The sequence below is a fragment of the Nostoc sp. genome (assembly GCF_036917555.1).
In the GTDB taxonomy this organism is placed as follows: Bacteria; Cyanobacteriota; Cyanobacteriia; order Cyanobacteriales; family Nostocaceae; genus Nostoc.
Genome location: NZ_JBALDD010000005.1, coordinates 1 through 57,671, shown reverse-complemented (window position 1 = coordinate 57,671; position 57,671 = coordinate 1). Strand labels below are relative to the sequence as shown.

Sequence of the window (57,671 nt, the reverse complement as noted above, 5' to 3'; positions counted from 1 at the left end):
GTAGAAAGCGGTACTCACCATCCCCTAGCAAAAGCGATTCAGCAAGAAGCACAGCAGCAACAGTTATTTATTCCAGAGGCTGTAGACTTTCACACGGAACCAGGACTAGGGGTATCTGCTGTGGTCGAGGGCACAGTTGTATTGTTGGGTAACTGGGAATGGTTGAGTTGGCACGGCATTGCCATTAACGAAACTGCACAACAGCTAGCACAGGATTTGGCAACAGATGGTAAAACAGTCGTTTACGTCGCAATTGGGGGAACTTTAGCCGGACTAATTGGTGTTTCTGATACCCTCAGATCGGATGCTCGATCCACCGTAGACAAGTTGCGTCAGATGGGCTTACGGGTAATGTTGCTCAGTGGCGATCGCCTAGAAGCAGCTAGCACCATAGCCAAACAATTAGGATTAGATAGCGCTGATGTCATAGCAGGTGTTCCCCCAGCTAAAAAAGCAGCTGCAATCCAGTCTCTCCAGTTAGAAGGGACAAGGAGACAAGGAGGACAAGGAGACAAGGGGGCAAAGAAAACTCCTAACTCCTCACTCGTAACTCCTCACTCAGTTGTGGCAATGGTAGGAGATGGAATCAACGATGCTCCAGCTTTATCCCAAGCTGATGTAGGAATTACTTTACACTCCGGGACAGATGTGGCGATGGAAACTGCTGAAATTATCCTAATGCGCGATCGCCTAAACGATGTCGTCGAATCTATTCAGCTTAGTCGCGCTACTTTCAACAAAATCCGCCAAAATTTATTCTGGGCTTTTGCATATAATACACTTGGCATTCCTTTAGCAGCAGGTGTTTTATTCCCTAGTCTGGGTTTTGTGCTTAACCCATCTGGTGCTGCTGCATTAATGGCTTTTAGCTCTGTTAGCGTCGTTACCAACTCAATATTATTACGGCGATTCGTTCATCGCCCGTAGAATACTGCTTTACACGTCCAATTTGCCACCACAAATCTTGGTTATCAAAACAGAATTCAGGAGTCAGTCGTCAGAATACAACAAGGGTATTCTGACCGAAAAAGCAGCAGAGGGATATAGCAGTTCCCAACCTGGTTAGGTTATTTTCAAAGCTACTAACCTTGGTAAACAAGATTTGGGTGTACCTCAGTTGCTTAGGAAACGCTATAACCGGCTTTAAGATCCTCACCAAATTAAAAATTTGGTGGTCAAGTTTCGTAGTGGCAAGTCTAAATCCTCTACCGATTCATTCAAAATTTTGAATTCTTCTTCGATCCCATATAAAGTTAAACTGAGTCGGTATTCAACTTTTACCAGTTCACAAAGCTTTTTGAAACATTTACCAAAGCTATCATAGCTACTGGAGTAGAAGGGCCATGTTCTACTCTTTCAAGGTATTATGCAATTTTAAAGCTTATTTAGATTAGCACCACAGATTGATGGTGCGCGAAAATGGCAAGACACGATACAAAACAAATCTTAATCAATTACAGTTCCACCGATTTGTCAATGGCAGCAGAAACCAATGAAAACCATCTACTGATTATTGAAGACGATCAAGGTCGCAAAGAATTTTCTCTGGAGGACCCCGTCTACTCTATCGGTAGAGACCGCGAATGTAATATCCGTTTAATGTCGCAGTTTGTCTCCCGCCGCCATGCCACATTAGTGAGATTGCCACGAGAGCATAATAGTCATAGCTACTATTACCGGATTGTAGATGGCGATGCCAAAGGTAAACCTAGTTCCAACGGTTTGATGATTAATGGACGCAAAATACCAGCCCACGATCTCAGAAATGAAGACGAGATCGTTTTTGGGCCTCAAGTACGTGCCATTTATTACCTTTTAAAAAATACTCAACGTTTAGGACAAACGGATTCGAGTGAGTACGACATTACACTAATAAACCCCGGTATGGCCGAGGATTTAGAGGAATAAGAGAGTGAATTATAACTACCAATCACAGTCTGACACTTCCACGGCTTCAAGCCGTGGGAGTATGAATTCAATCGTCAAAGCTATCCTGCAATGCTTTCAATCAAATGCCAATGGCGGCTACTTTCAATAGCTTGCTTGATTAACTCAAACATTTGTCGGCAGTAATTATCTAGATAGAGTGGTAGTTCTTCATTTTTAATCACAATACTCATCCGGGTTTCTGTTTCAGTAGATTTTGATTTATCAATCAGTACTTCTACTGTTATTAATTTAGGAAAAGGAACATTTCCAGGAACCTCACGACCGATAATATATTCGGCTGTGTGATATTGAATATCCAACTGACAGTCCTGTAGAAGTTCTACAAGTAACGGCAACAGATGGTCACTAGGAACAGAAACAATAAATGAACAGGTATAGCGAGCCATAATAGCCCCAAGCCTTGCAACACTCCGTCCATCCTATAATACCGAAGTATCTAAATATAAAGTCATTAAAAAATCAAAGTTTTTGAGAGCAGGTATTACCAGATATCCAGATATACAGTCAAACCTCTTCTATCAACAAGGAAAGTGCCGTAAGCTGAAAGTTTAATCAAAAACTTTACAATAAAGGTTTGGCTGAGGTAGAAAATGAAAGTCGCAATTACTGGAGCAACAGGATTTGTCGGTAGTCGTTTGGTACAACGATTACACGCGGAAGGTGATCAAATAGTAGTATTAACTCGGAATACCAGCTTTGCTCAAAAGGTTTTTCCATCTGAAGCTTTGCCCAATGTAGAAATTGTTGCCTATACACCAAATGCATCTGGTTCTTGGCAAAGTGTCATCGCTAGTTGTGATGGCGTAATTAATTTGGCAGGAGAACCTATTGGTGAAGGACGCTGGACACCAGAACGGAAACAAGAAATCCTCAATAGCCGGAAGTTAGGTACACAAAAAATAGTTGAAGCAATAGCCAACGCTAACCCCAAAACGGCAGTCGCTACAACGGGGAGCCACCCCCTTGCGGAGGTTCCCTCCGTTGGGGGGAGTGGCGTGGGAACCCCTGCAACGCGCTGCCTCCCATCTGTGTTAATTAACGCTTCAGCTATTGGCTACTACGGCACCAGTGAAACGGCTACCTTTGATGAAACCAGTCTATCTGGTAATGATTTTCTTGCCCAAGTCTGCCAAGCCTGGGAAGTTGAGGCGACAAAAGTAAAAGATGCTGGTGTGCGACTGGTAATTCTGCGTTTTGGGATTGTCCTCGGCAATGGTGGTGCTTTAGGTAAAATGATTCCGCCTTTCAAACTTTTTGCTGGCGGGCCTATTGGCAGTGGTCGGCAGTGGTTTTCATGGATTCACGTAGACGATTTAGTTAACCTGATTTTGCAAGCTTTAACTAAACCGGAAATAGAAGGTGTATATAATGCCACTGCCCCTAATCCAGTTCGGATGGCAGATTTAAGCCAAACTTTGGGACAAGTGATGAATCGTCCTTCTTGGTTGCCTGTTCCTGGTTTTGCGATCGAAGCCCTTTTAGGAGACGGGGCGATAGTAGTTTTAGAAGGTCAGCAAGTTATCCCAAAACGCGCCGTGCAAACAGGCTTTGAGTACAAATATCCTAATTTGCAATCGGCGTTGACACAAATTCTTAATTAAAAGGGATTGGGGAATGGGGATGAGGGAGACAAGGAGAAAAGGGAGACAAGGGGACAAGGAGATAAACAAAACTCCTAATTCTTAACTCCTAACTCAGCACTCAGCACTCAGCACTCCTAACACCCGATGTTCCATGCCCCATACCCAATTTTTTGACTATTGACTAGAAAGAAATTTTTTGGAAACCCAACTGATAATACCGCTGAGAATGGCACCACCCATGAGGATGCCAATTGCGGGGTTAAACAAGGGTTGCCACAGTTGATGCCACAAATCCAAACCCAGGTTTACTCCTGCGGCATCACCGATCGCAGCGATCGCTAACCAGCCAAAGCCAAACAAAACCAAAAAAACATCGGCGACTAAAACCATGTTTAGCCAATTTAACAATTTATCTTTCATGATTGGATTGGGGAATGGGAAATTGGGAATGGGGAGTTGGTATTAGCAAGAAACAAGGTACACAAGAGAGAGACAGACTGATTCAATAATTTTTCCTTTGTCTCTCTTGTCCCCACTCCCTACAGACGCGATTAATCGCGTCTACCCACTCCCCATCTTTTACTTTTCAAACAGCCAATTTTTGACTTTTGTTAAACTCTGCCAATCTGGTTTTCTACTTAAACCGTCCTCAATACTATTTTTTATTTCATCACTCCATTCTTCGTTGACAAAAATCAACTGCTGTGCTATGTCAATGTGTTCCCGCAAACCTTTTTGCTTTGTTTCCAGCATTGCTAAGGCAAGATTGATTCTAGCTTGGGGATCTTGTGGATTTAACTTGACAGCCTTCTGTGCAGCTTTGTAAGCCAAATTGGGTTTGTTATCGAGTAGATACAACCACGCTAAACAAACCCAAGCTGCACTAGTTTTAGGAGCGCGATCGCACACTTCTTTAAACACAGGGATTAAAGATTCTACTGATTCTCCTGCTTTATAGCGTTCTAAACCTGTATCAAACAGGGATTCAACTGTTTGAGTCATATTAAATTAATCATGAGTCATTAGTCATTGGTCATTTGTCATTTGTCTTTCGTCCAATAACCAGGGACAAATGACAACTGACAATATTACACCCCAAATGACTTGCCGCAACCACAAGTTTGATTAGCATTGGGGTTAGTGAATTGGAAACCACCGCCAATCATGGCATCGCTGTAATCGAGCATCAAACCGTAGAGATATAACAGACTCTTGCGATCGCTGACAATTTTGAAGCCATCATAGTCAAAAACTTCATCATGAGGGGCGATTTTGCTAGTGTCTTCAAAATCCATCATGTAAGACATCCCAGAACAGCCACCCTGACGCACTCCTACCCGTAAGCACAAGTCTGTGCCTTGCTTGTCCCGGAGGGATTTTACCTGGTGCAATGCGGCTTCGCTCAACAGAATTCCGCGTTGTTGAGCTTCAATTGCTTGTGTCATCTGCTTTTCAACTCCTTAATTAGTATAAGCTTTACCCTATATCGGCTTGTTAATGCTTCTGGGTTGCTCGTTAAGTGTTTTTGTATTCATTCTAGCGGCTTAGATGTTGCTAGATGCCAAATTGTAAACACTCCGTCAAAAGTAGCCAAAGATTTCTATTCTAGAATTGAGAGACTCAGTGTGTTTATACATTCAGTATTCTTAAAATTCAAGCCTTGCGGCAGCCTGAGAAGCAATCATCCTTCAGGTGCAGCCATAAAAATTTAATCCGAGGCTAGCTAGCCCCCAAAGTTTACTTCCAAATTGCTTCTTTTGATCTCTATGACAAGTTTTAATCGCTCTACCAGTCGTCGGTTGAAGAAATTAACTCAAATTCCTTCTGTATGGGAGGGCGATCGCCGTCCGTTGTCATCACCAAACCAGCAGTCAGATTCGGAGGCAAAGGGAGAATGCATTCTTTGGGTAGATTACTCCCAAGGTGTTGTTCGAGGAATGGACGTGGTAGCTTCAGATATCGGCCCAGAAGCAATAGTTCGCACCTTAATGCAAGCAATGGAGCATCCTCAAAGTCCAGCAAGACCTGCTAGACCTCAAAGAATTGTAGTCAAAGACCGTGAGATTCAATTTTACCTGCGGGGAGTGCTGCAAGATTTGGATATCGCCATTGACTACGCACCAGAACTACCTTTAATTGACGAACTATTTCGTGGATTCGCCGATATCCTTGATAGTCAAACCCCTGATTTACCGCCACAGTATGCGCAAATCTTGCGAGAAAAAGCATTTGCAATTTGGCAAGCAGCACCTTGGGAATTTTTGGAAGAACAGCAAATTTTGTCAATCGAGATTAATAAGTGGGATGTTGGCACACTCTACGCCTCAGTCATGGGAATGCTGGGAATGGAGTATGGGATTTTGTTTTATCGCTCAGAAGAGTCTTTAAAACAATTTCGCGCCGCAGTTCTAACGGATGAAGAATCAACAGAGTATCTAGAAGAAGCGTTCCTCAAGCAAGATTGCTTGTTTCTCACTTTTGAGAGCATTGACGACACTGATGAAGATGACGATGAAGAAGATGATTTGGCGGATCTACCATTATCAGAAATTGACCCTACTTTTGGTAATATCCATCCTTTAGAAGGACTACGGTCTGTTTTGTATGACGAAGAAGCATTGGTAATCTTGGTTGCGATCGAAAGCCTGAGTCGCTTTATTCGCGATCACCGTCGCCAACTTCATGAGGACATCTTCCCTACCCTCAGCCGTCGCTATCGCATTTCTCTGCCGCAGTCGGAAGAATCAACTAAATCTGTGGCTGTGACAGTCTCGACCATACCGCAGTTAGCAGCAGAATTAGAGGAAATGGCAGGCTTTGGTATTGATGACGAGGAGATTGACAATCTTGATTTCCAATCATTGCGAGATGACTTGATACCAGAAGATTCCTTCCTCAGCTTAGGTGTAGTGTCCTGGGAAATGTTGGATTCTCTACGAAAGGGGGTCAGCTACCACCAGGCTAGTGAAATCAAACCAGTGGGTGATGGTTTGCCGGTGATTTTAATTCAAACCTCCCGACCCAAGGCGAAGACTGTAATTGAAAGAATTGAAGCAGCAGGTGGATTGAAAGCAATTTGCTTTAATCCAGGTGCCGATCCCTTTGATGGCGATCGCTACGATTTGGGTTTATTGCAAACTCAAAATGGCGAATTGTTCCTATTCGGTGAATTTTTAGATGAAGATCCGATCCATGTCGAAGCCCGAAAAAAATGGAATCAGCGGTGTAAAAATACTAAGGGCTACTGTGGCTTAATCATTGCCAAAGGACTAACAGGAGCCTCCCGTGGCAATCCTCAGTTACGAGATATGATGGCTTTGTTTGAAGGGCGATCGCTTTCACCAAAAAATTTAGGTATTGGCACTCTCCAACTTATGCCTCAACTTAAATTTGAGTAATTGCATGAATTGCTGCAATCCTGAATCTCAAATTATCGGTATGAGAAATTAAGTTGATGTGTATTTGATTGACATATTGACTGAAACTGCATTTAAGAGACAAAAAGGGGAAGGCTGTACCTGTCTGTTAACGTTTACCCCTCCCATCCCTTGTATGCAATCTTTTAACCAGAGGCAGAGCGTTTCTGGTTCCACTCAGCCTTCTTCATCCCCGTACAGAGCGCAGCACTTTGTAATGAATATTCACGTATATGTTAATACTAATAGGCGACCAATCATGAGAAGCTAACTTTACCTAAATTTCATGAAGTACATGTATTTTCATAGTTTTTTAGTTATTTTATAGGAATATTTTAAGTATAAATAACTACAAAAGTCTAAAAAATTATTTTACAAAAACTAGTTGAATCAAACCTAACCGATGCACTTAGATATTGGAATCTTTTTTTTTAACAAGTTTTTGAGTTTAGCATCCTGTTATATATCAATATCATTAAGCAAAAGTTCAGATATATTTCTTTTCTTTGTAATTTTTTTATAAAGAATAAAAAATAGCTTTCTTAGTGTCTCAATGAAGATTATTTAAAGTGCGTAAATAATAGCTATAATAAACACACTGCCGAAAAAATTAAAATATACAATTCTTCTTATAGGTATACTTACCAAATAAAAAATAGTTGTAATTAAAATTTTCTTGGCAGTAATTTATATCTTGGCTTAGACATAAGGAAAAGATTTTATGGCAAAATTATAGTGCCCTACTTGGCTAAAAGTGATTTACATAACTCCAGATAGATTAATACGAAAAATCGCAAAAAAAATGCTGATTGAAAAGCAAATTATATCGCTGGAAGGAAGATAAAAATATGCAAAATTTTATTGCATTCTGACGATAAGTTATTATAAAAGCATGAAACAAAACTAAAATATTAGTATCGGCGACAGTCAAGTAACATCACATCTATTCTAGATTAATTTATCTGTGTAAAATTACAGATATTGCTGTCAAAATTTACCAAAATACTTGGCAATTTACACTCAGTCAACTGAGTTTTGTCCCCTTTTTGCTGGCTACTATATTGGCACTGGAAAGCAATCAGCTTGATCGAGGTAAGCCAAAATTCATAACTGTTCAAGTAGCTCTGAACTTCTTGGTTACAGTAAGGTTATAGATGGGTATTTATCGCTTATTTGCCTACTTTATAAGTGACTATTCACGCTCTATATACACCACTCCAACCCGCCTGTAAGCCAGCATTTCAGCATGATAATGATTCTGAAGCTTTATTTTTTGGTGTTCTAGCGGATGTTCTCTCCAAGGGGGTTTGACGAACTTAGTTAAGAGAGAAGGTCAAATGCTTTCAATGGAGAATAACTTTGAAAATCTTCATTGAGTCAACAGTAGATATCTTGAATTTATTTATAAAATTTCATTGTCAGGCTTTACTCATGCTGTTAGTAGGGTTATTATCTTCAAAAGCAACTATGTGCTATTTATGCTGTCACAATAGTAACAAATAAAGTGTAGTATTTTGATTTTTTTAGAAAATGATCAATCCTTTGACAAAACGAACATTTTTAATATTAATGGTATTACTTGTTTCCTGAGACAAACTCTGATATCTTATCGGTTCCCTCTTTAATTTAGACTCTTTCGACCATCTAAATATACAGCAGATAGCATGATAGCAATGACAAATAAAAAATGGGCCGTTAAACGCATAACTGTTAATCTTGCAACGCAGGAAGCAGAAAAACTAGAAAAATATTGTCAACAAACAGGTAGACCTGCAACTGACGTGATTCGTGAACTGATTAGAAGTTTGCCTGTCTCTGATGACAACAAAGATGAAAACAAGTAAGAAGTTACTTTCACGACTTATCCAGAAAACTGCTTTCCTACCAAAAAAATATCTATGATACTTTTGAGAGTCCGCGGCTATGGACAAAAGTTTGTCTAGATGATACAGACGCGTTTTTATCGCGTCTGATCATTTAGCGGGATTAAAAAAAGTAATCAAAGAGGTTTTAGTATTGATATTGGCAAGCCTTAATATGCTGCTGGAGTTGATATTAAGTAGCAAATTCCGACACCAACCCAGTTACAATCTGTAAAGAAACTGAAAAGGAACGACGGAATGCGTGTTGCAATCGTAGGTGCGGGACTGGCTGGGCTAGCAACCGCAGTAGATCTAGCTGATGCTGGTTGTGAAGTCGAGATTTTTGAGTCTCGTCCGTTTGTCGGTGGTAAAGTTGGCAGTTGGGTTGATGGAGATGGCAACCATCTAGAAATGGGATTGCATGTATTTTTCGGGTGCTACTATCAACTATTTGATTTAATGAAGAAAGTGGGGGTGTTAGAAAACTTACGCCTCAAGGAACATACCCACACTTTTATTAATAAAGGGGGGCGCACTGGTGCTTTAGATTTTCGTTTTCTTACAGGTGCGCCTTTCAATGGGTTAAAGGCATTTTTCACTACTTCCCAACTATCGTTGCAGGATAAATTGCAAAATGCGATCGCTTTGGGTACTAGTCCGATAGTTCGCGGATTGGTAGACTTTAATGGGGCGATGAAAACTATCCGCAATTTAGATAAAGTTAGCTTTGCCGATTGGTTTCGCAGTCATGGTGGAAGTAATGGCAGCATCAAGCGGATGTGGAATCCCATTGCTTACGCATTGGGATTTATTGATTGCGAAAATATGTCTGCCCGTTGTATGTTAACCATATTCCAGCTATTTGCAGTTAGAACTGAGGCTTCAGTTTTGCGAATGCTGGAAGGTTCTCCATCTGAATATTTACACAAGCCTATTCTGGAATATCTGCAAGCTAGAGGCACCAAAGTTTACACGCGCCGACAAGTTCGGGAAATTCAGTTTACTGAGTCAGCTGAACAAACCCGCGTAACTGGTATAGTAGTTGCCCAAGGTGATGCAGTAGAAACGATCGCTGCTGATGCTTATGTTTTTGCCTGTGATCTTCCAGGAATTCAACGCATCCTACCCCAGGAGTGGCGTAAGTGGTTAGAATTTGACAATATTTACAAACTGGATGCAGTGCCAGTGGCTACAGTGCAGTTACGCTTTGATGGTTGGGTAACAGAACTGAACGATGGAGAACAACGTAAACAGCTAAATCATGCGGCTGGAATCGATAATTTACTTTACACAGCCGATGCTGACTTTTCTTGTTTTGCCGATTTAGCGTTGACTAGCCCTGCTGATTATTATCGCCCAGGACAAGGGTCGTTGTTACAGTTAGTGCTGACACCAGGAGATCCGTTTATTGCACAAAGTAATGAAGCGATCGCCCAGCATGTTCTCAAGCAAGTCCATGAACTGTTTCCTTCGTCGCGGGAGTTAAAGATGACTTGGTACAGCGTGGTAAAACTTGCTCAGTCTCTCTATCGAGAAGCGCCAGGGATGGATGCATACCGTCCCAACCAAAAAACACCAGTAGATAATTTCTTCCTTGCAGGCAGTTATACTCAGCAAGACTACATCGACAGTATGGAAGGTGCTACTATTTCTGGACGACGTGCGGCAAAAGTAATTTTGGAGAGTTTAAAGAAATAACGTAGACACGCAGTGGCTTGCCGCAGGCTACTCCAAAGGGTGCAAAGAACGCAATCACAAAGCATCTCGTAGAGAAGGAAAAAGAGAAATGCCAGACTGGTTAGAGCATACTGTGCAGGTAGAAGTAGAGGCTCCCATAGATTTAGTATGGAGCCTCTGGTCTGATTTAGAGCAAATGCCCCGGTGGATGAAGTGGATTGATTCGGTGAAAATTCCGCCAGATAATCCAGATATATCTCTTTGGAAATTAAAGACGGGCAGTCTAGAATTTACTTGGCAATCCCGAATTCTCAAAGTTATTCCCAACCAAATTATTCAATGGGAATCGGTTGATGGTTTGCCGAATCAGGGAGCGATTCGCTTTTATGATCGCCAGAATAGTAGCATTGTGAAAATGACTATTTCCTATGCTATCCCCGGCATTATTGGCAAAATTATGGATAACTTGTTTTTGGGGCGGATAGTTGAATCAACGATTCAAGCTGATTTGGAAAGGTTTAAAGAATACGCACTGAATGTTAAAGGTAATTGATATAGATAGCATTTCTTTTTTCGGTGACATGAAACATGAAATTTAAACGCATAGGCGCTTCGCCTTCCCGCAGGGTAGGGTCGCAGAGGTAAGCACAGAGGCACTCAAAGAATTCGCCACTAATGAATGAAATGTTGGAAGAGGGTTAAAAAACTACCAAGTTGGGTCGTTAAACGAATTAATCGTCAATTCCTGGCGCGGCGGTACTGCGCTGATACAAGCGCGGATGATCTCTCCATCCTCTAATTCGACGGTGCAAGCGTGACAAGATCCCATGAGACAACCGGTGGGAATAAATACCCCAGCCCGGTCTGCTACATCTAAGAGGGCTTCTCCCACTTCGGCATCTACTGTGACATCATCTGGTAAAAAGCGGACACGAACAATCATCAATGTTACGCATTTAAGTTAGTATTGTCCTTTGTCAGTAGTCCTTTGTCATTTGTAAATGACTAATGACTAATGACTAATCACATTTCAACGCATTTTAACTTAAGACAAAAACTGACTTAAGTCTAAATGGCTTTCAACTTCAATGGCTAGAGAGTCCAAAATCTGCTCTCGCTGTTCTCGATAGTTAGCAACACCAGTGGGCAAAGATTTTAAACCCCGCTGTTGACGGAGGCGATTTAACCAAGCCCGTCGCCAAGGCCCATTGTCAAAAAGCCCGTGGAGGTAACTTCCCCACACTGATTGACAACTATCGACTAACCCTAAATTAATATCGTCAAATAGGGCATGGTAGGATTGGGGATCTATGCCTTGCTGTTCGATGCGCGATCGCCCTTGATGGATTTCAAAGCCATTAACTGGTAATCCTTGTTGTGGATAATTTGAGCTAACTTGGCGCTGGCGGGCGATTTTTTGTCCTGTAATTACAGTTCTGATTGGTAAAAGATTTAACCCTTGAAATCTGCCAGCTTGTCCCTCTATCCCTTCTGGATCGGCGATGATTTGACCGAGCATTTGATAGCCACCGCAGATACCTAAAACCGTTCCCCCAGAAGCAGCATAGTTTTGGATAGCTTCTGCCATACCACTTTTTTGCAGCAGTAGCAAGTCAGCAATTGTGGTCTTTGTACCTGGAATAATTACGGCATCAGGATGTCCCAAATCTTGCTTAGGACTGAGGTATCTCACTGAAACTGTACTTTCTGATTCCAGTGGGTCAAAGTCGGTGAAATTGGCAATTCTTGGTAAGCGGATGACGGCAATGTTGAGGTCAGTTTGAGCTTTATTCGAGGACGATTGACGTTCTAGCAGGTCAAGAGAATCCTCTGCTGGAAACATTTCTTGCAAGTAGGGTATAACACCGATCACAGGGATACCTGTGCGTTCTTCTAACCATTTTATCCCCGGATCTAAGAGCGATCGCTGCCCTCGGAACTTATTAATTACTATACCTTTAATTAAGGCGCGTTCATCTGGTTCCAATAACTCTAATGTGCCAACGACATGAGCAAAAGCACCACCTCGGTCAATGTCAACTACTAACATAGTTGGTGCATTTAAATATTTTGCCACCCGCATATTAGTTAAGTCGCGGTGCTTGAGATTAATTTCCGCTGGACTACCAGCACCTTCACAAACCACCAAGTCAAATTCTGTTCCTAAATGCTGTAGCGATTCTTCAATTGTCCGCCACCCCAATTCAAAATATTGCTCGTAGTAATCTGAGGCACTCACTTTACCTACAGACCTACCTTTGATAATTACTTGGGAAGTCATATCTCCTTGAGGTTTGAGTAAAATTGGGTTCATTTCTACCCAAGGCACGACTCCCGCCGCCCAAGCTTGCACTGCTTGGGCGTAGCCAATTTCTCCACCACTGGCGGTGACATAAGCATTTAAAGCCATATTTTGACCTTTAAAGGGAGCCACTCGCCAACCACGCCGCGACAGAATGCGACAAATAGCTGTAGTTAAAAGTGATTTCCCTGCATGGGATGTTGTCCCCACTACCATAATTGATTTCATAGTTGCTATCACTTAGTTTTTCAAGATACAGAGTTAATTTTTAGGAGCGAACAACAGGGGAGTATACTTCTCTACGAGAGGCTGCGCCAACGACTACGCTCAGTAACCGGGGGAGCAGGGGAGAAAGTTGCAGTAAGTTCTTCCCCTTTGCCCCTTTGCACCTCTGGCTTTTGTGCCCAATGCCGAATGCCCACTATAACCATCACAAATTGCAGTTGGATGGTTATGGTAAAGACTTCATGAATAGATGTGATGTTTCCGTGTATATTGTTCCCTTTGATTCCCTAATCCTAACTCTTGGATTTTTTATTCTAAAAAGGTATCCGTAACCAACGAATCACAGCATCATAGAAACGATCGCGCCATGAAGGAGTACGCCAATTTTTTCCCTGGTACTGCTCCACCAACTGGCGTCCCAAGGGAGTGAGACGAAAACTATCTGTAATTCCCTGACCATCTACTTCTCGGCGCAATACACCTACTTGAATCAACCAGCCCAAAGCGTTATCACAGGCTAATTCTGATAAAGGGCGTTTAGTATAGCCCTGCTTGAGTCCATTTTCCAGAGCGATCGCAGTTAATGATACACTCTGGTGTCCCATCACTTCAAATAATGATACATTAAAAGGTGAACACACTAGCGATCGCTCGGCTCTTTCTACTGTGCTTTGAGGATAGACAAAAATATTTGGGTTTTCGGAATCAACAGCAGCCATTGTGTATTGGTAAAAATTTTTCTTCTAACAAAGATTAATTTCAGAATATATTTTTTCTTGTATCAAATACCCCATCAAACCAAAATTAGTTACCTCAAGTATATTTATGCGATTTTTTAGTAATTATATTTAATCATTATAAATTAATGTAAAATTTCAAGTGCATCAACAATCTGAAACAGGAAAGGTTAATTATGCCTCTAGCAGTTGGTACGGATGCACCTGCATTTACCGCCAAAGATACAAACGGCAACACAGTCTCGCTATCTGATTTGAGGGGGAAGACGGTTGTTTTATATTTTTACCCCAAAGATGACACGCCAGGCTGCACCAAACAAGCCTGTAGTTTTCGGGATGCCCAATCTCAATATCAAGGTAAAGATATTGTAATCTTGGGAGTGAGTGCAGATGATGAAGTTTCCCATCAAGCATTCACCCAAAAATATAATTTGAATTTTCCCCTACTGGCTGACAGCGACAAATCCCTCATCAAAGCTTTCGATGTGGATGGCGGTGGTTATGCCAAGCGCGTCACCTACGTAATTGACCCCAACGGCAAAATTACCCATGTTGACGCTAATGTAAATACCACCAACCATGCTAGCGATATTTTAGCTGCGGTTGGACTGTAGTTTTTTACCTGATAATTCAGGATTTTTTAAATAGTCTCAACCCCAAGCCTTTAGGACTTGGGGTTCTTTGTTTGATTCAGTTACCTGATGGTGTCACTAATGGCGGCGTAACTGATGGTTGTGTAACCGTTGGCAAACTGAGGGTTGGTTGCTGTTGTTGACCTTGAATTAGTTTTTGTTGCCTTGCTTTAAAGGCTGCTGCTGCTGAGTTTAGTTCTTGGTTCTGTTGGTTAGAATCCCAGTTGAGAGTCCCGAAATTTGCCCGATGAATCAGATCAAACATATTAAAATTGTCTGAGTTGGAACGGGAGAAAGGATCGGTGTTTTGGTCTGTTGTACTATTACTGGGGAAAGCATCCGTTGGGCTGCTGACTTGAGCGGAACTTGGTTGAGCCATGAGCAAGGAAGCAAAGCTAATTCCTGCTGCCGTAGCAACAAAGAGTCTAGTAATTTGTAAAAATGGTTTTTTCATGGGTTTTGACTCTAAAATTTATCTATTTTATCTTTTTAAGCAAGAGTCCGCCGCAGTTGGGGTTGAATACTCACTAAGGCGACTAGGGCAAAGCCAAACAACACCAGCAACGCTCCCCCGAAGGTAACATCGCCCCAAGGAGCCTGCATCACTACACTACCTAGTCCCCAACTACTGTGGAAATAGAGATAGCGAATTGGTTCGATCGCATAGCTGAGAGGATTCAGGGTAGCTACAACCTGCAACCACTGAGGCATAAAGGATAGAGGTGCTAAAGCTGTACTCGCAAACAATAATGGTAGGTTAGTAACGAAAATTACTGCAATCAATTCAATGTGTCCGGGTAAAGCAAAAGCTAAACCGAGAGAGATGGCTGTTACACCCAAAGCTAAGAGTAAGACAATTAGAGCGATCGCACTTAAACCCGCTATATTTGGTAGTCCAGCGCCCAAAAATGCTGCTGCTGCAACAATTACGGCTGCTTGCAACAAACTTTGGCTGATGATAAAGATGGCTGAGGCAAAGACAATGGAAAACCGTGATGCTAAGGGTGCTACCAGCAAACGATTCAAAAAGCCGAACTCGCGGTCAAACATTACGGGTAAACCAGCATTCAGTGCCCCAGCAAAGGCTGTAAACACAATGATGCCAGCCGCCAAAAATTGACCGTAATTTGTTGTATTGCCAAATATACCCTTGGGAGCATTTTGGAACAAAGCACCAAATAGCACTAACCACATTACTGGCTGAATAATTCCAGCAATCAAAGATGAGGGACGGCGTTGCAACTGAATAAACAAGCGACGAGTTAAAGCCAGCGTCTCTTGTACCAATTCACCGAAAAAGTTGGGTGCAGTATTTGCATCTGCTTGCGGCGATGCTAGCGGCTGCCAATTGATATCAGATTTAGGAGTAACACTCATAGCAATTTTGGATTAATTGGGCATTCCTTCGGCTTCGCTCAGGGCAAGTGGGCATTGGGAATTGGTAAGTATTTTCATGCCCCATACCCCAGTCCCCATTCACTATCTCATATTCTGCTTTTTCTCAGCTTTGGGATCGCGGGTGGCGACGGCTGCGAGTTCTGCATCCAACAAGGTGCGTCCTGTGGCGGCGAGATAAACGTCATCGAGGCTGGGGCGAGATTGGGCGATGCCAAATATGGGCAAGCTAGCATCATTCAGTGCTTGCTGTATGTTAATCAGAACATCATTTTGAGGTGTCACTACCAAATTGAGCGAATTACCTTGAGCGCTGTTGATGATAACTTCTTGGACAAAGGGCAAAGGTTTCAGGAGGTTTTTAGCTTTTTCAGCTTCCTCAATCGGGGAAAACTCGCGGATTCGCAAGGTGATGCGATCGCCCCCTACTTGATCTTTCAATTGCGAAGGTGTACCACTGGCAATTACAACGCCGCGATCTATAATTGCCACGCGATCGGCTAGGGCGTCAATTTCTTCTAAGTAATGGCTGGTAATTACTACCGTCGTCCCAGAGGCGCGTAATTTTCTCAGAAAATCCCATACCACAAAACGAGTCTCTATGTCAAGTCCTACAGTTGGCTCGTCCAACACCAAAACATCCGGTGCATGGAGCAATCCAGCAGCCAAGTCTAGGCGCTTGCGTAAACCGCCTGAGTAAGTTCCTGTCTTTTTGTTGGCGTATTCTTGCAAACCGAGTAAATCTAATACCGTTTCAATACGCTGTTTGGCTACTGCGCCTGGGAGGTGATAAAGTGCTGCTTGCAATTGCAGCAGTTCTTTTCCAGTCAACACCTTATCTATAGCGACTTCCTGAGCTACGTAGCCTAGTCGTTGTCTTGCCACTCTCGGATTATCTAAGACAGAGATGCCAGATACTTCGATTTTGCCCGCATCCGGTGTGGTCAGCGTACACAAAGCACGCAAGGTAGTAGTTTTTCCAGCACCGTTGGGGCCAAGTAAACCAAAAATTTCTCCTGGTTCTACCTGAAAGGAAACATCCTGGACGGCAACCACTGTGCCGTAGCGCTTTTGCAAATTTTGAATGAAAACGGCGGGAGCCATGACAGGTGATCCCCAACTATACAAATCTCAATAAAGTCTATCCTTATTGTAGAAGGTAGAGAGCAAGGAAATAGCGCATGAGCGAAAATCTGTAAACAAGTTCGCTTCATGCGCTATGCTGCCAAAAATTTTTAATTATTCTAAACGAGTTGATTGATTGCGTTTGTAGCCAAACAAACCAAATACTACAGCAATTAATCCTAAACCTGAAAGATTTGCAGGCTCTGGAACCTGAATACGAGTGTGAAGCTTAGGCGGATTGTAGTACTTAATTGGGACATCTGGCAGATCGCCATTAAATAGATAGTTGTGAGACTCGCCATTTCCTGTCAAAGAAGCTACTACTACATTGCCGTTAATTTGACCGTTATTGAAATTGAAATTAGCCAAAGGCGCAAGAATACTACCTTGGATGCCAATTCCACTAGCAGTTAGGTTTGTTGCTTCATAAAAGTTGTAAATTACCTTTTGTTTATCTGCGCTAATGATATTAAACCCAAAGTTTTGCAGCGAGACATCCTTACCGCTGATATTGACAACGATAGTTGAATTTGCATCCCCCTTAATTTCAAAATAGTTTGTTTTGGAGACAGATGAGCCTGCAAGATTAAAAACATTAAAAGCAGTACCACTGCCACTAAGGTTAATAGCACCCCAAGGTTGAACTGTTGTATTACCAGTGGGAGTTAAGGTTGCCAAATATTCAGACAGCCCTCGCAGTTCTTTCCCTGCTTCATTGAAGTCGATGGGATTGCTCTTGCTGAGAGTTCCTTGGGGAAATCCCACATTGCTGGATACATTGGCGCTACCTCCATAGACAGCATTACCGTGGTAGACTTGACCGTTGCTCAAAGTTAAATTCTGTCCAGCGACTACTACGTCGCCGCTATTGCCAGAAAGTCTGCTTCCAAGTCCGCCGACGAAATTTATGTTACCGCCAGCAGCAACTTTGCCTTCGATATCTGTATATTTTTGAGAGATATCTCCCAAAACAAATACATTGTAATCAGAGGCAGCACCTAACTCAACTGCATTCGCTCTTGCTGATAAATCCAGCGCTAGAGTGACTACAATTGGAACTGCTACTAACCCCCAAATATAATAGGTTTTTGATTTCATCTTCTAGTTTAGGAATCATCAAGATGATCCTATGAGTATAAATCAAAGATTGCACTAGTTAGCTAGCTATTTTATTGAAGTTTCACACTGGTAAAACTACTGTATATTTTTCCCTAAATCTATTTGAAAAACTGCACATTTACTATTGACTTCATGAATTAAATATCTATAAATAAGAATTCAGGAGTTATAAGGTTATTTCACAACTTTCAAAGTTTTGAGGCTAATGTCATTACAACCACTGATAAATCCACCCATAGCCTGGATTTGTTGTAGGTACTCAAGGACAGATTTGGTAATGACTTCTCCTGGCATTAACACAGGAATTCCTGGGGGATAGGGACAGACGATTTCAGCACAGATGCGTTTATTGGTTTGTGTCAAAGGTAGTATTTCACTGACAGCAAAAAAAGCTTCACGGGGAGAAAGTTGTAAAGCATAATCTAGTGTTCTGTCTAAATTTAGCCAAACCTGGTTTTTAACAGTCAAGTTGCTTCGGCGATATTCTTTGGCGAGGGTGGTAAAACCTTGCACTAATTGTTCAATATCGGCTGGGGTGTTGCCCAAACTAATGATAAAAGTGAGATGTTGTAGTGAGGCGAATTCAGCAGTAACACCTAATTTTTCATCAAGAATCTCATCTACCTCAAATCCGGTTAAACCTAAACCAGAAACAGTGACAGTTAGTCGCGTCTTGTCTAAAGCTACAAAGCCGAGGCATTCCTCCAACTGAGGCATTACCAAAACTGATAATCCAGGAATTTGACTGATTCTGGTTTTAGCTTCATCAGCAAGTTGCAAAGTGCGAGACATCAGCATTTTTCCGTGGAGTGCCATTTGCTGACGCGCTGCATCTAAAGAAGCTAAAAGTAAATAACTAGGACTGGTAGATTGTAGGAGTTGCAAAGCTTTACTGATGCGATCGCAATCAATCCTATTACCTTGGATGTGCAGCATCGATGCCTGTGTCATCGCACCAAGTACTTTGTGGATAGATTGTACAGTTAAATCTGCACCTGCGGCTAAAGCTGGAGTGGGTAATTCGGGATGAAAGGCAAAGTGTGCGCCGTGTGCCTCGTCTACGAGTAGAGGGATATTGTATTGATGTGTGATGTTGGCGATCGCACTTAAATCTCCACAAACACCGTAATATGTGGGGTAAACTGTCAACACTGCTTTGGCATCTGGATGCTGTATGAGTGCAGATTGTACAGTATTGGGGGTGATGCTATGGGCAATATCTAAAACTGGATCGTATTCAGGATTGAGAAAAATTGGTATTGCGCCAGAGAGAATTAAACCTGCGATCGCAGAAGAATGCACATTGCGAGGCAGAATGATTTTATCCCCCATGCCACAGGTAGCGAGAATTGCCGCTTCAATACCACAGGTAGAACCATTGACAAGGAACCATGTTTGCGAAGCGTCAAAAGCTGCTGCTGCTAGTTGTTGTGCTTCTTGAATAACGCCTTGGGGTGCAAAGAGATTATCTAAATCTGTTAATTCAGTTAAATCAGCGCGAAAGACGGCTTTGCCAAGTAAGTCAGCCAAAGGTTGAGAAATTCCCTCACCTAGTTTATGTCCTGGGGTATAAAAAGGCGCATGAGGTCTTGCTGCATTAGCTTTTAAGGCATCTAAAAGAGGTGTTTGGTTTTGATTGAGCATTTTTGAAAAAACGAACTGTTAATGATAGAATCCTAAGTCTGTTAGGGCATATTCATAGATAATGAAATTCCCAACGGCGAGCAAGCAGAGATTTCTGTACAAAAGCTCATAGGTTATTGTCTAAACCCAGAACATCCGAGTGGGAAACATAAAGCTAGAGTTTTCGCATCAATTCTAGGAATCACGCTATAAAACCCCGATGTTTTGCGTGAATTGATTCAAACAGCAGCAGTTGCAGGTGAAGTTGTTCAGCAAAGTACTACACAATTTGGTCAATAATTTAAAAGGATGTTTGAAAAGTTGTATTGTCGGTATAAAAAGTTCTATATCCCCCTAAGTCCCCCTTTATAAGGGGGACTTAGATTCCGGTTCCCACCTTTTTAAGGGGGGATCTAAAAGTGCCTAAAATCACAGTGAAATACTTTTCAAACAACCTCTAAGGTAGATTGGATAGTATCTGATACAGACGGAATCAGGCTGCGGACAATCTGAGAAACTACCGCTAATAACCCCTATCGACGTTTGATTACTGCATTTTTGAAGTTAAATGAACAAAATTAAACTTTTGGATACTATTGCTACACTTAAGCCGACTCCCATTGAGAGATTACAACTAGTGGAAGAAGATTATACTTCTATCAAAAGCTTACCCAGTGCACAAGTTGGAACAATTATAGAAGTGTATGAGCAAAAAAAATATCATTATTTAGTCGAGTTTGCTGATACTCAAGGCTGTGAATATGCAATGACGACTTTGAGTTCAGACGAAATTTTAGTTTTACATTATGATTTGGCAATTGCCTAAATTTTTACTTTATGGTCTGTATCTGAATTGAGGTGCGATCGCTTATAAATTATTTCTCATACACAGCATAGAGTAATAATTACGAATTACGTTAGCGTAGCAGTAGCGAGTATTCGAGCGTCATTACGAATTATTTACATGAGGCCTTATCATCAAATCCCAATTTTCGAGTCTGGTGAACCCCTTATAGCGATTCCTTTAGAATTATTTGCGGTGGAATCTCCTCATCCTTATGAAAAATTAGGTGCGCCTTATGGCGATCGCTCCCCTTATTATCTCCGTCAAAGCGTTATTGAAAATTTGATCCAAGCGCAAAATTATCTTCAACTGTTGTATCCAAACTGGTGTATCCAAATTTTTGACGCTTATCGCCCAGTAGCAGTCCAGCAGTTTATGGTAGATTACAGCTTCGCCCAAGCAGTGCAGCACAGGGGACTAACTGATATAGAGTTATCACCAAACCAACGCCAAGAAATTTGGGAAGCGGTTTATGCAATTTGGGCTGCACCTAGTTTGGATGAAAAAACTCCGCCTCCTCACAGCACAGGTGGGGCGGTGGATGTGACGCTGGTAGATGATGCAGGGCAAATAGTAAATATGGGTTCGCCAATTGATGAAATGTCAGAGCGATCGCACCCAGATTATTATGCTAATAGCGATCGCCCAGAAGCCCAAAAGTATCATGCTCACCGTCAGCGATTGCAAGATGTAATGTTAAAAGCCGGCTTTCAACGCAATCCTAGAGAGTGGTGGCATTTTTCTGTCGGCGATCAAATGTGGGCTTGGCTGAATAATCAATCTAATCCAGCCAATCCTGTCACCGCACGTTATGGGCGTCTTCCATAGATGCGTTATGCATCTTGAGGATTTAACTCTCTTAACTCGTCAGTAGTATAAGTACCAATGGGAGTCCAAACTAGATAGGGAAGGAGTAACAGCGCCGCCATTAGAGAAATCGGGAAAACGCAGATTGCCAGGACAACGGCTAAAATCAAACCGATTAGCCCAAGAATTTCTCCGGTTTTGAGACTGCGAAATCTCAACATTAGAGGTATGTAGGCGACGGTGATAATTTCTACCACGAGATACAAAGCCATTAATAGCCAAGTAATTAGGCTTCCGGGGTTTTTTTGCCAGACAATAGTAGCTGAAGCTGTACCACTGATAAAAATTACAGTCCAGATGACCGGAATCAACGGCTCAAAAACTAGCCAGCGAGGGCGACTTAATCGTGCAAACCATTTAACATCACGTGGCGTAATCAAGAAACTACCAAGGGCGATGAAGAAAGTTACAGCCCCAATTATTATCCAAGATGGAATCATAATGCACTCAAGTTTTGTGTATTTTGTCAAGTCATACACTGCAAGTGTGACAATTTAGACTATATGTTTAATCATTCCCTGGTGCGATTCTTAGGCATCTTGAGGATTGAGACGGATCATCTGCCAAGTGGTATAAGTACCAATGGGACTCCAGAGCAAATAAGGAACTAGTAATAGTGCTGCCCAACCAGAAAAACCTAAGACTGCGAGTATCAATAAAGCACTAATAATCAAACCTGTGCCACCGAGAATTGTGCCCACTTTCAGACTGCGAAGCTTAAACATTACAGGTGTATAGGCAATGGTAACAATTTCTAATAGCAGATATAAACCCATGATTAACCAGGTTGAAGTGCTTCCAGGGTCTTTTTCCCAGACAATATAAGCTGACCAAGCACCACAAATAAATATTACAGTCCAAATAATCGGAATTGCACCCTCAAAAGTTAGCCATCTCGGTCGTTGTAAACGCTTGAACCATTGGCGATCGCTTGGTGTAATCACGTTTGCTGCTAAAGCAACCAAGAAAGCCACACCCCCAATCACCATCCAAGATTTAATCATGCCCGTTAGTCCTTTACAAGCGCTATCTATCGCTTAATATCACTCTTTATAGTGTGATTTTGTCAATTTAATTGCTAATTACTCATCATCCCTGAGTTTGAAACCTTCACATCGTTTGGCAGGATTTTTAATTATGGGCATTGGGCATTGCTACCGCTTTAGAGGCGATCGCCGCTAGTTTGCGTCCCGAGTGGAGTTTGCCTCAGACTTTACAAACATCACAGCCAGCAGTTAAGTCAAAAATGTAAATTCCTTAAATAAAATTTATGTAACCAAAAGCATAAAAATATAATTGTTTGCTGATGCAGCTGCTCGACCTGCTGCTGGTGGGAAAATGTTACTAGTTTGTTATAGTAATTTGAGGTCATTGGTGAGGCGATCGCGCCCAAAATCAAGATGTTGAGTTGTGAAGGTACTTTGCAATGAATCATCAAAAACAACTAACTGTAATGCTTGTTCCGTTCTACTTAGGGGAGCAGCGAAATTCAGCAGGTTGGACAATTCAAGAGATATGGAGTTGGAATTTTGAAGAATTAGAGTGCGCCCATGATTACATTCAGTGGTTGTTCCCTTTGGCTGAGCGAAGTGCATTCAATCCTGATGCACCCACTGTTAATAAGGAAGTAATTCAAGCATTTCAAAACAACCCACGCCTACGTCAAAATTTGCTGCGTTCCTTCACAGTCATACTTCATTTTTATGGGTTGCAACGCCACGAAAGTAATGACAGAAGAATAGTTATCAGTCAGTCAGAAGACTATCCCAATCGTAAACGCGAATGGGTTTCTATATTTGACCACAATTATCTTCGTATCACCCGTATCTTAAAGTGCTTAATGACATTTGGATTGGAGAATGAAGCCCAAGCATTTTATGAATGCTTGCGGCAAATCTACCATGAGAATAGTGAGGAGATTGGAGGTGAAACATTTCAGTATTGGACAATTGCAGTCAAACCTAATGCGACAATGTAACAATATTGCTGATGCCGATGAGATTGAGATGCTTTGCTGAGACTCAGAGTCTGATGTAGTTTGAGGCTATCTAACAGGGCGCATCTTGGCTGCAAGTCCTAAATCAGCTAGCCACACTTCATCAGGTTTCGGGTTCATCAATCAAATCCAATACTTCTTGTTCAACCACTCTAGAACGAAGAATATCTAGAGCATCCTGGTCTGCTAATTCAATAATCTCTGCAAGGCATTGTCAGACTTGTTGAGCAATGTCAGGTTGCCATTGGCGTAGTTTTGTTTCGAGTTCTTGGACTAAAGCATCCATTTCCAGTTTCCATAACAAGATGTCGTATTTGCTTCTATGTTAAGGTATCTGCCAGCAAGCTAGCGTTGGTCATGATCCAGTTTTGTCAGGTAGCGATCGCGCTCTGCAAATGGACAAGAGTTTCACGATTCTCCTAACAACAGGCCAAAACTTACGATATCAGCAAAACTTGCAACAGGCTGGAGTTGCGGTCGTTGTTCTGGTGGCGTCTAGTAATCGTCTGCCTGATTTACTTCCATTGATACCCAGTGTTCACAGTGTCTTAGCAACGATCGCTCTGGGTGTGATTGTTGAAATCGGAGATTTTTGACGCGTTGGCGCAGCCCGTCGTAGGCATCGCTTTATGCAACAACTCTATTCTTTTTGATGATGAAACCGAATTCCTAAAAAGATGTCATAAACAAACTCAAAAAAGTCCTTTTTCTGCAACAATCCGGAAGTTTGATAACATCCTTTTTTATCTAACAGGGGCTTCATGACATAATACGCAGGTTGATAATTATACCAAGGAATTGAAGGCCACAAATGGTGAATTAAGTGGTAATTCTGTCCCATAATTAGAATATTGAGAACTGGGTTAGGATAGACGCGAGCATTTTTCCAGCGATCACGCTCGGCAAAAGGACGATGGGGCAAATAGTCGAAAAATAATCCTAGTGCTATCCCGACCACAAAAGCCGGTATAAACCAAAAATTGAGAATGTAACCCAAAAAGTGGTATTGCACTGAGATATAAACAATTACACCGACAATTAAGCGGCTGATAACCCATTCTAATAGCTCATATTTACGCCACAGTCGCCGTTGAAAGAAAAACACCTCGTGGTACAAGAACCGGACTGCAATCAGCCACAGCGGCCCACCCGTAGAGACATAATGATCTGGGTCGTCTTTAGGATGATTAACATGTCCATGATGCTGTAAATGCACCCGCGTAAATACAGGAAAAGCAAAAGCTAGCATCAATGCACTGCCATGACCTAACATCGCATTCATTATCCGGTTGCGATGGGCAGATTGATGACAGGCATCATGAATTACCGTTCCAGCACAATGTAAGGCAATAGTATTGACGCAAAAGCATAGCCAGTGCGGCCATTCCCAAAGCCAGTAACCAAAGTTGGATAACACCAGCATGGCTACAGCTACAGAAAACAGCAGCAACGTCGGATTGAAATCACCGGGAGGCGCTAAAAATTCCTTAGGTGGGATTGTCAGTGGCTTTTGTGCCTCCGATGCGATCATCTTTAAGATTGACTCCTTCTTAAGCAGACATTACGAATATACGATAAATATTAGTGAATAATAAAGTTTTGCAAAGTTTTGTATGGCAAGATTTATCCACAGCTTTGCATATCAGCAGATGAATAACGCTATGATTCCAGACGAAGCCTAGCCTTTACTGATAAGTGGGGTATGACAATCGGCAAGAAGTTAATGTAATAAACTCCTTCGTTGGGAGGATGGATACAAGATTGATGTACTATATCTAGTCTATCCCACAGCCCCACTCTCCCATGAACCCTCTCTAACTGCTTATATCTGATTGATATAGCAGTGACTGAAAAGGAGATGCCACTTAAGTTACGATGACTTCCCAGATAGCTCCCTAACTTCAGCCCCTATGCAATTACGAGATTCTCTGCGCCGGACAAAAATTGTCGCTACTATTGGCCCCGCCACTAGCAGTCCTGAAATGCTCAAGGCGATTATTGAAGCGGGAGCCACGACACTGCGGCTAAACTTCTCCCACGGAACTCATGCCGACCATCAGCGTAGTATTCGCTTAATTCGGCAAACCGCTTTTGAATTAAATCAGCCAGTAGCTATTCTCCAAGACTTGCAGGGCCCAAAAATTCGCTTGGGGAAGTTTGACAATGGGTCTATAGTTTTGGCAAAAGGCGATCGCTTCACCTTGACAAATCGTCCAGTGGTAGGTGCTCAAGAAATTAGCTGCGTCACCTACGATTATTTAGCCGAAGAAGTCCCAGTTGGGGCAAAAATCCTCCTCGATGATGGACGAGTAGAAATGCTGGTAGAGGAGATTAACCGGGACAAAGGTGATTTGCATTGTCGGATCACCGTGCCTGGTAAACTTTCTAACAATAAAGGCGTAAACTTTCCTGGCGTTTACCTGTCAATTAAGGCAATGACCGACAAAGACCGAGAGGATTTAATGTTTGGTCTGGATCAAGGTGTTGATTGGGTGGCACTTTCCTTTGTCCGCAATCCCCAGGACATGATCGAAATTAAAGAACTAATTTCTAGTACAGGCAAGCAAGTGCCAGTGGTTGCCAAAATTGAAAAGCACGAAGCCATTGAACAAATGGAAGCGATTCTGGCTTTGTGTGATGGCGTGATGGTTGCCAGAGGCGACTTAGGGGTGGAATTGCCAGCCGAAGATGTTCCAGTACTCCAAAAACGGCTAATTGCGACAGCAAATCGCTTGGGAATTCCGATCATCACCGCTACTCAAATGTTAGATAGTATGGTGAGCAATCCCCGTCCCACTCGTGCTGAAGTATCGGATGTGGCAAACGCGATTTTAGATGGCACCGATGCGGTGATGCTCTCCAATGAAACCGCTGTGGGTAGCTTCCCTGTAGAAGCAGTGGCGACGATGGCGCGAATTGCCGAACGTATGGAGCAGGAAGAAGCCCAACACTTAAACTTACGTTCTTTGAGAGATGCCCGCCGATCCATTCCCAATGCGATTAGTCAAGCTGTTGGTCAAATTGCTGAACAACTAGGTGCAGCGGCAATTATGACCCTAACGCAAACGGGGGCAACAGCTCGCAATGTCTCTAAGTTTCGTCCCCATACACCAATTTTGGCAGTGACACCCCATGTAAATGTAGCGCGGCAGCTACAGATGGTGTGGGGAGTCAAACCGCTGTTGGTGCTAGGATTACCTTCCACTGGTCAGACATTTCAAGCTGCGATTAATGTGGCTCAGGAACTTCAGTTACTATCTCAGGGGGATTTAGTAGTGATGACGGCTGGTACACTCCAGGGGATTTCTGGCTCTACAGATTTGATTAAGGTAGAGGTGGTAACGGCAGTACTAGGTCACGGAATTGGACTGGGACAAGGTTCAGTAAGTGGTCGCGCACGGGTAGCTAGTACTGGTATGGATGTGAGTAACTTTAATCCCGGAGATATATTAGTTGCACCCCGCACTAGTGCCGATTTTGTTGAGGCAATTCGGAAATCTGCCGGGATTATTACTGAAGAAGAAAGTCTCACAAGTCACGCAGCAGTAATTGGCTTGCGTCTCGGTGTACCAGTGATTGTTGGTGTGAAGCAGGCAACGCAGGTGATTCGAGATGGGGCGATTATAACGCTGGATCTACAACGGGGTTTAATTTACTCTGGGGCGGTGAGAACGACTTAAGGGTGGGGATTGGGGACTGGGGACTGGGGAGCAGAGGAAAGAAAGAAGCAATGCCCCATGCCCCATGCCCCTTTATCAAACAGTTGCGATCGCAGCCCCAAGCCATCCAGCAAAGTTTTGCTGCTGTTTGGAGTTAGGATGCTCAACAGGCTTTACTTGATATTTAGTTGGATGTGGTGATGCCAGGGTGATGGAATAAGTACGGAGTTCGTCTTGGTGGAAAACTGTGACTTGGATGGTATCGTTTGGTTGGTAATCTTTCAGGCGATCGCTTAAGCTACCCGGCGTTACCTTAATCCCATCAATTGCTAACAACTCATCACTTGCATCAATTCCCCCTACTTGTGCAGGTGAACCAGTCTCCACAAACTTAACCATCTCCCGCCCATTTTCTGTATTAATTCTCACGCCCAGGTAAGGTTCTTCCTGCTGTTCGGCTATTAACTGCAAGCCAAAGGGTTCTAAATACTGATTGAAAGGCAAATCATCAGTACTATCAATGTAGCGTTTAAAGAAATCAGTCAAATCGATTTCGGCAACAGATTCGATAGCTTCTTGCAACTGTTGTGGGGTATAGCCGATTTCATCTTGCCCAAATTGCTGCCACATTTTCAACATCACGTCATCAAGGGAGCGCTGATTGTTGTGAGTAGAGCGAATCAGCAAATCCAAAAGCAACGATACCATTTCTCCTTTTAAATAGTAAGAAATTTGGGAATTACCGCTATTGGCATCTGGGCGATAGAGCTTTATCCAGGCATCAAAACTCGACTCGGAAACGGGTTGTACCTTGCGCCCCGGCGTCATTTCATATCTGGTAATTTCCTTACCTAAGTTATTTAAATACGACTGAACATCAAAAATTCCCGCCCGCAAAGGAATTAACAAGTCATAGTAACTAGTAGTACCTTCACAAAACCATAATGATGGTGTGTAATTTTCTTGGTCGTAATCAAAAACCTCTAATGCTTTTGGGCGAATTCGCTTGACATTCCACAAGTGAAAAAATTCGTGTGCAACTAATTGCAGAAAGCGATCGTATTTTTCCTGAGCGCGAAATCCAAAACGCTGGTAAATTAAAGAGCAAGAGTCTTTATGCTCCAAACCGCCAAAAGCTTGGCTAAATAAATGTAGTAGAAACACATATCGTTTATATGGCAAACCGCCGAACATCTGCGCTTCTACTTGAATAATTTTTTGGATATCAGCAATCATCTGCTGAACTTGGTAATTACCTTGTCCCCAGATTGCCAATTCATGGGGTTTTCCTAATACCTCAAATTTATACAATTGGTGGGAACCAATCTCAAAGGGACTATCCACTAAAGTATCAAAATCGCTAGCTAAGAAAGTATTCGTTTCTTCACCAACGGGTGGTAGGGCAGTAGTTACCTGCCATTCCGCCTGTGGTGGTACGATAGTGACGCGAATGGGTTGCTTATCCCAGCCAGGTATTCTAAAAAATACTGCTGCACCGTTAAAATAACCGTGGGTGCAATCTAAGTGATTTGTTCGTACCGATAGCTCATTCGCAAAAATGCGGTAACGTACAGTTAATTCTGAAACATTTATTTTGTCTATCTGCCAATGATTTTTACCAAGCTTACGCCAAGTTAAAGGCTTATTCTCTGCAAAAGCCTCAAAATCCTGTAAATTCTTCGCGTATTCCCGGACTAAATAGGAACCTGGTGTCCACACTGGCAATTTTAAATCGAGAATTGGTGAGGAATAATTGACAAGGCGTAAAGTCACCTCAAACAGATGGGTTTCTGGTTGGGACATTGCCACCAGGTAATGAATCGTTGGCCCAGTTTCCTCGACGTAGGTATTAGGACGAATTGCTGTTGCTTCAGTCATCTTGTTTGCTGAGGTAATTGTTAATGGGCTTTGCTCTCAAATAAAGATTACACTTTATTTCTTTTCCATAACTAAAAGTTATAGGGCTTTCTTTAATACATAAATACTAGACAAAATTTGGGTATTTCAACCATATTTAGCCATCTGCGATGTCTACGGTGGTGACAGACTTGTACTGAGCGCAGTCGAAGTAGCTTGTCGTACCACTTGCCTACAGCACGCTGCGCGAACGTGGAAGCAAGCTAGCAAGAGCGTCTCCAAGAGTTGTGCGGGGTACGCCAACGCACCAAAAATTCGCACTAGTGAGGCCAAGTTAGAAGTAAGGGGAATGGCGCAGATTCTCTGATTGGAAAACCCCATTTTGAAAATCTAGTTTTCAGGTAGAGCCTAAAAATGCTCAAATATAATACCCGTATCCTGGACTTTTCACCAGAAGTTGAGATTCCATCTACTAAGCATTTATCGAAAATCAAAAATCCATGACTGAAAATGAAAAGGATATAGAGCAACGCCATTTATTTCAGGACTTACGCAAGAACTCTCTGAAACTCTTATTCCTTTGCGTCCTTTGCGGTTCGTTTTATCATGATTTTGCGTAAGTCCTATATTTATAGGGATCATTAATTTTAAATTTTAAATTTTGAATTTTGAATTCGGAGCGAAGCGACCTGACACCTTCCGATCTAAAAGCATATTTAGACAACCTGATCCGTAAAAACTTGCAAATTAGTACGATGATTTGGGGGCCTCCTGGCATTGGCAAATCCAGCATCGTCGGACAGATAGCTCAAGAGAATGATATCGACTTTGTGGATGTGCGCCTCAGTCAACTTGCGCCCACCGATTTGCGCGGTTTACCCGTTGCTGAAGATGGTATCTCCAAGTGGTATCCACCAGAATTTCTCCCTCGTGACGGTAAAGGCATCTTGTTTCTAGATGAACTAAATATGGCACCGCCAGCAATGCAGGGAGTTGCTCAACAGTTGATTTTAGCTCGAAAAGTCGGCTCCTACGTTGTACCATCAGGTTGGTTTGTCTGGGCCGCTGGCAACCGCAAAGAAGACCGTGCAGCTGTATTTGATATGCCTACGCCTTTAGCAAACAGGTTTTTACATCTAGAGGCACAACCTGATTTTGATAGCTTCAAAGCTTATGCCTTAGAAACAGGCGTACACGAGCAAATAATAGCCTTTCTTTCCTTTCGTCCTACATTGTTGCACAAAATCGATCCCCAGCAACCCGCTTGGCCGTCACCTCGTTCTTGAGAAATGGCAAGTGCGCTACACCACGCAGAATTAGATATTACTCCGGCGGTGGGGGTGGCTACTGCAACTGAGTTTCAGGCGTTTATTCAGCTTTACAAGACACTACCGAATCTGAGATTGATTTTAGAAGGTAAAGGCGATCGCATTCCTTGGCCTCAAGAACCAAGTGCTAAGTATGCCAGTTTGAAAAATAAGGGACTTCCAAGAAATAAATTATTTAAATAAACGTAGACGCAGAGTGGCTTGCCGTAGGCTATCACAGAGACGCAGAGAACACTGAGAGAAAAGAAATAGAGAGAATTTTTGCCTCAGTTTTGGGATGTTTTTTTTATTTGCAAGTCCCTAAATCTTCTGCTGCGAATATAGGATTAAGAGAGATCCCGCAATGTAGCTTTTGCTGCTGCTCGAACCAACTGATTGCCGTCTTTTGCCAGCTGATTGAGGATTTTTTGAGCAGCTCGTGGATTTTGAGCTACAGCTAACCGTTCCAACCAGTAAATAGAAAGGCTTTTTTCGTGTAGTAATTCCTGAGAAATCTGGGGTTGAAGTAGGGCAATAAAGCGAACCCAAAAAGACTCGGACTTGGCATAGTAATTGATTACCCTAGCCTTGCTATCAGGATGACGAGATAGAAAATCAGGATTCAGTTTCAAGTAATCTGTTGCATATTGTCCGCAAAGAATACGTTCCACCGCTTCTTTTGGTAAACTGGGATTCACCATCGCCTTTTCATGCACTGCACTAGATGATTTCTCAACCGCTAGTTCTTCTAAAGTCTCAGGCGACAGGTTAATTTTTGAAGCGGTATGCATCCGAACTGTGCTATCTTCGTCTCTGGCTAATTTTTCCAAGGCGCTGATTGGTGTATTCGCGTTTTGAGCTACAGCCTGGCGCACCTTAACCTCTGTTGCTTCAGCAAGTTGTGCCAATATATGAGCAGGTAAATCAACGCGGCGAGCTAAAAACAGACGAGTCGCCTCTCCTCCCTCGTGTACTAATCTCTGCAAAATGGTTTCTAGGGGGCTGGTACTTTCTTCATTTAGGATATTTAAGATACTGTTCACCTGGTGGGGGGAGTGATATTGTTCTCTTGACATTTGATAAGCTATTGTATCGCTTAACGATGCGTCTCTAGCAAATAGCTTAAACAGAAGACTTAATGGTGTATTCGGATTTCGGGCAACCTCCTGCCGAACTGTAGAAGAGTCATCATCAGCCAACTGTTCTAAAATATTCACTGGTGCGTTGGGGTTTTTAGCCACCCATTCCCGAACTTGTGAGTTAACGCTTTTGGAGAATTCTAAAAGCAGTTCGGACGGTGTATTTGAGTGTTGGCAGACAGTCTGGGGGTCTTTTTGTGCTAACTTTTCTAACACATGGGGGGGAGTTTTCGGGTTTTTTCTGACTGCTTCAGCAGTATATTCTCCTTGTTGTTCTCGTATTGCTCTAGTAGCAGCCTCAGCAACATTTCTCTCTGTATCGTTTGCTAAATATTGAAGTACAGTTAGGGGCGTGTTGGGATTTTCCGCGACGCTAATACGAACTTTTTTATCTCGATCTTTGCTCAAACTCTCCAAAACATCACTAGGTGTATTTAGATTGCGACCAAGAAAGATTCGAGGTTCTCCTGCTTCCTGTTTGCTTGCCAATTTTCGTAAAGCCTCTGTAGGAGTATTGGGATTTTGGGCTACTCCATCTCGTGTATAACCATCAGTATGGTTGGCTAAATGTTTGAGAATACTAGCAGAGGTAGCAGGAGAATCAGCAATCTTCCTACACAAATAATGTTCATATATTGGCTCCCTTACCCAACATTCAACAATAAATTCTGGGATAAAGCAAATTTGAGCGGGGACAACAAGATCGTAAGCAAAAACATTGCGATCGCAAGAGATGGCTCCTTGAATTACCTCTTTAACTTTTTGCTCGTATCCCTCTGTTAATTCTCCAGCCAAATTGATGTGTAAACGAGCAGATTCCACAATAAGAGAATCATTGATTTGATTGAGCCGATTGAAAACTACTTTTTGATTTTGGGGGTTTTCGGCTAGCGCTAGTAGTTGTACTTCGTAATCTGACTTATCTGCTAATTTTTCTAGAATAGACACAGGAACATTTTCCTGTCTAAGAATACTTCGCAAAGTATTTAAGGGAATTTCTGCAACTAAATTGAGATTTTCCAAAAGCAGTAATGGAAACACTGGATTATCTAGCAATTCGGACGGAAATTCTGCTCCCAAACGCAACAGGACATCAGCAGGAGTATTAGGATTACCTGTAACGGACTGACGGGTTTTTTGGTCAGTAGATAATGCCAGTTCCCGCAACAGTTCAGGGTCAGTACTAGGTTCTGCTGCTGCTAATTGTGCCTGTGTGATGTTTTTTGTCAGGGGTGGAGTGGTGTCATCCATTATGGGGTTTCAATTTGTAAAGTATTTACACCTGTAATAAGAAAGTCAACCGAAGCCTATATCGGTTGACCTACTTAATGCCAAAATTTGTATCGTTGAATAAATAAAAAATCACACTTTGCCAGCCAAGTTCATCAACTGTTTGAAGTTCACAAGATAAATGATGTTGTTGGCGCTATCAATTTTTATCCACCCTTTTTCATGCAGTTTTTCCATTATTTTGGTGGTTTCTTCAACACCGATTTCTGTCACCTCTGCTAAATCTTTAAAGGGAATATTAAAAATTTCTCTTCCTAAGTCTGATTCCTGACCATAACTTTCACCCAAAGTCACTAGGGTATGAGCGAGTTTGACCGCTGGTGGTGAAGACCGCATTTGTAAGCGCAGGTTAATTTGTCGCAATCGCCGTACCATCAGTTGCAACATTCGGTGATGTAACTGTGGGTCTTTAAACAATATTTGAATAAACCGCTCTCTGGAGATACTAAGCAACTTCACCGGTGAAAGGGCAATGACATCAGTTGAGCGTGGAGATTCATCCAAAATTGCCATTTCTCCAAAAAAATCGCCACGCCCAAAAATTGCCAGAGCGACTGAATCTTCCCCGACGGTACGCCGGACTTTGACCCAACCAGAAACCACAAAGTAAACTGCGTTACCCCAGGCATCTTCCATCACAACGGCTCGCCCAGATGGGTATTCATGTTCAATTGCAACGTTGAGTAGCCATTCCAATGTCTGTGGATTGGCTGTACTCATTAAGGGGAAAAGTTCACTAAAAACCTCAGTTAGCATGAAATATTTGCAACAATAGGATTTAAGAGCAGGAAACTAACTTTGCTACTATTAAGTTTTTTTAAACCGTAATCTTACTCAGAATACGATCGCAAAATTTGTATTTATTTAGAGATGAATCTCTAAGCTTTATCAGTCTAGGATTCCATTACAACATAACAATTATGTATGCGAACGAAATCAGCGTTTTCACTTACTGACTGATGATTTACTCTTTGTTGGTAGATTGCTATCTAGTGCCAGTATTTTTATCTGTTGGTCTAAATTTTTCACTAATTGATTCAGGGCAACTAAGGCCTCTAATTGCTGAGAATCAAGGTTGGGATTCAGTAAAAGTCGTTCTTGTAGTTCATGTAACTTGATGCTTAGTTGCTGAGAAATTCCTAAAGCATCGCGGCCTAGACGTGTTAACTGGTGTTGTTGATAGAATTTTAATGCTGCTCCCCGCAATACTTGGAGTGTTGCCTCTTCGCCATAGATTCCCGGCATGACTCGCAAGCGTAATAATAAGCGATTTTTTTGATATACGTATTCCTTTTCTACCTGTTTTGGTTCTGCAACCGTAGTGATAGGCAGGGAAACAAACCGCTTTAATTCATTCAGTACTCCTTGGAAAACTGAGAGCGGCAGTTTGTCTAATACAGACTGCAAAACTCCATTGTCACTCCACAGTATTATGCCTTCATAAGCTTGTCTTTCTAAGTACAGCCGACCAATTCCCCCAGTCAAGATTCGCCCTAGTAATTCTTCTAATAATTTCTTGGGTGGCAGTGTTTTTAGCAACTCCATCGCACTCAGTAGTTCAGAAGCTTGTGTGGGAAAAATAGGTAAATTGTTTGATGATGTGGCTTCAGAATTCTCTTCCTGTTGAGTTTTGAAAATAGGGGTGAAGAACGTCGTAGTTTGAGATGATTGGTCTAGCTCTGGAATCGGAGGCAAATCTACCCGTTGTCCAAAATTTTGACGCTTTTGTGTCTGAAATACCATCAATATTGGTTGTTGATTTGATTCCGAGTCGGCATCTAGGGAAGGATTAGGTGTGTCAGCAATCGTAGCTGGTCTATTTGTTGGGGGAGAGTCTACTGTTGCCTGATGCACAAGTTTTGCATCTAGCTGGGATGTATTCTTATGGTTGAGGTAGGCTGATAGGATTCTGCGGTGAGCATCGGCTGCGATCGCCTCAATCACCATTGTGCAATTGATAGAAGACAAAATGCGATCAACGTAATCTAGGGCTTCGCTGTCTTGTAGATGAACCATGCCTAACAAGAGGTTTTTGTTTTCTAATCCAAAGGGCAAAATTTGGTGGTAGAGGCAAGCTTCAAAGGACAAAAGATGATCAATCAAGTGGAATATTTGTTCGCGATCGTCTCCTTCCTCCCACCTAGTTTGAGCGGCAGTTAGCATTTGCTGTCCATTTGCTGCAGTATCATTTAGTTCGCCCTTTGAAGACAACATAGATTTGATTCGTTGGTGTTTACTTATATTTTGCCTCTAATTCAATAGGTAGTTAATAAAGATACTTTGTTAGATTGTTAAAATTTCAATTATATATACTTAAGTAAATGTAAGTAGAAGATGAATTTTAGATTATGGACTGGGGATAATACTGAAGATTGCGCAAAAGAGTGCTGTTAGTGGATAGCTAGGGTTGAGCCAGTGCTGAGTTTTGTTTATCTCCTTGTCTCCCGTTCCTCTCCTCTGCTCCCCACTCCCCCATGCTCCATTTTCCACTACAGGCTACTCCTGGGTTCTTAAAGCTTGGGCTGCAAGATAAACTTTCGTCCATTCACCTAGCACTTGATGGATTTTGAGTTTTAACTGTTCAGCTATGGCTTCTATTGAATTACCCGCTCTCCGCAAATCTAGAATTTGCCGCCCTAGAGGAGTCAATTTTTCATCAAGTTGTTGCCATTGGTTTTGCGTTAATCCCAAGTTATGTTCTTGCAAGGAAATTGAGAGCCAGTTGTCTACGAGTTCTGGATTACCTTTGAGGGCAAAAACACGTACAGCATGGTAACTAATTTTTTCTCGCAGACGGTAGACTTCTTTAGTTTGCTTATTCAGTTTTTTGGCGATCTCTTCCTGGGACTTACCTTGCAAATACAGCCGTAGCCATTCCACTGCTTCCGTTCCCAGATTTTCTTGTAAATAATTTTCAAATTCTTTTTGTACTGACTGGCGCAGCCCCTGTTGTTCCTCTAGTTGTTGTGCTTCTTGATATTCTGTGATCGCCTGACTATCAACTAAGTTAACTCGATTGTCACTGTCCTCTGTGAGAACTTCTTCTGACACTAGTCTAACCAAGTCACGGCCGGGTACTTGAGTTAAACCACCGCGCTGAGTACGACGCAAATAATTCACAAATCGGTAAGCTAATAGGGGTTGATTCCGTACTGGCCGCAGACAATATTCTTCTACACTGGCAAATAACAGAGCATCCCCCAATCGTCTATCGGTTGTATATTTGGCAATATCAACCATTTGTTGTTGCATCTGACTGTCGCTTTGGAGTAATTCTTGGAGTACTTCTTGTAATACATCCATTACACTACGCTGGCGATCGCGGCTGAGAGAAACCCAAGTCTGAATTTTATTCCGTAATGTTACTAAACTCCCCAATCGGGTTATCAAGTTGCGATAAGCACGTTCTCGCCCCAGCCCCAAGTAGCGTTGACGTAAAATCCTCCAGCGATATTCCATCGCTTGCTTGGCGATATCGAGTTCTTTAGGATTAAACAGATCGAACCGTTTTGAGTCAGATCCCAACAGCCAGAGAATAATGCTTTGCCTAGCGGCTTCATTTTGGTCTGGACATTCAACAGCCAAGCGCTTTTGCCAATCTAGAGCTAGTTTTTCCACATCCTTTGTCATAGTGAGATTGCATTCCTCGAAACTCAATTTTGAAGTTTGCATCACAACCCCCATTCGCCCCACCTAATTGTTTAACTGGCAGCTGCCCCAGATTTCATGAATTTCATAAATTTCATGAAAATAGCTCAGTGATTCTACTTTTATTACGTTTGGAATCATTGAAATTATGCAGAATTTTCTACATTGATGTTTTGCTTTCAGTTAAAAATGTCCAAAACCAATGTATATCAAGCATTTGGGGAATTGTGCTAATTTAAACTTTGTGTAAAGTTATGTTTTTTAGTTGAGAACAGAAATCTGCTTTAAGTGGTGAGGATACACTTTGCACGAAATAGATCGGGTAAATCTGACATTTTGTAACAGATTCCGAGGAACGAATCTAATTTAACTCAAAGTTGGACGTTATTCCACCAGTATAAGTTTCAACTCTGTACAAATCCTTACGTAGTATAATATTTAGTTGAATCTCAATATCCTTAATGTTAATGAGATTTTGCCCTGGAAGATTCCCTAACCCCTCTGAGAAATTGGCTGAATTCCCTGCTTTTTAAGCAGGATCGGGCTTTAACTGAATCTTACTAAGTTACATTGTGATATTTGTTTATTTAATTAAGTGTATATACGGTAATTAGCTTTTCAAAGGATGTTTGGTAAGTCGTTGTATAAAATCTTGAATAAATACTATAGCTATAGCATGGAATTAGTCTCAGTATCCTATGTGGCGATGTCTACGATGGTCACTGAGCGACTGGTAAGCGGAGTCGAACCATGTCGTACCACTTGCCTACGGCACGCTCTGCGAACGTGGAAGCAAGCTACGCACAGCGTCTCGTAGAGAAGTGCGGGCTAGGTCTATGCTATTCTGGATAGTAGGGATTGATAGATAAATTTATCTTTTTAAACTAGCTTCAGTCACAACTACACCTTTCATATTGCTAAGTTATTCTTAAACCTTTTATATTTCTAAAAATGAATAGTCAACAGTCAATATTGGTTTTGACTATTGACTCTGACAGTTGTCTCCCCTCTGCTTCAAAATTCAACTTATGCAAAATCTAAAAACAGAAAAGTTTGTAATCCTCTAAAGTTTTGATAGTCAGAAGCCTGACAAGAAACTCTCTTTAAATTCATTTATGGGAATTTTTTATTTTGAATTCCCCCGCAGGAGGTTAAATTTATCGATTGTTCGATCTAACAATGGGACTTTCTACAGATTCTCGATACTGTTGGACTTGTTCTGTGTAAGCAATTGGCAGAACAGCTTCAACGTTTTCATGGGGACGAGCAATAATCACCCAGGATTCCAGTGTACCGCCAAAAACATTTTCTGCGGCTTCAATACCAGCAGCCATAGCTGTCTTTACTTCAGAAACATCGCCACGAATATTAACTGTAAAGCGAGCACTACCTACTCTAATATAACCAACGAGGGTGACTCGACCAGCTTTGAGCATAGCATCTGCTGCTGCTAGCACCGCAGGAAAACCTTTAGTTTCGAGTGCTCCAACTGCCTGTAATGACATTATTAATCTCCTGTATGAATAAAGGATATGGGGGCTACAAATTAATTGTACGAAGCTTCGCTACAGATTTTGATAGCAAAATTGCTTAAAACATGCGGAAAGGTTCTGATTCTTCAGTGAAATGGATTGGTAATATGGTTTCAACATTTTTCGGAGGATTAGGAACGATGTAGTAGGTAATTACTGCACCAACCTTGACTTGCTCTCCAGCTGCAATTCCGGCTTCAACAGCTCTTTTTACCTCAGCAACGTGTCCCCGGACGGCGACTAACAAACGAGCGCTTTCAGCTTGACCATAGTACACAATTGTGACTTCGCCAGCTTTAACCATTGCATCTGCCGCTGCTAAGACACTCGGAAAACCTAAAGTTTCAATTACGCCAACGGCCATTGGCATAGCATTAGCTCCTGGATTAAGGGATAGGCGATTTTAATTGTACGTGGCTTTAGTCCCAATTTTGACATTTTGGTAAACTTTCTTTGATGCCATAATTTTTGGGGGAGTAGGAAGTTAGGAGTTAGGAGTTAGGAGTTGGGAGTATGGAGTTAGAATGTTTTGATAGTCGCTGGACTATGTTTTATATATTACAATTAATACTTCAGGGTGTTAGTTTGTGTAATTTTGTTGTTTAACAAAATCACCGATGCGTGGAAGCAAGCTAGTACGATAAACTGAAATTTATGTTTCCGAATTTTCTTCCTAAAGCAGTTGGGCAACTGACAGAATCTGCCTCGATCGCACTAGCTCGGAGTATTCAAACAACTGCGATCACTACTCCTTTAACTAATCAACCAATTACTACAACATTTGTCAAGCAAGGGTGTGGTGGAACTCCGATTTTATTAATTCATGGCTTTGACAGTTCTGTATTAGAATTTCGGCGGCTTTTGCCATTACTTTCTGGAGATAATGAAACTTGGGCAGTGGATTTGCTGGGTTTTGGATTTACAGATAGACTTTCAGGAATTGCCTATAGCCCAACTGCGATTAAAACCCATCTTTATTATTTCTGGAAAAGCCTAATTAACCAACCTGTAATTTTGGTGGGCGCTTCGATGGGGGGTGCGACAGCGATTGATTTTACGCTGGCTTACCCAGAAGTGGTAGAAAAGCTGGTGTTAATTGATAGTGCGGGGTTAGCAGGTGGTTCGCCATTGAGCAAATTCATGTTTCCTCCATTAGATTATTTAGCAACTCAGTTTTTGAGTAATATGAAGGTGCGCGATCGCGTTTCCCGCATTGGATATAAAAATCAAACTCTTGCCTCTATCGATGCGCTATGTTGTGGGGCATTACATTTACAAATGCCGAGTTGGCATCAAGCTCTGATTTCTTTCACTAAAAGTGGTGGTTACAGTGCTTTTAGATTTGAAATAATATCACAAATTGTGCAACAAACGCTAATTTTGTGGGGCGATTCCGATAAAATTTTGGGTACTGAGGATGCCATGAAATTTAAAAGGGCAATTCCACACAGTACTCTCACCTGGATTCAAGATTGTGGTCATCTCCCACACTTGGAACAACCACAAATCACCGTGCAGCATATTTTAGACTTTCGAGTTGAATTGTAGTTGAAACCCAAAAAATCTGATGCATCTATTGCAACTTGTTGGGTGTATTTTGGGAGAACGTGTCAAGGCAGCACAACTATCAATAATTTTTCTGTAACGCCCAACTGTAAAGTTTTTCATCTATTGCTAATCAGAGTAAGCGCATCTCAAACCCTATTGACACGGTAGTTTTGGATTCACCTAAAGCACAAATAAGTTCAAAATTACTACACTAAGCCAATGGGTGGGATTGACATTTTTATCTTTATGTGGTTAAAAAAACATAAAAAGCTATTTGACCCATGTTTTTTCAATCATTTACGACAATTCGTCCTATTTTGAATGAAAAATTGATATTCAGATAAAGTTTAAGCTTTTTGTCTGTATCAATATTTACAAAATCAGATGCGCTTACCCTGTATTGCTAATGGCTTCTGTCAGAGCTACTATTTTTTTCTTTAATAGTGTTACTTTCACATAATTTTAGGGAACTCTGTAGCTAGAGCGATCGCAAATCTGTTTTTCAAACAGACAGCAGATCATTAGTGTAGATTTTGAAATTTACTAGAAAGTCAGTTTATAAAGAAATAGCTATGAGAATAGAAAGAAATAATAGTCTGGATGCCTTAAAAGCATTAAGCATTGTTTTTGTTTTAATCTGGCATTTACGACCATTTCAATTTATTATAAATGATTCTACTCATGTTACTGTATTTATTCTTGCTAACATTCTAAGGAATTTTGAACTGCAATTATCTTTAACAGCCGTTCCGATTTTTTATATTGTTTCTCTTTACTTATTTTTTCAAAAGTCTGGCAGCGTCAGATACTTACAAAAAAGAATTACTAAGTTAATTAAAATTTATTTATTTTGGGTGATTGTTCAGAATATATTTTTTATTAGTGCTACAAGAAAAATTCCTTATTTTTCATGGGAAATCATTATCGGCTTAAGACCAAGCTTACCAATTGTTGGTGATTCAGTTTTCTATTTTCTATTTAATCTAATTTGTTTGACAATTTTGGCCTTTTTATATCAAATCATAAAATCAGATTCTTTCAGACTAATTATTTCTTATACAATAGTATTATTTTGTTTATTTTATTTTGAAGCCAGTTGCTTACTAAATTTGCGGGTTCCTTATCATTGGCTAATAAATTTTATTATTTATATTCCCATAGCTTTTTACTTAGTTAAGTTTCCTGATAAATTATTACATTTTAAATTTTACTACCTAATAGCATTTATACTTTTTTCGTTTCATGACATTTATTTACGTAAATATGGCTATCATTTAAGTATCTATGGAAGAATCGCCATTACTTGTGGAGCAATGGCTATTTTCTGTTATTTTCATTCTCTAAAGGAAATCAAAGAGAATTTCTTAGTAGAAAAATTATCTAAATATTCTCTTGGTTTATTTTCATTACATAAATACTGGCAATACTTATTCTTCTTGCTAATTAAACATTATCAATTTGCCATAAATACAGGAATTTTTGGAATTCCTTTAAGTAAAATCTTTATAATTGAAGGATTTTTCGTTGTATTTTTTACTGTTTTATCAATTTATTTATTCAGGTTAACTCGTTTAAAGCAGTTTGTTACCTAGAGCAACGATTCAGCAATCAAAAAACTAACCCCCCAGCCCCTTTCCCTACAAGGGTTGGGGGAGCAAAGATTAACTGACTCTAGTCAAGTAACCACATCTCATTAGAACTATCAGGATACTCATTTGGTTGATTTTGAGGTTGATTTTGAGCTAGTGGTTGCGATGACCGATGTGATTTTTTGTAGTTAAGTGGATTGTAGTGGTCTTTTACTGGTTTTATAGCACTAGTTTCTTTGAGAACAGTACCAGCGTACTCATCTGGTTGATTTTGAGCTAATCTTTCTGATGAAAGATGTGATTTTTTGTAATTATATGGATTGTACTGTTCTTTTACGGGTTTTACAGCACTAGTTTCTTTGACAGCTACAGCAAGTTTAGAATTATCTTCTGCTGTTTGTTTTAAAGCATTAATTTCTTCGATCAGCTTGGAATTCGCTTCTGCAAGTTGCAGTGCTGTCTTTTTAGTTTCGTCAAGTTCTTTTGTTAGCTGTTCTAGTAATGATTTTTGTTCGGATGCAAAGGTTTTTTGTTTAGATAATTTTGATTGCAAATCAGTAATTTCTTGTTCAAGAGATACTTCTTTTTTGTGGCTTGTTTCTAGATTACTTGTCAACTCTTTGACAGTTGCTTCTAAATCAGCTTTAGTGGGACTTGTGCGCTTAGTAGAAGTTGGCTCAAGTGGTTGTCCTAATGATTCTTCATCAGATGAAGCTTGTTCTTCAACAATTTTTTCAGCTGTAACTTCGATCGCAGATTCACCTTCTGAGGGTGTAAATTTTTGCGCCTCTTCTTGTAGTAAGTCAGAGAGACTTTGTTTCCTAGCCATTATTATTTTCTCCAATCACGCTGTAATTCATCAGCTGCACGGCGGTAGTCTAATTCCGCCTCCCGTGCATTTCCTCCTCGCCATTGAGTAATCGCTACACCTTCTAGTGCTGCTCGTTCATGAGCTTTATAGGCACGGATGAAGGTATTACAAGTAGGAATACCTAAGCGAGTCAGAGTGTTTTTTGCTTCTTGTGCTTCCCCCAGACTGCGCGTATCGACTTTGGTGAGCAATACCCGATGGGGGGTTCCCACAGGGATGACGGCTTCCTTGACTGTTTCCACGAGGATTGCTAAATCCATTGCAGATGGGGGTGTCGGCAAAACTAGATAATCTGCGATCGCAACTACCGCCACTAATGCTTCAGAGCGCAGGGCGGGAGGTGTATCCACCACTACTAAATCGTAACCTGTTATCTTTGCTAAATCACTTAAAAGTGCGGGATCGGTTTCTTGAGATAAATCAAATCCCATTCCCTGCTGACTACGCCCAAACCACCAACTAGCAGAACCTTGAATATCTGCATCAATCAGCAGCACCTTTTTTTTCTTCGCAAAGTTTGCAGCCAGATTGACTGCGGTAGTCGTTTTACCGACTCCTCCTTTACCGTTGAGAATAGCGATGATTTTTGGCACTGCTTGCTTCCGATGCTGCCTTTTGAGTGCTGAGATTAGGATTGCTGAGTGCTGAGTTAAAAGTAGAGACGCGACGCCAGTCGCTACAACGGGGGGAACCCCCGCAACGCGCTGGCTCTATTAATCGCGTCTGTACAAGAGTTATTATTATCCTCTTTGTCTTCTTTTTCAGTCCTCAGTTTCCAGTCTCTAGTCCCCAATGATGAATATACCGCTTTCTGTAACCCTAAATAACATGAAAAGTCGTAACAATAAAATTCAGAAGCCATCAACTCCACAAAGTTCTATGACAACAACTTACAATTTGCCTGATGGGCCCCAAATGCCTCGCTGGCTAAGGATGATCAAGTTTGTTAGTCAGCCACTGAAATATGTGGATGATTTTGCCCAAATCTACGGTGACACTTTTACGATCAGGAGTAGTAGCTCGGATAACCATCTAGTATATTTTAGTCAACCCCAAGCACTTGAGCAGATTTTTACTGCTGATTCTAGGCATTTTGAGGTTGGCAGGGGGAACATAGGACTAAAATTTTTACTTGGCGATCGCTCCTTTATGTTAGCGGATGGCGATCGCCACCAGCGCCAACGGCAATTATTAGCTCCTCCCTTTCATGGCGAAAGAATGCGGGCTTACGGCGAGGAAATTCGGGAAATAACCCGACAAGTGACTAATGAATGGCAAATTGGCAAGCCTTTTAATATCCGTAAGTCAATGCAAGAAATCACCTTGCGTGTTATTTTACGGGTTGTATTTGGTTTAAATGATGGACAGCTTTTTGAGGAACTGAAGCGATCGCTAAGTGACTTACTAGACTTCATCACTTCGCCTGTAATGTCCAGCGCCTTCTTCTTTCAATTCATGCAAAAAGATTTCGGTGTGTGGAGTCCGTGGGGCTGGGTTCTGCAACAACGCCAAAAAATTGATCGACTGATTTATGCTTTGCTTCGAGAACGTCGGGCTGAATCTGAACAAAATCGCCAAGATATCCTGAGTTTGATGATGGCGGCTCGTTATGACGATGGTCAAGGGATGTCAGATGAAGAATTACACGATGAGTTAATGACACTGCTAGTTGCGGGACATGAAACTACCGCTTCGGCATTGACATGGGCTTTTTACTGGATTGACCGTTTACCAGAGGTGCGTGAGAAATTGTTACTGGAACTCAACACCATTGGAGTTAACGCTGATTTGAGTAGTGTAGCTAAATTGCCTTATTTAACAGCAGTTTACCAAGAGACATTGCGACTTTACCCAATTGTCATGACTGCTTTCCCCCGGATTGTGAAAACCCCAATTACAATTATGGGCTACGAACTGCGAGAGGGAACGGTAATAGTCCCCAGTATTTATTTAGCGCATCATCGGGAAGAAGTTTACCCACAATCCAAGCAGTTCAAACCACAACGCTTTTTAAGAAGACAATATTCACCTTATGAATATTTGCCCTTTGGTGGCGGTAATCGTCGCTGTATTGGGATGGCATTTGCCCAGTATGAAATGAAAATTGTCTTAGCAACTGTTTTGTCAGAATTTCAAGTTTCGCTAGTGAATAAACGTCCCGTGCGTCCTGTGCGTCGTGGGTTAACTTTAGCCGCACCAGCTGGAATGAGGATGGTTGCAACACCTCAAGTTAAGCGTGCAAATACACCAGCGTTAGTTTAAATAAGTAGGGTGGGCATTTTAATCCCACCCTACTATGGGGTAATAATGTGGCAATCAGACTAGGCTAGAATAGCTTTCAGTGGAATTTCGGTTGTTATTCATAATAATTATGGAACCTGTAACACTAACGGCTGTAGCAACTGCGATCGCTACTATAGTTTTAACTAAAGCCTTAGAAAAAACTGGCGAAAAGCTTGGGGAAGTAGGGTTAGAAGCAAGCGGTAAATTAATCGCACAGCTACGTAATAAAAATAAGTTGCCCTTATTAGCACAGGCGACACCAGAAAATACACAGCAGCCGTTAGATTATGGTAAAGCGGTACTGGAGTTGAAAGCCGCAGCAGACACAGATACCGAAATTGCTCAATCAGTGCGGAACGTGGAAGCAGCCGTAAACACCGATCCTCAAGTAGCGTCAAAAGTCAAAGCTTTAGCAAATGAGCTTAACTCACAACCAGCAACTATCATCAATTCTACAAAGTTAGCTGAGTCTATTAAAAACGTCATTCAAGGAAATATTTTCACTGGTACTAATATTTTCTGACTGCATTCGCCTGGAGGAGAACAGGTAAAGTCAAATCTCGCTACCGAAATACCGCAAAATTTACCCTTAAGTGGGGTGGTGGAGTTTGTTGGACGTGAAGTGGAATTGCAAAATCTCCACCAGCTTTTGCAGGAAAATGAACAGGTGATAATAGCTGCTGTTGCTGGCATGGGTGGAGTTGGTAAAACTGAACTTGCCCTACAATATGCCAGGAATCACCGCGAAACTTACAAGGGTGGAATTTGCTGGTTGCTGGCAAAATCTGGTGATGTGGGCATTCAAGTTGTGCAGTTTGCTAAAACTCATTTTGATTTAAATCCACCAGATAATTTAACAGACGATCCTAACCAAAAATTACTCGCGCAAGTGCAATATTGCTTTCGGAATTGGCGTGAGGAGGGCGATGTGCTGCTAGTGTTAGACGATGTTGGGGAATATCAGCAGGTTAAGCCTTATTTACCCTCCTCATCTTCCCGGTTTAAAGTGTTGATTACCACGCGCCAATACTTAGGAGCATCTATTAAGCAATTATCCCTGGATGTATTGCAACCAGAAGCGGCGCTGGAGTTATTAAAGTCATTTTTTAAAGAAACACCACAGCGAATTGAGCAAGAATTAGCTGTTGCAAATCAGTTGTGTGAGTGGTTGGGATATTTGCCTTTGGGTTTGGAATTAGTGGGGCGATATCTCAAGCGCAAACAAGACCTCTCTTTAACAGAAATGTTGCGACGGTTGGAGAAAAAGCGATTAGAACAATCCGCCTTGGATAAACCAGAAGGCGACATGACAGCACAACGGGGTGTGTTAGCAGCCTTTGAGTTGAGTTGGCAAGAATTAAACGACGATGACAAGCAATTGGGCTGTTTATTGAGTTTATTTGCCGCCGCGCCTATATCTTGGGATTTGGTGGAACAGTGTTTACCAGAGTCAGATGAGGAAGAGTTAGAGGAAATTCGGGATGAGAAGTTATTGAATTTGCATTTACTCCAGCGTAAAGATGAGGGAGTTTACCAATTGCATCCACTGTTACGCGAGTTTTTCCAATATCAGCTTACAGGTTTAGAACAGGCAGAGGAATTAAAGCGATCGCTTTGCGAGGTAATGGTAGCAGTTGCCAAGCAGATTCCTCAAACCCTTACACTTGAGCAAATCAAGGCTGTTTCCCAAGCCATACCTCACATAACAGAAGTAGCAAATAATCAGATTCAATACGTCAGCGATGAAAATTTAACTTGGGTATTCGTTGGCAACGCTCTGTTTTACAATGGTCAAGGGTTGTATGACAAAGCCGCACATTGGTATAACGAGTGTTTAAAAATCACTAAAGAACGCTTGGGAGAAGAACATCCTGATGTCGCTACCAGCCTTAACAATCTCGCGGCACTGTATGATTCCCAAGGCAAATACAGCGAAGCTGAACCCATGTTTATCCAAGCATTGGCGCTCAGGCTCAAGCTGCTAGGCGAAGAACATCGTGATGTCGCCTCTAGCTTCAACAACCTCGCGCATCTCTACAAATCCCAAGGCAGATACAGCGAAGCCGAACCTTTGTACATAGAAGCTTTGGCTCTCTGGCGTAAACTTCTAGAAGAAGAACATCCTGATGTCGCTACCAGCCTCAACAATCTCGCGGCACTCTACATTTCTCAAAGCAGATACAGCGAAGCTGAACCGTTGTTCATCCAAGGATTAGCACTCACGCGCAAGCTGCTCAGGGAAAAACATCCCGATGTTGCCTCTAGCCTCAACAACCTAGCAGCACTCTACTATTCCCAACGCAGATACAGCGAAGCTGAACCCATTTTCATTGAAGCTTTGGAACTCAGACGCAAACTACTGGGAGAAGAACATCCCGATGTTGGACAAAGCCTCAACAACCTTGCGGCACTCTACTACTCCCAAGGTAAAAACAGCGAAGCCGAACCCTTGTTAATTCAAGCATTGGTACTCAAGCGCAAGTTACTAGGAGGAGAACATCCCTCTTTTATCTCTAGCCTCAATAACCTTGCGGCACTCTACGACTCCCAAGGTAGATACAGCGAAGCCGAACCCTTGTACATCCAAGTATGCTCACTCAGGCGCAAAATGCTGGGGGAAAAACATCCTGATGTCGCCAAAAGCATAAACAATCTAGCATTACTTTACAAATCCCAAGGCAGATACAGCGAAGCTGAACCCCTTTATATCCAAGCTTTAGATATTTTTGAGCATAGGTTAGGAGTGAATCATCCCAATACTGTGGCTGTGCGTGGTAATTTAGAATATTTACGCGATCGCCTCCCGCCACCACAGTAAAATTTAAGTTCCCAACCTCATCAATCAAGCTTTTATCTCCAAGTTTCCTGTTCTGAACTCGAAGTTTCATGTTTAAAACAAGAACGTTTCTGTTTCAAATGAGAATGTTCCTGTTCCAAGTGAGAACGTTCCTGTTTTCAACGAGAATATTCTTGTTTCAAGTGAGAATGTTCCTGTTCCAAACGAGAATGTTCTTGTTCTGAGGTGGAATGATGGTGTTCTGAGGGCGATCGCTCTTGTTCAGAATGTAAAATGATGTTGCCTGGGAAGATTGAGAGATGAATATAATTGCGTTCGGCTTTGCCGTTGCTGTATCCCTATGAGGAAGCAAGCTACGTAGAGCATCTTCGACATAAAAAGGCATCGCTTTGATGTCCTGATTCTCGTGAAAAATATCTTCAAAATCTCGATATCCACTCAAAACTCTTTCTACTTGGATACCATTTTGAATGGTGCTTTTCTCAGCGTCCTTACTGCGTTAAAAAACAATCTCTTTCTTCATCCTCTCTTCCAGCACATCCAATAACCCATTTACGTCTTTACCAGCTTGCTCAAAACAAATTGGTGGTGCTGGTTCCGGTGCAAACTGAATTAACTTAATTTCCCCCTTCCCAATTCCAATCATCACAACTTCCATTTCCGGCTTGTGATTCTCGACAATTCCCAAAATTTCCTGAAGCCGATTATCAACCTTATTATTTAAATTCTCTATCTGCTCTTTCGGACAATAAACAAAATGCGGCGTTGGTTGCAAATCAATACCAACAGTACCCTGACTGTCACCATTTGCTAACCACAATCCCCAAAACAGCGCCGCCAATTCTTGCTGATTTGCTTTGACAAACTTATCCAACTGGCGACGCCACTTGTTATCACCTGATTCTGGCTGACTATTACCAAAAAACATAAATAGTTCGTAATTGAGTGACAAAGAAGGGGCGAAACTTATCTTAAACCTGACTGTACACGCCAGAGGCCGGAATAAATACCGTCTTTCTCCAGCAATTGCTCGTGGGTTCCCGACTCTACTAATTTCCCATGTTCCATGACATAAATGCAATCGGCATTGCGGATGGTGGAAAGACGATGAGCGATCGCAATTGTAGTTCTATCTACTGTAATCCGTTCGAGCGATCGCTGGATTGCTGCTTCTGTCTCATTATCCACCGCCGAGGTAGCCTCATCTAAAATCAGAATCGGGGGATTCTTTAAGACTGCACGGGCGATCGCAATCCGTTGTCTTTGTCCACCAGATAACTTTTGTCCTCTTTCCCCCACAATTGTCTCATAACCTTCGGGCAATTCAATAATAAATTCGTGCGCCTCGGCTATCTTCGCCGCCGTGATAATTTCTTGCTCTGTAATCTCAAAGCTACCATAAGCAATATTCTCCGCTACAGTGCCATGAAATAGAAAGACATCTTGACTCACCAAACCAATGCAGCGGCGCAAATCCTGCAAATTTAAACTTTGCAAATCAATGCCGTCGAGAGTAATGCTTCCAGCTTGCACTTCGTATAACCGCAACAAAAGTTTGACTAAAGTGCTTTTACCAGAACCAGTTGAACCGACAATTGCAATAGTTTTCCCCGCCGGAATATCCAAAGACAGATTTTTAATTACTGGAAATCTATCTTTATAGGCAAAATAAACATTGTTAAATTGCACTTCACCGCGTACTTCATTCACAGGTAACGCCACATCACCTGTATGAATAGCGATAGGAGTATCCAATAAATTCATAACTCGATTAGTAGAAGCCATTGCCCTTTGATATTGGTCAAATGTTTCGCCTAATCTTGTTAAAGGCCACAGCAATCGCTGGATTAAAAACACTAATACGCTGTAAGTACCTACAGACATTTCTCCAGAAACCGCTGCCATCCCGCCATACAAAAGTAATGCCGTGAAACCCACCAAAATTAGCATCCTAATTAGCGGGACAAAAGCAGCAGAAAGAGTAATTGCCTTCCTATTACTGCGGCGATAAGCGTCACTATCTAATTCCAAACGAGAGGCTTCATAAGCTTCAGATGTGAAGCTTTTAATAGTAGTAATTCCGCTGATATTGTTTGACAACCGCGAATTGAGAAAACCTACCTTTTCTCGCACATCAGCGTAGCGAGGCGCAAGTAGTCGTTGGTAGGCAAAAGAACCCCAGAGGATGAATGGCATCGGAGACAAAGCCATCCACGCTACACTAGGAGCCAAAATAAAGAAAGCAGCACCAATAATTAGAACCGTTGCAGAAACTTGGATGATATCATTTGCTCCCCCATCCAAAAACCGCTCTAATTGGTTAATATCATCACTGAGGATAGACATTAAACCGCCAGTACTGCGTTCTTCAAAATAAGCCAATTCCAACTCTTGCAAATGTTTGTATGCATCCAAACGCAAGTCATGCTGAATATTCTGAGCCAAATTCCGCCAAAGTCGAGCGTAGGCGTACTCAAAAACAGATTCTAGTATCCAAATGATTACAGTCAGGAAGGAAATAATCAAAAATTGTCCAAAGACATCGCGTACCCCTAACTGTGCAATTATGGAATCCTGCTGCTTGACTACTACATCCACTGCAATGCCAATTAAGCCAGGTGGTGCTAAATCGAAAAATTTATTGAGGGTAGAATAAGTAGTCGCCAGCCAAATTTGTTTACGATACTGGTGTCCATACTCAAGCAAACGCTGGAGAGGATGCGTTGAATGTTTACGCCTTCTTGATACCCGATGAAATTTTAATGCAGTAGCCACGGCTTTTTGCGGTTTCGTGTGACTGATATTACCACGGAACAAAGTCTTGAGTCCTAAGTCCTGAGTCAGAAGATTGATTCAGACAGACTAATGAGAAACTTAAACTAGTAACTGAGTTTATTCAAGTCAAAGCAAAACTAGGGACCGGGAATTGGGGACTGGAGACTGGGAAAAGGAGGCAATAAGTAGAATAATCACCCCTAACTCCTAACTCAGCACGGGCTAAACCTTAGCTATCCGCTAACAGCACTCAGCACTCATATTGGAGAGAGGAATTTGAAAAATCAGCAATTGGGCAATTGGCAAACCACAGTTTTCGGAATTGTGTTAGCAATACTAGTGATTATTGGGCTAAATTCCTTTATCATTATTAACCCAGGACAAGCAGGAGTAATCAGCATCTTGGGTAAAGCGAGAGATGGCGCTTTATTGGAAGGTATTCATGTAAAACCGCCTTTTATCACTGTAATAGATGTGTATGATTTAACAGTGCAAAAATTTGAAGTCCCAGCAGAAAGTTCTACTAAAGATTTGCAAAATTTATCTGCAAGATTTGCAATTAACTTTCGCCTCGATCCGATAAAGGTAGTTGAAGTTAGAAGAAAACAAGGAACATTAGCGAATATAGTATCAAAAATCATTGCGCCCCAAACACAAGAAGCATTTAAAATTGCCGCAGCTAGAAGAACAGTAGAAGAAGCGATTACCAAAAGAAGTGAATTGAAAGAAGACTTTGATAATGCCTTAGGCGATCGCTTAGACAAATATGGGATAATTGTGTTAGATACTAGCGTAGTTGATTTAGCATTCTCACCAGAATTTGCCAGAGCCGTCGAAGAAAAACAAATTGCTGAACAACGGGCGCAAAGAGCTGTTTATGTAGCACGGGAAGCAGAACAAGAAGCCCAAGCAGATGTGAATCGTGCCAAAGGTAGGGCAGAAGCTCAAAGACTATTAGCAGAAACACTCAAAGCCCAAGGAGGACAGTTGGTTCTCCAAAAAGAAGCAATTGAAGCTTGGAAGACTGGCGGCGCTCAGATGCCGAAAGTCCTGGTTATGGGTAGTGACTCAAAAAATGGCGTACCCTTCATATTCAACCTTGGGAATGTCCAAAATCAACCGTAGAAGGGAAGTGGGCATAAGATAACAAGCTCTAAAGTTATGGAATTTGCTCTGACCTCAGACAAATTTTACAATACATTGGACTATTCCCAATTCAAAATCTAAAATTCAAAATGGTATAAGTTGTGACAGTGCCAACTCAAACACCACAGAAAAACCAACAAGATAATAGTCGAAGTTTATGTCAACCCCTAATCCTCAGAATCTCACTGCCGAAGAAGCGAAAAAATTACTGAATAAATTCAACTGTCTAGACATTGCCCCTATCCTCAACTCATCAGAAAAAGTAGTAATTCGTAATGCCTTAATTTTGCTCACTAAGCTTACTGATTACCAAATTTTAGGAATTTGTGCTGATACAGCAGAAGAAGGAATATTGGCGATGAAAACCTATTCTCTGGCTTTGGGTTATGAACCACCAAATAATTTACTTACACCCGAAGGTCCAGTTTATATCAAATTAAATGGTAAAAATGGCTTGTGTTATCTTGATTCCTATGATGGACATCATCGTGGTGTATTAGTATCTTGCCAGTCTTATGACGAAGATGGAATCAACGAAATGTATGGACACCTTCCCTTGGACTTATTTGTATAGAATTCGGCGAATGTAGGTAAGGCAAATACCTTACCTACTCACTAATGAAAAATAATTAATGACTTCAATCTTATGAGTATTATTACACTACAATCAGTAAAAAAAGACTTTGGCATCAAGGAAATTTTAAAAGATGCTAGCTTTAGCCTTGATACTACCGATAAAGTTGGATTAATTGGTACTAATGGTTCTGGTAAATCAACCTTATTAAAAATGATCGCTGGGCTAGAATCGATAGATAGCGGTCAAATTTTAATTAACTCCGGTTCTAGAATTATCTACTTACCCCAGCAGCCAGATTTAGATGAAAATCACACAGTTTTAGAGCAAGTTTTCGCGGACAGTGGCGAACATACAGCTTTAGTACGCGAGTATGAAGAACTTTCTGATAAATTGGTTCACTATCCAGATGATAGTCAACTGATGTCTCGCCTTTCTGTGGTGATGCAACGGATGGATACGAGTGGTGCTTGGGAACTAGAAACTAATGCCAAAATCATCCTCACAAAATTAGGAATTTCTGACTTTGATGCCAAGATAAGTACTTTATCTGGAGGTTATCGCAAGCGCATTGCTTTAGCATCAGCCTTGCTATCAGAACCAGATGCTTTGCTCATGGATGAACCGACAAACCATCTTGATGCTCTTTCTGTAGAATGGTTACAAAGTTATTTAAATCGCTATCGCGGCGCACTTTTTCTGATTACCCATGATCGCTACTTTCTAGATCGCGTTACCAATCGGATCATTGAAATTGACCGAGGCGACATTTACACTTATACAGGTAACTACTCATATTACCTGGAAAAGAAAGCTTTAGCTGAAGAATCTGCCGTAAGTAGTCAACGTAAACACCAAGGCTTATTGCGCCGCGAGTTGGAATGGCTCAAAAAAGGGCCGAAAGCCAGAAGTACTAAGCAAAAAGCGAGAATTGACCGCGCTCACGCCCTGCGGGATACTGAATTTAAACAAGTTCAGGGTAAAGTTGATATTTCGACAGTTGGTCGTCGCATTGGCAAAAAGGTTATTGAATTAGATAACATTTCTAAAGCATACAATGGACGTACCCTGATTAATAATTTTACCTACGAATTTAGCCCAGAAGACCGCATCGGCATTATTGGCGCTAATGGTGCTGGTAAATCCACTTTAATGGATATTATTACTGGTCAAATTAAACCAGATTCAGGTATTGCAGAAATTGGTACTACAATTCACATCGGTTATTTTGACCAGCATTCTGAAGAATTGCTCACAGCCTTAAACGAAAATCAGCGCGTGATTGACTACATCAAACAAGAAGGAGAATTTATCAAAGTTACTGATGGGACTCAAATTACTGCTTCTCAAATGTTGGAGCGGTTTTTGTTTCCTGGTAATCAGCAGTATGCCCCAATTAATAAACTTTCTGGTGGTGAAAAACGCCGTTTATTTCTGTTGCGGGTTTTGATGAGTGCGCCCAATGTCTTGATTTTAGATGAACCGACAAATGATTTAGATGTTCAGACATTAACAGTATTAGAGGATTATTTAGAAAATTTTGTCGGGTGTGTAATTGTAGTTTCTCACGATCGCTACTTTCTTGATCGCACCATCGATACAGTATTTTCCTTTGAAGAAGGTGGTAATCTCCGGCAATATCCAGGTAATTACTCGATTTATCTGGACTATAAGAAGGCTCAAGAGGCACAGCAACAGGCTGCTACTACTAAGGAGAAGGAGAAGCCCAAAAATGCTGAAGTCCAAAATGGTGCGGCTTCAGCCAAGGATGTAGAGAATACCAAGCGGCGTAAGTTATCCAATTGGGAGAAAAAGGAATTTGAGCAGTTGGAAGGTAAAATTGCCGAGTTAGAGGCTGAGAAAGCGGAAACGGAGAAAACGCTAGCGAATGTCTCACCGGGAAATTATAGCGAAGTGCAGAAACTCTATAATCAAGTGGAAAATCTTAAGCAAGCGATCGATGTGGCGACTGAACGGTGGTTAGAATTGGCTGAGATGGAGTCTTGATTTCTTAACATGACGTGAATTAAGACAAGAGACGCGATGAATCGCCGTCTTTACAATAATTAGTCTTTCGTCTTGACGGCGATTTATCGCGTCTTTGTGATGATTTATTCATCGTAGGTGTGTTACGGCGTTTCGTTAACACACCTACGATTTCATCTTTTACTTTTGAGCTTTGGAGAATCGTTTTTCTCCTTTTTATCCTGCAAGCTACGGATTTTAACCAGTACTGAAATATATTGTTGAGTCATCCAAATCAACGCCTCAAGGGTTGAGTTACCTTGGTCAATCCGGCTTTTAGCTTGTAAACCAATCAAGAATAGTTGCATTGCCAGCAACAAAGCAATGGTTTTACCGAGAATATTTTGACGCTTGCCTTGCATTTGTTTGTACCCCAAAGAGTTGATAGATACAGGTTCTCTTTGGGGTTGTCTCCCTAAGCAAATACCCTAATATTGCTGAAAATGCCTTAGAATCTGGATTACATGAGTTTGGGGTGGTAGTTTCAATATGGGGTAGCCCCAAACTTCTTACTCAATTTTTTGGATGTAATGCCACGAATTACCTATGGGCCTCAGATTCAAAAGCGAGTCAAGCGTCTGCTAGAGGCGTTGCTTTGTTTTGTCAATGGAGAATTTGAGGACGGTAGCTTTAAAATTGAGTACGACTGGAAAGAAGAAGACAGCGCTAATCCCAAGCTGACTGTGCAAACTACGTTAGTTGCGTTAGATTTGCTGACGCAAAAAGACAAATATCCTGGCAAGTTAACTAAAGTGCAAATTCGAGAAGCGCTGAATTTGCTGAAGGATTTTTTGAAGATTCTGGAAGATAACCGTCTCCAAACTCAAGGTTCTGATGAGTGGCGCTTTACTTTAAAGCTATGGTCAAAGGATAGAGAGAAGAACCTGAAAGGGTTTGATGAAGCGTGGGAAAAGAAAAGACCAAAGAAATCGAAATTAAATAACCCCTCTCCAAACCTCTCCCCCACAGGGAGAGAGGCTTTGAATGTTCCCCCTTACCTTGTAGGGAAGGGGGTTAGGGGGTTAGGTCACATACAAATATTTCAAGCGCCACCTTTACCTACGTACTTTGTGGAACGCCCAGAGTACAGCGATGATTTAAAGACTCGTCTTTTAAATGGTTCATCGTCTGATAGTCGCACTTTAGTAATTACTGCGATTCACGGTTTGGGTTCGGTGGGCAAATCTACTTTAGCTGCGGCTTTAGCCCATGATGCAGAGGTACAAACTCGTTTTTGTGATGGCATTCTTTGGGCAACATTAGGTCAACAACCCAATGTGCTGGCTTTACTTAGTGGCTGGGTGCAAGCATTAGGAGACTATAGCTTTAAGCCTACAAGTGTTGAAGCAACTTCCTCGCATTTGCGGACTCTGCTTTATGACAAAGCTGTGTTGCTGGTGGTAGATGATGCTTGGAATACCGAAGATGCACAAGCGTTTAATTTTGGTGGGGCGCGTTGTCAAGTTTTAGTAACTACTCGTGAAGGTCACATTGCCGATGCCTTAGCAGCCAGCACCTACAGTCTGGATATAATGAAACCAGAGCAGGCAATGGAATTGCTGACGAAGAAATTAAGACGCGAGATTACAGGCACAGAACGTCACTCAGCAGAAAATCTAGCCAAAGGCGTTGGTTATCTTCCCCTAGCATTGGAACTCGCAGCCGCCGAAGTTGCCTGTGGTACGACTTGGAATGAACTGTTGGCGGATATTCAGCAAGAAGTAGCCAGATTAACAAGTTTTGACCGACCGGAAGCCGAAGAAATTACTGATGAGGCTAGTTTAAAACGCCTGAGTTTAACTGCATCATTAAATTTGAGTGTCAAGAGAATGCCACCAGAAAAGCAGCAGCATTTCTCTTGGTTAGGGGTGTTGCCGGAGGATGTCAACATTAATAAGATGATGGCGGCAACGCTGTGGCAGATGGATAAGCGTGATGCTGCCAAGATGTTGCAATATTTACGGAATAAAGCATTGCTATTAACAGGAGTACCGCTTGCTGATGGTATGCCTACCTATCGCTTACATGACTTATTCCACGATTTAGCTTGTAATTTGTTAACTGCTCCCTCCCAGCCAAAGCGCCCAGGAGATTTGGCTGGGTTGGGTTTAAACCTTGCTGATGTTCACGCTGGTTTGTTGGAGAAATATCGGCAGAAAACCCAGAATGGTTTATGGCATACTTTACTCGATGATGGTTACATTTATCAGTATTTAGTTTGGCATTTGGAAAAGGCTGGACAGTTAGAAGAGATTGACCAGTTATTGCGGGAAGAGTCTGCAACTGGAAGCAATGGCTGGTATGAAGCGCGGGAGAAATTGGGAGAAACTGGCGGTTACATCACAGATATTTCTCGTGCTTGGGAACTAGCAGAAGCGAATCGGACTGAATCAACACTAAGCTTGCAGTGTCGTTATGCTTTGATTACGGCATCTCTAAATAGTTTGGCAGCTAATTTACCAGCAAATCTGCTAGTAGCGTTGGTCAAAAACAAGATGTGGACTTCCGAACAAGGACTAGCTTATGCCCTGCAAAAACCAGAACCACAAGAGAAAATTGACTCGCTGACAAAACTAGTCAATTATTTAACACCAAATCTTCAAGAATTAGCACTGCAAAAAGCCCTTGCTGCTGCCAGGGTTATTCAGTCTGAGGATTATCGTGCCATAGCCTTAAGTGCCTTAGCTGACAAACTGCCAGATATATTGCCAGAAGCCCTTGCTGCTGCCAGGGTTATTCAGTCTGAGGATTATCGTGCCATAGCCTTAAGTGCCTTAACTGACAAACTGCCAGAAGTTTTACCAGAAGCCCTTGCTGCTGCTAGGGCAATTCAGAATGAGTATCCTCGTGCCATAGCCTTAAGTGCCTTAACTGACAAATTGCCAGAAGTTTTACCAGAAGCCCTTGCTGCTGCTAGGGCAATTCAGAATGAGTATCCTCGTGCCGAAGCCTTGAGTGCCTTAGCTGACAAACTGCCAGAAGTTTTACCAGAAGCCCTTACTGCTGCCAGGGCGATTCAGGATGAGTATCCTCGTGCCATAGCCTTGAGTGCTTTAGCTGACAAACTGCCAGAAGTTTTATCAGAAGCCCTTGCTGCTGTCAGAGCAATTCAGGATGAGGATTCTCGTGCCAATGCCTTGACTGCCTCAGGACAAAAACTGCCAGAAGTTTTACCAGAAGCCCTTGCTGCTGTCAGAGCAATTCAGGATGAGGATTCTCGTGCCAATGCCTTGACTGCCTTAGGACAAAAACTGCCAGAAGTTTTACTAGAAGCTCTTACTGCTGCTAAAGCGATTCAAGATGAGGATTCTCGTGCAAATGCCTTGAGTGCGTTAGTACAGAAATTGCCACCAGAATCATTGCCAGAAGCCCTTGCTGCTGCTAAAGCGATTCAGCATGAGTATTTTCGTGCAAATGCCTTAATTGCCTTAGGACAAAAACTGCCAGAAGTTTTACCAGAAGCTCTTGCTGCCGCCAGGGCAATTCATGATGAAAGATTTTGTGTGTATGCCTTGAGTACCTTAGCTAAGAAACTGCCACCAGAGTTAATGCCAGAAGCTCTTGCTGCTGCTAAAGCAATTCAGCATGACAGATTTTGTAGCTATGCTTTGAGTGCTTTAGCAGAAAACCTGCCACCAGAGTTAATGCCAGAAGCCCTTGCTGCTGCCAGGGTTATTCAGTCTGAGGATTATCGTACCATAGCCTTAAGTGCCTTAGCAGAGAACCTGCCACCAGAATTATTGCCAGAAGCGCTTGCTGTTGCCAAAGCGATTGAGTCTGAGTCTTCTCGTGCCTACACCTTGGCTGCTTTAGCTAAGAATCTGCCACCAGAAATTTTGCCAGAAGCGCTTGCTGCTGTCAGGGCGATTCAGGATGAGTCTTCTCGTGCCAACGCCTTGACTGCCTTGGCTAAGAATCTGCCAGAAATTTTGCCAGAAGCGCTTGCTGCTGTCAGGGCGATTCAAAATGAGTCTTCTCATGCCAACGCCTTGACTGCCTTAGCTAAGAATCTGCCAGAAATTTTGCCAGAAGCGCTTGCTGCTGTCAGGGCGATTCAGAATGAGTCTTCTCGCGCCTATGCCTTGATTGCCTTAGCTAAGAATCTGCCACCAGAGTTATTTTCAGAAGCCTTAGCAGTAGCAAGGGCGATTCAGGATGAGTCTTCTCGTGCCAACGCCTTGACTGCCTTAGCTAAGAATCTGCCACCAGAGTTATTTTCAGAAGCCTTAGCAGTAGCAAGGGCGATTCAGGATGAGTCTTCTCGTGCCAACGCCTTGA

At 41.9% G+C, this 57,671-nt stretch carries 54 protein-coding genes and 1 pseudogene (1 of these 55 running past the window's edge); 25 read left to right on the top strand and 30 right to left on the bottom strand.

Translation table 11 applies throughout. The features are described from left to right. Both V7K60_RS01390 and V7K60_RS01385 read left to right on the top strand, forming a co-directional pair. Nucleotides 1-927: the 3' portion of a heavy metal translocating P-type ATPase gene (locus V7K60_RS01390; RefSeq protein WP_334922349.1), read on the top strand. The gene continues 1,587 nt to the left of window position 1, outside the view; only the last 927 of its 2,514 coding nucleotides appear in the window; its start codon lies beyond the left edge, outside the window; it ends in the stop codon at nt 925-927. A gap of 492 nt (nt 928-1,419) precedes the next feature. Continuing rightward, a complete protein-coding gene (locus tag V7K60_RS01385; RefSeq protein ID WP_334922348.1) occupies nt 1,420-1,908 on the top strand; it encodes an FHA domain-containing protein in 489 nt (162 codons plus the stop codon). Nucleotides 1,909-1,988: 80 nt separating this feature from the next. On the opposite strand, the gene V7K60_RS01380 is transcribed toward V7K60_RS01385, so the two are convergent. After that, complete coding sequence (locus tag V7K60_RS01380; protein WP_334922346.1) at nt 1,989-2,336, bottom strand: hypothetical protein; 348 nt, start codon at nt 2,334-2,336, stop codon at nt 1,989-1,991. Nucleotides 2,337-2,540: 204 nt separating this feature from the next. Here V7K60_RS01380 and V7K60_RS01375 point away from each other — a divergent pair, with 204 nt between their 5' ends. Next, on the top strand, nt 2,541-3,551 hold the full coding sequence (locus tag V7K60_RS01375; protein WP_334922344.1) for a TIGR01777 family oxidoreductase: 1,011 nt from the start codon (nt 2,541-2,543) through the stop codon (nt 3,549-3,551). A gap of 156 nt (nt 3,552-3,707) precedes the next feature. Here the strand turns inward: V7K60_RS01375 and V7K60_RS01370 are convergent, their stop codons facing one another. The 3 genes from V7K60_RS01370 to V7K60_RS01360 form a co-directional block, all read right to left on the bottom strand. After that, nucleotides 3,708-3,953, bottom strand: coding sequence for a hypothetical protein (locus V7K60_RS01370; protein WP_094352470.1), 246 nt, complete (start codon nt 3,951-3,953; stop codon nt 3,708-3,710). A 159-nt stretch (nt 3,954-4,112) separates the two neighbouring features. Further along, nucleotides 4,113-4,535 carry a tetratricopeptide repeat protein gene (locus V7K60_RS01365; RefSeq protein WP_334922342.1) on the bottom strand — a complete coding sequence of 141 codons (423 nt, stop codon included), beginning with the start codon at nt 4,533-4,535 and terminating at the stop codon, nt 4,113-4,115. 86 nt (nt 4,536-4,621) lie between these two features. Then, nucleotides 4,622-4,978 (bottom strand): iron-sulfur cluster assembly accessory protein, encoded by a 357-nt coding sequence (locus tag V7K60_RS01360; RefSeq protein ID WP_292857252.1) that lies wholly within the window; start codon nt 4,976-4,978, stop codon nt 4,622-4,624. A 321-nt stretch (nt 4,979-5,299) separates the two neighbouring features. Here V7K60_RS01360 and V7K60_RS01355 point away from each other — a divergent pair, with 321 nt between their 5' ends. From V7K60_RS01355 to V7K60_RS01340, 4 genes are all read left to right on the top strand, one after another. Continuing rightward, nucleotides 5,300-6,931, top strand: a complete 1,632-nt coding sequence (locus tag V7K60_RS01355; RefSeq protein WP_334922338.1) for a DUF6930 domain-containing protein — start codon at nt 5,300-5,302, stop codon at nt 6,929-6,931. A gap of 1,685 nt (nt 6,932-8,616) precedes the next feature. Further along, nucleotides 8,617-8,793, top strand: coding sequence for a CopG family transcriptional regulator (locus tag V7K60_RS01350; protein ID WP_199784887.1), 177 nt, complete (start codon nt 8,617-8,619; stop codon nt 8,791-8,793). A 276-nt stretch (nt 8,794-9,069) separates the two neighbouring features. Continuing rightward, a complete protein-coding gene (gene zds, locus V7K60_RS01345; protein ID WP_334922336.1) occupies nt 9,070-10,509 on the top strand; it encodes a 9,9'-di-cis-zeta-carotene desaturase in 1,440 nt (479 codons plus the stop codon). A gap of 88 nt (nt 10,510-10,597) precedes the next feature. Then, nucleotides 10,598-11,041, top strand: coding sequence for an SRPBCC family protein (locus V7K60_RS01340; RefSeq protein WP_334922334.1), 444 nt, complete (start codon nt 10,598-10,600; stop codon nt 11,039-11,041). A gap of 153 nt (nt 11,042-11,194) precedes the next feature. Here the strand turns inward: V7K60_RS01340 and V7K60_RS01335 are convergent, their stop codons facing one another. The 4 genes from V7K60_RS01335 to V7K60_RS01320 all read right to left on the bottom strand — a co-directional run bounded on the left by V7K60_RS01335 (nt 11,195) and on the right by V7K60_RS01320 (nt 13,734). After that, entirely contained in the window at nt 11,195-11,431 is a 237-nt protein-coding gene (locus V7K60_RS01335; protein WP_334922333.1) for a 2Fe-2S iron-sulfur cluster-binding protein, read from the bottom strand. 102 nt (nt 11,432-11,533) lie between these two features. After that, complete coding sequence (gene cobQ, locus V7K60_RS01330) at nt 11,534-13,018, bottom strand: cobyric acid synthase CobQ (protein WP_334922331.1); 1,485 nt, start codon at nt 13,016-13,018, stop codon at nt 11,534-11,536. Nucleotides 13,019-13,089: 71 nt separating this feature from the next. Beyond that, nucleotides 13,090-13,224 carry a hypothetical protein gene (locus tag V7K60_RS01325; protein WP_334922329.1) on the bottom strand — a complete coding sequence of 45 codons (135 nt, stop codon included), beginning with the start codon at nt 13,222-13,224 and terminating at the stop codon, nt 13,090-13,092. 105 nt (nt 13,225-13,329) lie between these two features. Beyond that, nucleotides 13,330-13,734: an Npun_F0494 family protein gene (locus tag V7K60_RS01320; protein WP_334922327.1), complete on the bottom strand. Its 405-nt coding sequence runs from the start codon at nt 13,732-13,734 to the stop codon at nt 13,330-13,332. Between the two features lie 194 nt (nt 13,735-13,928). On the opposite strand from V7K60_RS01320, the gene V7K60_RS01315 reads away from it, so the two are divergent. Then, nucleotides 13,929-14,366 carry a peroxiredoxin gene (locus tag V7K60_RS01315; protein WP_334822390.1) on the top strand — a complete coding sequence of 146 codons (438 nt, stop codon included), beginning with the start codon at nt 13,929-13,931 and terminating at the stop codon, nt 14,364-14,366. Between the two features lie 76 nt (nt 14,367-14,442). Here the strand turns inward: V7K60_RS01315 and V7K60_RS01310 are convergent, their stop codons facing one another. The 5 genes from V7K60_RS01310 to V7K60_RS01290 form a co-directional block, all read right to left on the bottom strand. Next, the gene (locus V7K60_RS01310) at nt 14,443-14,838 is read right to left on the bottom strand and encodes a hypothetical protein (protein WP_334922325.1); all 396 of its coding nucleotides are present in this window, start codon (nt 14,836-14,838) and stop codon (nt 14,443-14,445) included. Between the two features lie 35 nt (nt 14,839-14,873). Further along, nucleotides 14,874-15,761: an ABC transporter permease gene (locus V7K60_RS01305; RefSeq protein WP_334922323.1), complete on the bottom strand. Its 888-nt coding sequence runs from the start codon at nt 15,759-15,761 to the stop codon at nt 14,874-14,876. A gap of 102 nt (nt 15,762-15,863) precedes the next feature. Continuing rightward, nucleotides 15,864-16,883 carry an ABC transporter ATP-binding protein gene (locus V7K60_RS01300; protein WP_334922321.1) on the bottom strand — a complete coding sequence of 340 codons (1,020 nt, stop codon included), beginning with the start codon at nt 16,881-16,883 and terminating at the stop codon, nt 15,864-15,866. A 135-nt stretch (nt 16,884-17,018) separates the two neighbouring features. After that, nucleotides 17,019-18,002, bottom strand: coding sequence for a choice-of-anchor A family protein (locus V7K60_RS01295; RefSeq protein ID WP_334922319.1), 984 nt, complete (start codon nt 18,000-18,002; stop codon nt 17,019-17,021). Nucleotides 18,003-18,197: 195 nt separating this feature from the next. Beyond that, nucleotides 18,198-19,667: an aminotransferase class I/II-fold pyridoxal phosphate-dependent enzyme gene (locus V7K60_RS01290; RefSeq protein WP_334922317.1), complete on the bottom strand. Its 1,470-nt coding sequence runs from the start codon at nt 19,665-19,667 to the stop codon at nt 18,198-18,200. A 48-nt stretch (nt 19,668-19,715) separates the two neighbouring features. Here V7K60_RS01290 and V7K60_RS35000 point away from each other — a divergent pair, with 48 nt between their 5' ends. From V7K60_RS35000 to V7K60_RS01280, 3 genes are all read left to right on the top strand, one after another. Continuing rightward, entirely contained in the window at nt 19,716-19,859 is a 144-nt protein-coding gene (locus V7K60_RS35000) for a DUF6883 domain-containing protein (RefSeq protein WP_442944323.1), read from the top strand. 355 nt (nt 19,860-20,214) lie between these two features. Beyond that, complete coding sequence (locus V7K60_RS01285) at nt 20,215-20,472, top strand: DUF4926 domain-containing protein (protein ID WP_334922315.1); 258 nt, start codon at nt 20,215-20,217, stop codon at nt 20,470-20,472. A 138-nt stretch (nt 20,473-20,610) separates the two neighbouring features. After that, a complete protein-coding gene (locus V7K60_RS01280; RefSeq protein WP_334922313.1) occupies nt 20,611-21,318 on the top strand; it encodes a M15 family metallopeptidase in 708 nt (235 codons plus the stop codon). Nucleotides 21,319-21,323: 5 nt separating this feature from the next. On the opposite strand, the gene V7K60_RS01275 is transcribed toward V7K60_RS01280, so the two are convergent. After that, the gene (locus V7K60_RS01275; RefSeq protein ID WP_334922312.1) at nt 21,324-21,797 is read right to left on the bottom strand and encodes a TspO/MBR family protein; all 474 of its coding nucleotides are present in this window, start codon (nt 21,795-21,797) and stop codon (nt 21,324-21,326) included. A 90-nt stretch (nt 21,798-21,887) separates the two neighbouring features. Beyond that, entirely contained in the window at nt 21,888-22,361 is a 474-nt protein-coding gene (locus V7K60_RS01270; RefSeq protein WP_322638266.1) for a TspO/MBR family protein, read from the bottom strand. Nucleotides 22,362-22,783: 422 nt separating this feature from the next. Between V7K60_RS01270 and V7K60_RS01265 the strand changes: the two genes are divergently transcribed. Further along, nucleotides 22,784-23,335 (top strand): opioid growth factor receptor-related protein, encoded by a 552-nt coding sequence (locus V7K60_RS01265; RefSeq protein ID WP_334922310.1) that lies wholly within the window; start codon nt 22,784-22,786, stop codon nt 23,333-23,335. Between the two features lie 121 nt (nt 23,336-23,456). On the opposite strand, the pseudogene V7K60_RS01260 reads toward V7K60_RS01265, so the two are convergent. After that, nucleotides 23,457-23,639: pseudogene (locus V7K60_RS01260) on the bottom strand (hypothetical protein). A 109-nt stretch (nt 23,640-23,748) separates the two neighbouring features. Here V7K60_RS01260 and V7K60_RS01255 point away from each other — a divergent pair. Further along, a complete protein-coding gene (locus V7K60_RS01255) occupies nt 23,749-23,949 on the top strand; it encodes a hypothetical protein (RefSeq protein WP_334922308.1) in 201 nt (66 codons plus the stop codon). Between the two features lie 44 nt (nt 23,950-23,993). Here V7K60_RS01255 and crtR read toward each other — a convergent pair whose 3' ends face one another. Further along, the gene (gene crtR / locus V7K60_RS01250; protein ID WP_334922306.1) at nt 23,994-24,884 is read right to left on the bottom strand and encodes a beta-carotene hydroxylase; all 891 of its coding nucleotides are present in this window, start codon (nt 24,882-24,884) and stop codon (nt 23,994-23,996) included. A 379-nt stretch (nt 24,885-25,263) separates the two neighbouring features. Here crtR and pyk point away from each other — a divergent pair, with 379 nt between their 5' ends. Beyond that, nucleotides 25,264-27,033 (top strand): pyruvate kinase, encoded by a 1,770-nt coding sequence (gene pyk / locus V7K60_RS01245; protein ID WP_334922304.1) that lies wholly within the window; start codon nt 25,264-25,266, stop codon nt 27,031-27,033. Nucleotides 27,034-27,108: 75 nt separating this feature from the next. On the opposite strand, the gene V7K60_RS01240 is transcribed toward pyk, so the two are convergent. Continuing rightward, entirely contained in the window at nt 27,109-28,890 is a 1,782-nt protein-coding gene (locus V7K60_RS01240) for a M61 family metallopeptidase (RefSeq protein WP_334922302.1), read from the bottom strand. A gap of 647 nt (nt 28,891-29,537) precedes the next feature. Here V7K60_RS01240 and V7K60_RS01235 point away from each other — a divergent pair. Further along, nucleotides 29,538-30,155, top strand: coding sequence for an ATP-binding protein (locus V7K60_RS01235; protein WP_334922300.1), 618 nt, complete (start codon nt 29,538-29,540; stop codon nt 30,153-30,155). Nucleotides 30,156-30,158: 3 nt separating this feature from the next. Further along, on the top strand, nt 30,159-30,380 hold the full coding sequence (locus V7K60_RS01230; RefSeq protein ID WP_334922298.1) for a hypothetical protein: 222 nt from the start codon (nt 30,159-30,161) through the stop codon (nt 30,378-30,380). 143 nt (nt 30,381-30,523) lie between these two features. On the opposite strand, the gene V7K60_RS01225 is transcribed toward V7K60_RS01230, so the two are convergent. The 6 genes from V7K60_RS01225 to V7K60_RS01200 all read right to left on the bottom strand — a co-directional run bounded on the left by V7K60_RS01225 (nt 30,524) and on the right by V7K60_RS01200 (nt 38,155). Then, nucleotides 30,524-32,566: a hypothetical protein gene (locus V7K60_RS01225; protein ID WP_334922297.1), complete on the bottom strand. Its 2,043-nt coding sequence runs from the start codon at nt 32,564-32,566 to the stop codon at nt 30,524-30,526. A gap of 111 nt (nt 32,567-32,677) precedes the next feature. Then, nucleotides 32,678-33,361 carry a Crp/Fnr family transcriptional regulator gene (locus V7K60_RS01220; protein WP_334822408.1) on the bottom strand — a complete coding sequence of 228 codons (684 nt, stop codon included), beginning with the start codon at nt 33,359-33,361 and terminating at the stop codon, nt 32,678-32,680. A 189-nt stretch (nt 33,362-33,550) separates the two neighbouring features. Next, a complete protein-coding gene (locus V7K60_RS01215; protein WP_334922295.1) occupies nt 33,551-34,819 on the bottom strand; it encodes a pilus assembly protein PilB in 1,269 nt (422 codons plus the stop codon). 282 nt (nt 34,820-35,101) lie between these two features. After that, on the bottom strand, nt 35,102-36,289 hold the full coding sequence (locus tag V7K60_RS01210; protein ID WP_334922293.1) for a HetZ-related protein 2: 1,188 nt from the start codon (nt 36,287-36,289) through the stop codon (nt 35,102-35,104). Nucleotides 36,290-37,410: 1,121 nt separating this feature from the next. After that, nucleotides 37,411-37,758, bottom strand: coding sequence for a carbon dioxide-concentrating mechanism protein CcmK (locus V7K60_RS01205; RefSeq protein WP_334922291.1), 348 nt, complete (start codon nt 37,756-37,758; stop codon nt 37,411-37,413). A gap of 85 nt (nt 37,759-37,843) precedes the next feature. Continuing rightward, nucleotides 37,844-38,155 (bottom strand): carbon dioxide-concentrating mechanism protein CcmK, encoded by a 312-nt coding sequence (locus V7K60_RS01200; protein WP_334922289.1) that lies wholly within the window; start codon nt 38,153-38,155, stop codon nt 37,844-37,846. Nucleotides 38,156-38,439: 284 nt separating this feature from the next. Between V7K60_RS01200 and V7K60_RS01195 the strand changes: the two genes are divergently transcribed. Together V7K60_RS01195 and V7K60_RS01190 are read left to right on the top strand one after the other, a co-directional pair. After that, nucleotides 38,440-39,333, top strand: a complete 894-nt coding sequence (locus V7K60_RS01195; RefSeq protein ID WP_334922288.1) for an alpha/beta fold hydrolase — start codon at nt 38,440-38,442, stop codon at nt 39,331-39,333. Nucleotides 39,334-39,866: 533 nt separating this feature from the next. Next, nucleotides 39,867-40,925, top strand: a complete 1,059-nt coding sequence (locus V7K60_RS01190; RefSeq protein WP_334922285.1) for an acyltransferase family protein — start codon at nt 39,867-39,869, stop codon at nt 40,923-40,925. A 79-nt stretch (nt 40,926-41,004) separates the two neighbouring features. Here the strand turns inward: V7K60_RS01190 and V7K60_RS01185 are convergent, their stop codons facing one another. Together V7K60_RS01185 and V7K60_RS01180 are read right to left on the bottom strand one after the other, a co-directional pair. Further along, nucleotides 41,005-41,751 (bottom strand): hypothetical protein, encoded by a 747-nt coding sequence (locus V7K60_RS01185; RefSeq protein WP_334922283.1) that lies wholly within the window; start codon nt 41,749-41,751, stop codon nt 41,005-41,007. A 2-nt stretch (nt 41,752-41,753) separates the two neighbouring features. After that, nucleotides 41,754-42,386, bottom strand: coding sequence for a ParA family protein (locus V7K60_RS01180; protein WP_194044647.1), 633 nt, complete (start codon nt 42,384-42,386; stop codon nt 41,754-41,756). Nucleotides 42,387-42,672: 286 nt separating this feature from the next. Here V7K60_RS01180 and V7K60_RS01175 point away from each other — a divergent pair, with 286 nt between their 5' ends. The 3 genes from V7K60_RS01175 (at nt 42,673) to V7K60_RS01165 (ending at nt 46,894) form a co-directional block, all read left to right on the top strand. Continuing rightward, complete coding sequence (locus V7K60_RS01175; RefSeq protein WP_334922281.1) at nt 42,673-44,055, top strand: cytochrome P450; 1,383 nt, start codon at nt 42,673-42,675, stop codon at nt 44,053-44,055. A gap of 109 nt (nt 44,056-44,164) precedes the next feature. Next, nucleotides 44,165-44,599, top strand: coding sequence for a hypothetical protein (locus V7K60_RS01170; protein ID WP_334922279.1), 435 nt, complete (start codon nt 44,165-44,167; stop codon nt 44,597-44,599). Between the two features lie 75 nt (nt 44,600-44,674). Continuing rightward, nucleotides 44,675-46,894 carry a tetratricopeptide repeat protein gene (locus V7K60_RS01165; protein WP_334922278.1) on the top strand — a complete coding sequence of 740 codons (2,220 nt, stop codon included), beginning with the start codon at nt 44,675-44,677 and terminating at the stop codon, nt 46,892-46,894. Between the two features lie 157 nt (nt 46,895-47,051). Here V7K60_RS01165 and V7K60_RS01160 read toward each other — a convergent pair whose 3' ends face one another. The 3 genes from V7K60_RS01160 to V7K60_RS01150 form a co-directional block, all read right to left on the bottom strand. Beyond that, nucleotides 47,052-47,258, bottom strand: coding sequence for a hypothetical protein (locus tag V7K60_RS01160; RefSeq protein WP_334922276.1), 207 nt, complete (start codon nt 47,256-47,258; stop codon nt 47,052-47,054). 114 nt (nt 47,259-47,372) lie between these two features. Continuing rightward, nucleotides 47,373-47,801: a beta-carboxysome assembly chaperone CcmS gene (gene ccmS, locus V7K60_RS01155; RefSeq protein ID WP_334922274.1), complete on the bottom strand. Its 429-nt coding sequence runs from the start codon at nt 47,799-47,801 to the stop codon at nt 47,373-47,375. Nucleotides 47,802-47,839: 38 nt separating this feature from the next. Further along, on the bottom strand, nt 47,840-49,648 hold the full coding sequence (locus V7K60_RS01150; protein WP_334922273.1) for an ABC transporter ATP-binding protein: 1,809 nt from the start codon (nt 49,646-49,648) through the stop codon (nt 47,840-47,842). Between the two features lie 276 nt (nt 49,649-49,924). On the opposite strand from V7K60_RS01150, the gene V7K60_RS01145 reads away from it, so the two are divergent. The 3 genes from V7K60_RS01145 (at nt 49,925) to V7K60_RS01135 (ending at nt 53,375) form a co-directional block, all read left to right on the top strand. Further along, on the top strand, nt 49,925-50,773 hold the full coding sequence (locus V7K60_RS01145) for a prohibitin family protein (protein WP_334922271.1): 849 nt from the start codon (nt 49,925-49,927) through the stop codon (nt 50,771-50,773). Between the two features lie 178 nt (nt 50,774-50,951). Continuing rightward, nucleotides 50,952-51,368: a DUF1824 family protein gene (locus V7K60_RS01140; RefSeq protein WP_292774499.1), complete on the top strand. Its 417-nt coding sequence runs from the start codon at nt 50,952-50,954 to the stop codon at nt 51,366-51,368. A gap of 72 nt (nt 51,369-51,440) precedes the next feature. Beyond that, a complete protein-coding gene (locus V7K60_RS01135; RefSeq protein WP_334922269.1) occupies nt 51,441-53,375 on the top strand; it encodes an ABC-F family ATP-binding cassette domain-containing protein in 1,935 nt (644 codons plus the stop codon). A gap of 152 nt (nt 53,376-53,527) precedes the next feature. Here V7K60_RS01135 and V7K60_RS01130 read toward each other — a convergent pair whose 3' ends face one another. Next, entirely contained in the window at nt 53,528-53,755 is a 228-nt protein-coding gene (locus V7K60_RS01130; protein WP_334922267.1) for a hypothetical protein, read from the bottom strand. Between the two features lie 168 nt (nt 53,756-53,923). On the opposite strand from V7K60_RS01130, the gene V7K60_RS01125 reads away from it, so the two are divergent. Then, nucleotides 53,924-57,671 (top strand): NB-ARC domain-containing protein (locus V7K60_RS01125; protein ID WP_334922266.1); only part of this gene is annotated, 3,748 nt, incomplete at its 3' end.

What these genes read in the sequence shown, in the direction of transcription:
- V7K60_RS01365 (WP_334922342.1), bottom strand. Translation starts at nt 4,535, where the DNA reads ATGACTCAAACAGTTGAATCCCTGTTTGATACAGGTTTAGAACGCTAT.
- V7K60_RS01140 (WP_292774499.1), top strand. Translation starts at nt 50,952, where the DNA reads ATGTCAACCCCTAATCCTCAGAATCTCACTGCCGAAGAAGCGAAAAAA.
- V7K60_RS01290 (WP_334922317.1), bottom strand. Translation starts at nt 19,667, where the DNA reads ATGCTCAATCAAAACCAAACACCTCTTTTAGATGCCTTAAAAGCTAAT.
- V7K60_RS01240 (WP_334922302.1), bottom strand. Translation starts at nt 28,890, where the DNA reads ATGACTGAAGCAACAGCAATTCGTCCTAATACCTACGTCGAGGAAACT.
- V7K60_RS01255 (WP_334922308.1), top strand. Translation starts at nt 23,749, where the DNA reads ATGGACAAGAGTTTCACGATTCTCCTAACAACAGGCCAAAACTTACGA.
- V7K60_RS01275 (WP_334922312.1), bottom strand. Translation starts at nt 21,797, where the DNA reads ATGATTCCATCTTGGATAATAATTGGGGCTGTAACTTTCTTCATCGCC.
- V7K60_RS01315 (WP_334822390.1), top strand. Translation starts at nt 13,929, where the DNA reads ATGCCTCTAGCAGTTGGTACGGATGCACCTGCATTTACCGCCAAAGAT.
- V7K60_RS01320 (WP_334922327.1), bottom strand. Translation starts at nt 13,734, where the DNA reads ATGGCTGCTGTTGATTCCGAAAACCCAAATATTTTTGTCTATCCTCAA.
- V7K60_RS01230 (WP_334922298.1), top strand. Translation starts at nt 30,159, where the DNA reads ATGGCAAGTGCGCTACACCACGCAGAATTAGATATTACTCCGGCGGTG.
- pyk (WP_334922304.1), top strand. Translation starts at nt 25,264, where the DNA reads ATGCAATTACGAGATTCTCTGCGCCGGACAAAAATTGTCGCTACTATT.
- ccmS (WP_334922274.1), bottom strand. Translation starts at nt 47,801, where the DNA reads ATGTTTTTTGGTAATAGTCAGCCAGAATCAGGTGATAACAAGTGGCGT.
- V7K60_RS01280 (WP_334922313.1), top strand. Translation starts at nt 20,611, where the DNA reads ATGAGGCCTTATCATCAAATCCCAATTTTCGAGTCTGGTGAACCCCTT.
- V7K60_RS01185 (WP_334922283.1), bottom strand. Translation starts at nt 41,751, where the DNA reads ATGGCTAGGAAACAAAGTCTCTCTGACTTACTACAAGAAGAGGCGCAA.
- V7K60_RS01300 (WP_334922321.1), bottom strand. Translation starts at nt 16,883, where the DNA reads ATGGCTCCCGCCGTTTTCATTCAAAATTTGCAAAAGCGCTACGGCACA.
- cobQ (WP_334922331.1), bottom strand. Translation starts at nt 13,018, where the DNA reads ATGAAATCAATTATGGTAGTGGGGACAACATCCCATGCAGGGAAATCA.
- V7K60_RS01225 (WP_334922297.1), bottom strand. Translation starts at nt 32,566, where the DNA reads ATGGATGACACCACTCCACCCCTGACAAAAAACATCACACAGGCACAA.
- V7K60_RS01285 (WP_334922315.1), top strand. Translation starts at nt 20,215, where the DNA reads ATGAACAAAATTAAACTTTTGGATACTATTGCTACACTTAAGCCGACT.
- zds (WP_334922336.1), top strand. Translation starts at nt 9,070, where the DNA reads ATGCGTGTTGCAATCGTAGGTGCGGGACTGGCTGGGCTAGCAACCGCA.
- crtR (WP_334922306.1), bottom strand. Translation starts at nt 24,884, where the DNA reads ATGATCGCATCGGAGGCACAAAAGCCACTGACAATCCCACCTAAGGAA.
- V7K60_RS01215 (WP_334922295.1), bottom strand. Translation starts at nt 34,819, where the DNA reads ATGTTGTCTTCAAAGGGCGAACTAAATGATACTGCAGCAAATGGACAG.
- V7K60_RS01295 (WP_334922319.1), bottom strand. Translation starts at nt 18,002, where the DNA reads ATGAAATCAAAAACCTATTATATTTGGGGGTTAGTAGCAGTTCCAATT.
- V7K60_RS01370 (WP_094352470.1), bottom strand. Translation starts at nt 3,953, where the DNA reads ATGAAAGATAAATTGTTAAATTGGCTAAACATGGTTTTAGTCGCCGAT.
- V7K60_RS01375 (WP_334922344.1), top strand. Translation starts at nt 2,541, where the DNA reads ATGAAAGTCGCAATTACTGGAGCAACAGGATTTGTCGGTAGTCGTTTG.
- V7K60_RS01195 (WP_334922288.1), top strand. Translation starts at nt 38,440, where the DNA reads ATGTTTCCGAATTTTCTTCCTAAAGCAGTTGGGCAACTGACAGAATCT.
- V7K60_RS01210 (WP_334922293.1), bottom strand. Translation starts at nt 36,289, where the DNA reads ATGGGGGTTGTGATGCAAACTTCAAAATTGAGTTTCGAGGAATGCAAT.
- V7K60_RS01355 (WP_334922338.1), top strand. Translation starts at nt 5,300, where the DNA reads ATGACAAGTTTTAATCGCTCTACCAGTCGTCGGTTGAAGAAATTAACT.
- V7K60_RS01310 (WP_334922325.1), bottom strand. Translation starts at nt 14,838, where the DNA reads ATGAAAAAACCATTTTTACAAATTACTAGACTCTTTGTTGCTACGGCA.
- V7K60_RS01380 (WP_334922346.1), bottom strand. Translation starts at nt 2,336, where the DNA reads ATGGCTCGCTATACCTGTTCATTTATTGTTTCTGTTCCTAGTGACCAT.
- V7K60_RS01200 (WP_334922289.1), bottom strand. Translation starts at nt 38,155, where the DNA reads ATGCCAATGGCCGTTGGCGTAATTGAAACTTTAGGTTTTCCGAGTGTC.
- V7K60_RS01265 (WP_334922310.1), top strand. Translation starts at nt 22,784, where the DNA reads ATGAATCATCAAAAACAACTAACTGTAATGCTTGTTCCGTTCTACTTA.
- V7K60_RS01175 (WP_334922281.1), top strand. Translation starts at nt 42,673, where the DNA reads ATGACAACAACTTACAATTTGCCTGATGGGCCCCAAATGCCTCGCTGG.
- V7K60_RS01220 (WP_334822408.1), bottom strand. Translation starts at nt 33,361, where the DNA reads ATGCTAACTGAGGTTTTTAGTGAACTTTTCCCCTTAATGAGTACAGCC.
- V7K60_RS01170 (WP_334922279.1), top strand. Translation starts at nt 44,165, where the DNA reads ATGGAACCTGTAACACTAACGGCTGTAGCAACTGCGATCGCTACTATA.
- V7K60_RS01270 (WP_322638266.1), bottom strand. Translation starts at nt 22,361, where the DNA reads ATGATTAAATCTTGGATGGTGATTGGGGGTGTGGCTTTCTTGGTTGCT.
- V7K60_RS01305 (WP_334922323.1), bottom strand. Translation starts at nt 15,761, where the DNA reads ATGAGTGTTACTCCTAAATCTGATATCAATTGGCAGCCGCTAGCATCG.
- V7K60_RS01385 (WP_334922348.1), top strand. Translation starts at nt 1,420, where the DNA reads ATGGCAAGACACGATACAAAACAAATCTTAATCAATTACAGTTCCACC.
- V7K60_RS01160 (WP_334922276.1), bottom strand. Translation starts at nt 47,258, where the DNA reads ATGCCTTTTTATGTCGAAGATGCTCTACGTAGCTTGCTTCCTCATAGG.
- V7K60_RS01205 (WP_334922291.1), bottom strand. Translation starts at nt 37,758, where the DNA reads ATGTCATTACAGGCAGTTGGAGCACTCGAAACTAAAGGTTTTCCTGCG.
- V7K60_RS01360 (WP_292857252.1), bottom strand. Translation starts at nt 4,978, where the DNA reads ATGACACAAGCAATTGAAGCTCAACAACGCGGAATTCTGTTGAGCGAA.
- V7K60_RS01335 (WP_334922333.1), bottom strand. Translation starts at nt 11,431, where the DNA reads ATGATTGTTCGTGTCCGCTTTTTACCAGATGATGTCACAGTAGATGCC.
- V7K60_RS01340 (WP_334922334.1), top strand. Translation starts at nt 10,598, where the DNA reads ATGCCAGACTGGTTAGAGCATACTGTGCAGGTAGAAGTAGAGGCTCCC.
- V7K60_RS01130 (WP_334922267.1), bottom strand. Translation starts at nt 53,755, where the DNA reads ATGCAAGGCAAGCGTCAAAATATTCTCGGTAAAACCATTGCTTTGTTG.
- V7K60_RS01135 (WP_334922269.1), top strand. Translation starts at nt 51,441, where the DNA reads ATGAGTATTATTACACTACAATCAGTAAAAAAAGACTTTGGCATCAAG.